Below are 57,234 nucleotides of genomic sequence, written 5' to 3'. Positions count from 1 at the left end.
AAGGTGTTGTCGGTCTCTTCCTTGCGACCCCAGTAGCCGATGCCCATGTTCTCGCCGTGCAGCCAGATCTCGCCGACCTGCTCGTCGGGCATCTCGGTGCCGGTCTCGGCGTCGACGATCGCGGCCCACTGGCTGCGTGCGACGTAACCGCAGGAGACCTGCGGGATGGCGTTCTCGGCATCGGGCTCGACGCGCATGACCCGGCCCGCGTTGAGTGCGGTGCGGTCGACGTAGATGACCTTCGCCTCGTCGCTGTGACGGGTGGAGGAGACGAACAGGGTGGCCTCGGCCATGCCGTAGGACGGCTTGATCGCCGTGCGGGGCAGACCGTAGGGCCCGAATGCCTCGTTGAACTTGCGCATCGACGACGTGGTGACCGGCTCGCTGCCGTTGATCAGGCCGATGACGTTGCTCAGGTCGAGTTCTTCGCCCGGCTTGGGGACCGCGCGTGCCGCAGCGTGCTCGAACGCGAAGTTCGGGGCGGCGGCGAAGGTGCCGGCACCGTCGGAGACGGCGGCGAGCTCGCGGATCCAGCGGCTCGGCCGGGCCACGAAGGCACGCGGGCTCATGATGGTGATGTACTTGCCGCCGACCGCGGGCAGGATCACCGTGAGCAGGCCCATGTCGTGGAACAGCGGCAGCCAGGTCACGCCGCGCGACGACTCGTCGAGCTCGATGGAGTCGGCCATCTGGATGACGTTGGTGAGCACCGAGCGGTGAGTGATCTCGACGCCGGCGGGAACGCGGGTCGAGCCGGAGGTGTACTGCAGGTACGCGATGTCGTCGGTGCCGATGGGCGGCCGGTTCCAGGACTCGGCGACCGAGTCGGGGATGGCGTCGACGGCGATCACGCGGGGACGCTGCGCAGCGGGGAGCGGGCGGAAGAACTGCCGCACGCCGGCCGCGGACGAGGTGGCGGTGAGGATCGCGCTGGGGGTGCAGTCGCCGAGAACGGCGTGCAGGCGATCGGTGTGGCCGGGCTCGTCGGGATCGAACAGCGGCACGGCGATGGTGCCGGCGTAGATCGCGGCGAAGAAGGACACGACGTAGTCGAGGCCCTGCGGAGCGAGGATCGCGACGCGGTCGCCGGGAGCGGTGACCTGTTGCAGGCGCGCGGCGATGGCCTTGATGCGCACGCCGAACTGATCCCAGGTCAGCTCGTGCACCTCGCCGTCGCGTTCCCGCGAGTAGTCGATGTACCGGTAGGCGAGGTCGTCACCGTTTGAAGCGAAGTTCCCCTCGAGGTGATCGAGCAGGGTCTGCCCTTCAGGCAGCCTGATCCGCCCGTTCTCATCGATGAACTCTTCGAACCCGACGCTCAATTCCTTCTCCCTGTCGAAGCGATCCCACAACCACTCGACATGGTTGCGCCACTAACTTTTCCTCCGCGCCGGCGGATCGTCGTACCGATACCGCCCCCCACGGCTTCCGGCGGTCCGTTCCTCGAACGTGTCCATCGACCCCAGATCACGAATATGTTACAGATCGGCATCACGCGCACCCACGCAAAGTGCGGTCGCCGGGAAGAACGCTTCCCCTCGCACACGGGAAACACAAAGATACGACATGGTCGTCTTCACACACACATTCCGCGCCCGTCGAACGAGACGAGCACACGATCCGATTGTGTGCGAGGGTTTTTCGACGCCGACACCGACCGACGGTGCAACCCGCCGCCCTCTGCTGCCCAGGATCGGCGCCCCGGTACGTACGCCCGACCGAGGCGAGAGCTCGTGACAAGGATCATTCCCGGTCGCGGGCCGTCGCTACGCCCCCGGAGGGGGCCGGCCGTTCGCCGTGCCGTCACTGGCACCATGAACCTCTTCTCCTGTGGCAGTCGTCGTGCGCCACGATCCCGGACGGCCGGGCCGCAGCCGAGGGATGAGTCTAAAGGCAGCCCGCCTTTCGAGTGTACCGGGTGGTGAGATCGGACACTACCGGCGAGTAATATGTGGGAGGGTTCACTCGGACCCGAACCTCCCCCGCGTGCAGCGACGGCCGCACCTCATTCTTCTGCGGGTTCCGGTGCGGCATCGATCTTCTCCGCCGCCCAGTTCGGGATCCACTGCGTCGCGGTCGTGCCGTTCTCGTCCACGACATAGGTGTTGTACATCGCGTGGATCGGGTTGTTGACGTACTCGAGCAGGCGCGGAGCGGCCGACATCCAGTTGGCGGGATTCAGCGCGTTCGGTGGTGCGTCACAGATACTGTCCGTGGGCGCGCAGATTTGGATCGTGCGGTCGTCGAGCTCCCCGAAGCCACCGGGACGCGCGCCGGTCATCGTGATCCCCGGCAGCCGCAGGCCGTCGAGCGACAGTTCGGCGCCCACTCCGGCGACGGGCGCACCGATGTCGGTGCCCGAGACCCCGTCGCGGCGACCGTCGGCAACGAGTGCGACACCGAGCACCCGGTCGGCGGGGACCGGGCCGTTGCCGGCACCGATCTGCGCGGCGACGTCGCCCACGATCACGGCGCCCTGCGAGAAACCGGTGAGCACGTAGGTGGTCAGCGGGCACTCGGCCGAGCGTCGCGCGAGGATGTCGGTGGTGGCCGCGAATCCCTCACTGCGGCTGTTGTTGTAGGACTGCTGGCCGTCCGGCGGGATCGCGATGGGGTTCGAGAACTGCGCGACGTACGGCACCGTGTAGACATCGGCGCGTTGGGCGTCGAAACGCTCCTGCAGCGGCCTCGTCACGTTGAGCATGAGCGAGTACGGGTTCGCGGCCGGAGCGTACGGATCGTCGCCCACCGCGGACTCCCAGGTGCCCGGCACCGCGACGACCTGCACGTCGGGGCACGAGGCCGGCTGCGACTGCGGCTCCTCCGGCCCGGGCGGGGTAGGAATCGGTGACGGGATGTCCAGCCGCCCCGCGAGCATGTACCAGAGCACCAGCACGATCGCCAGGACGAGCAGCGCCCCCACGACCACGATCCTGCGTCCGCGACGCTGCTTCGTCCTGACCATTCGTGCTGTCCCCGCGTTCCCTAGTTGCAGTACGTCTCGCCGGCGACGGCGATGTACGTGTCGGCTGTCGAGGAGGCCTGATCCTCCGACAACTCGACACCACCGGCTGCAGCATCACTACCCACGAGCGCGGTCACGAACACCTTGATCTCCTCCGGCGACCCGCCCTGCGCCTGGGCGCTGCAGATGTAGTCGGCGATGTTCACCGCGCCGGTCTCGTCGCTGGGCTCGACGCCCTCGGCGCGGAGACCGTCGAGGAAGGCCTGTGCGCCGGGCGTGGGAGCGGGTGCCGCGCCCGTGTCCTCTCCGGCATCGTCGTCTCCGGCAGCGGGCGAGGACGGAGCCGGGGACGCCTCGCTCGTCTCGGTCTCGCCCGTGGTCTCGGCCCCGGCCGCGCCGGGGGATGTCTCGGCCGCGGAGGTCGATGTCGACGCCGAGGTTTCCGTGGCGGCAGACGTCGTCGGCGTGTTCGTCGCGGTGGAGTCGTCGCTTCCGCACGCGGAGAGAACGGCCGTGGCGGTCAGTGCCGCAGCGAGGGCGCCGAGGACTCGGGTCGAGCGTGAGCGGGTCCGTGCAGGCATGTGGTGGGGTCCTCACATCCGGGATGTCGGTCGAACTTGGTCAGATGCGCCCCAGGCTACAGAGCGGCCCGTGCGGCCGGTAGGAGCGTCCCTCCTCCCCCGGTTACACGGGCCGACCCTGCTGTCGTTCGGTTACGGCTGCAGCTTGACTTCGTCGCCGTCGAGGGTGATGAAGCCGTTCTGAAAGTTCTGCTGGACACCCTTGCCGTCCACGGCCGGGAACTCGTCGCTGATCGGCAGGCCCAGACGTCCTTCGGCACCCTTCTCGGCGAGCCACGCCTCGAGGATCTTGCCGCGGACCGGCCAGGCACCGGTGAGCGGGCTCCAGTAGATGTTGCCGTGCTGGAACTCGTTGAAGCGACCGTCACGCCCTGCGGGCTGCTCGCTGGCCGTCGGGTAGCCCAGGACTCCCGTCTCGTAGCCGAGCTGGGAGTACTTGTCGAGGATCATGCCCTGCACGCCGTGGGCGCCGGTGTCCTCGCTCCAGTACATGGCGCCGATCTCGAAGCCCTGGACCGCGCCGCGGCCGTCGGGGGTCGCCGCCTCGTCGAGGATCGGGTAGCCGAGCGGTCCGCCCTCCCAGCCCTGGTTCTTCCATTCCTCGAAGATCTTTCCGCGGACCGCGTGGGCGCCGTGCTCGGGCGTCCAGTAGATCGCGCCGTTCCGGAAATGGTTGAACCGTCCGCGTCCGTCGGGTGCGACGCGTTCCTCGGTGGTCGGATAGCCGAGCTGCCCGGCCGGACCGCCGACACCCTGGTAGGCGCCGCCGATCGCACCCGCGACCGGCACCGTCGTGCCGTCGGACGAGAAGACGCGGCCGAAGCGGAAGTCCTGCACCTTGCCACCGGCGACGTCGTATTCACCGGTGAGGCAGTCGCCGAGCCAACCGTTCACGTTCGCCACATCGCCGAAGGCGCCGGTGGGGTTGCACTCGGGCTTGTCGACCTCGACCCCGAGGGTGTTGGCGAGCTGCGGCCACAGCTGGTGCAGTTCGAACTCCCAGTACTTCCACGTGTGGGTGCCCGACGGCCGGTACACGATCTGGGCGGGGATGCCCTGCTTCTCGAGCTTCGTCGCGAACGCCTGCGAGGTGAGGCGCGAGAGGATCTCGAGGCCCATGCCGGCGTAGTTGGTGCTGACCCCGGGGATGCCCGACGGATCGTCGTGGGGGCCGGTGGTGCCGCTGCCGCTCGAGACGTACAGGCTCACGCCCTCGAGCTTGTCGGCGAGCAGGTAGGGATCGTGCGACTCCCAGCCCTCGGAGCCGGGCGCACCCCACATCGCCTCGGAGTCGAAACCACCGGCGTCCTGCATCGCGTAGTGGATGGGCTCGGGCATGCCGAGGGGGGTCGTGGTGAGGATGCCGGACAACGACGCCGCGAACTGCGCGAAGCCCGGGTTGCGGGCGGGTAGGAACATCGCGGCGGTACCGCCCATCGACAGGCCGACGACGCCACGCTTGTCGGTGGTACGCCAGTCGCGTTCGAGCAGCGGAGGGAGCTCCTTCGTCAGGAAGGTCTCCCACTTGTAGTTCTGTCCGTTGTTCTGATCGATCCAGTCGGAGTAGAAGCTCGACTGGCCGCCCACCGGCAGCACGACGTTGACGTTCTTGTCGGCGAAGAATGCCTCCGCATCGGTCTCGAGCGTCCACCCGTTCTCGTCGTCGCGCGCGCGCATGCCGTCGAGCATGAACACCGACGGGAACTTCGCGTCGGGCTTGCTGTTCCAGTCGCGCGCGAGCAGCAGCTGCACCTGGATCGGCGTCCCCATCGACGGCGAGTCGATCCACAGGGCGACGCGGCGATCGGTGAGCCAGTCGACAGAGCGGACGGTCGCACCGGAAGTGCTCGTCGGGCCGGACTGGGCGATGAGCGGATCGGCGGTAGCCACCGAGACGGTGGTCAGACCTGCGGCGACGGGCGCGACGAGAGCTGCGGCGATCAGTGCGAGCGCACGGGATCTTCTGCGCCGCGCACCCGCGACGCGAGCCACTCTCCTGCTCGGCCCCGTCCGTCGCTCACCGTGCTCGAGCTCAGTTCGCATCTGCATCGCTCACTTTCTGCGTTGCCGGATTTCCTGCCGAAGTGCGGCTTCGGGTGGACCGCGACGGCGGCAGTGGCAGGGCGCCCGGCTGGGTATGCCGACTCGGGATACCGGAGTCCCGGATGTTGTTTCTACACCGGCGGCGCCCGGAATCGCGGGTGCCGCGCTGTGACAGGTGAGAAAATTGTTGCAGAAAGTTACGACGCCGCCCACTCACCGGATCGGTGAGCGGGCGGCGTCGTTGCTAGCAGTGCGTACCGGAGATCAGAACGCGTTCAGCGCCTCGAGGATCTGCGGGCGTGCCTTCCACAGCTGATCCTCCCAGTACTTCCATGCGTGCGTGCCGCGCGCCGGGAAGTCGAAGGTAGCCGGGATGCCGAGCGTCGCCAGCTTGAGCTGGAACGCGCGGGTCTGGGCGAGGGACAGCGCCTCGAGCGCCATGCCGTTGGCGGTGTTGTAGTAGCCGACGAAGCCCTGCGGGTTGTCGTGCTCACCGGGCAGACCGCTGGCGGCCGAGATGTACAGCGACAGACCCTCGAGCTTCGGAGCGAAGACGAACGGGTCGTTGCGCAGCCACGCCGGGCTCCACGGCGGGCCCCACATCGAGTCGACGTTGAAGCGGCCGGCGTCGAGCATCGCCACGCGGATGGCCTCACGCATGCCGGGAGCCGACAGGTTCAGGTAGCCGGACAACGACGACGCGAACTTGAACTGGTCGCGGTGGTAGGCGGCCAGGGTCAGGGCGGCGGAACCGCCCATCGACAGGCCGAGAATGCCGTTGTTGTTGCGCGACACGCCACGGGTGGCGAGATAGTCGGGCAGCTGCTCCGTCAGGAACGTCTCCCACTTGTAGGTGATGTCCTGGCCGTTCAGGTTGGACGGCGCGTACCAGTCGGTGTAGAAGCTCGACTGTCCGCCGACCGGCATGATCAGGCTGACGTTGTCGTTCGCGAACTGCTGCAGGGCGTTCGTCTCGAACGTCCAGGCGTTCGCGTCGTCCCGAGCGCGCAGGCCGTCGAGCATGTAGAGCGCCGCGTCGCCACCGCGCGCAGCCCACTGGATCTGAACCTTGATCGGGCCCATGTCGGACTCGACGAAGACCTCTTCGAAGCCCCCTGCAGGCGCGCGGTGCGAGACCGGCGCTCCCTGCGCCGGCGCGGCGACGGCGGCGGTGGTTCCGACGAGGCCGGCAGCCACGGGGAGGACCAGAGCTGCGGCGGCGGTGCCGAGCAGTCGCCGTCGAAGGCCCTGCCTCAACCTCGGGACAAAACGCATGAACAATGCTCTCTTTCTCGTCTGCGGCGTCCGCGTTCGCGTCCCCCGGATTCCGGCGATGACGACCGCGGAAGGCCGCCCCAAGTCACACTGCGGTCAAAACTGTAAAGGACCGCGTGATCTCTGACAAACCCTGGTTTCAACAGCTCTTGGGCACCTCTTGACCTATAGGTCAAGCACGCGCTGCCGGAATGTTACCTATCCGTGATGCGTCGTGATCCTATCGAGACAGTCGAAGGGGGCCAAGTTGATCTCGGTGTCCGGCCGTCACCCCCGCGGCGGTGGCATCGGCAGGTCACAGCGCTGGATCTCGTACTTCGGCACCCGTTCGATCCGGTACGAGGCGTAGTCGAACGCGTTGCGCAGGTTCCTCTTGAACAGTGCCCACGTGAGTTCGGCGCTCGAGGAATCGATCATCTCCCGGGTCTCGGGACAGGTCAGCGCGGTCTTCGCCATCGCGACCCAGTCCTCGTCGAGATAGCCCGGCATCCACGGATGGACGTCGACCATGCCCGAATCGGCGACCACCCAGTCGGGGAACAGGATCTTGTCATGGCCGATCCGGCCGTCCTCGAGACGCTCGGTGTGCGCAGCGAGCGGGTAGGCCAGGCCCATCTGGTCGACGACCCGCACGTCCAGACCGGTGTTCATGCTGGTCATGCCCAGGTTCAGGAAGAACACCGTGTGCCCGGCACCGCCCGGTGGGATGGGCTCGGGTGGCGGCACGACGTCCCACGCGTCGAAGGAGGGGGTCGGCAGCAACAGCCCGCCGTTCGGGGTGTTCGCGATGGCCTCGACCATGGCCCGCATACGTGGGTAGTCGAGATAGTCCTCGGCCAGGATGGGATGCAGATGCCCGGTGTTGAGGGCGTAGAAGGCGCGCTCGTCGACGATGCCGGATCGGCCCACCACGGCGCCCTCGGTCATGCCGGTCGTGTTGGCCGCGGCGGCCGTCCACACGACGGTGCCCAGCCACAGCACGGCCAACGCACCCGCGACCTGCGTCGGCCGGTTGTTGCCGAGCTCCGCCCGGTCCGGGATCCGCAGCGGGACGACGGCGACGGGCAGGAGCAGGCAGAACAGCGGCGGCAGGAGGACGCGGCCGTGCATGAAGTCGCCGCCCACACGCAGCGAGTACAGCGCGAGCAGCACACCGGAGCCGAGGAACAGCACGACGACGGCGGTCGGCGTGCGCAACAGCTTCTGCGCCCAGGTCAGCGTGGCCCGCACGTCGCGCGGATCGGGACGCGCCGCCGCTGCGGTGAGGCCCACCACCTCACGGCTGGCCGCGAGGACGAGCGCGGCGAGGACCGCGAGGACCAGCAGCGGCAGCCACAGCAGGTACGGCGAGACGAGGTTGCCGAGATATTCGAGGCCCTGCGACCACTTGGCACCACCGGCGTCCTTGGCGACCGCGGTGTTGGGATAGGGCAGTCCGTAATAGCCCATGCGCCAGATCTGGTAACCGATCGGGATCATCCCGGCGACCGCGACCATCGCGACCCGGATGCGCAGGTCGAGGCCGGGCGCGAGGAACAGCATCGCGAGTGCGAGCACCGCGACCAGCGCGAGTTCGGGTCGCACGAGCGGGCCGAGTCCGGCGACGAACGCCGTGGCGAGGATCTGCCCGGTACCCGGGAGCGATCCGTCCCCTCCCGGCGTGGGGGTCGCCCACCGGGCCATGAGCAGCCACAGCAGGCCGAGCCAGCAGATCACCAGGCAGGACTCGAGGCCCGAGGTGGCGAAGTCGCGGGCCGGGGGCACCGCGATGTAGACGAGGACACCGGCGGGCAGGAGCAGCACGGTGCCCGTGGTGGCGCGCAGTCGCCACCGGTACAGGCGTGCGGCGCCGAGCATGGCGAGGACGATCGCGCCCGTCGACAACACGAGCGCGATCGTGAGCACCACGTATTCGAGGCGGAGGCCGGTGAGCCATCCGCCCGCGTAGACGATGTACGTCCACGCGGTGGAGGTGTTGGCCTCCACGCGCTCCCCCGCGTTGAACACCGGCCCGTTGCCGGCGAGGAGGTTGCGCACGGTTCGCAGGACGATGAGACCGTCGTCGGCGATCCAGCGCCGCTCCCACGCTCCCCAGAACATCAGGAACGCGGAGACGACCACACCCGCGGCGAACACACCGCCGGTGAGGCGGTCACGCCGAACGGGCCCGACCGTACTGGACGGTCCGGCCTCGGTGTCGTGGACGCCGCGCACGACGTCAGAAGAGTTAGACAGCACCGCCGACCACCAGGATCCACACCACTGCGAGCAACTGCAGCACCCGGTCCTTCAGGGCGATCTCCTCGGGTTCGCCGGCTTCACCGCCGTCGACGTCGACCGCGTAGCGCAGGATGGCGACGACGAACGGGACCATCGAGATGGCGTACCAGTTGGAACCGGCCACGTTGTCCTGTTCGAACGCCCACAGGCCGTAGCAGAGCACGACCGCCGTCGCCGCGACGGTCCACACGAACCGCAGGTAGGTCTCGGTGTAGTACTCGAGCGACTTGCGGATCTTCGCGCCGGTGCGGGTCGCGAGGCGCAGCTCGGCGTACCGTTTGCCGGCCGCCATGAACAGCGACCCGAACGCCATGATCAGCAGGAACCACTGCGACAGCGGGATCTCGGCGGCCACGCCACCGGCGATGGCACGGATCAGGAAGCCCGACGAGACGATGCAGATGTCGAGCACGGCCTGGTGCTTGAGCCCGAAGCAGTACGCGAGCTGGATGCCGATGTACACCGCCATGACGACGGCGAGCTGCCAGTTCGCGATGAACGACAGCGCGATCGAGCCGACGAGCAGCACCGTCGCGAGGATGTACGCGAGTCGCACCGGGAGCACGCCGGCCGCGATGGGCCGGAACCGCTTGGTGGGGTGTGCACGGTCGGCTTCGACGTCCATCGCGTCGTTGACGAGGTAGATGCCCGAGGCGGCCATACAGAAGACGACGAAGGCGAGCGCGACGGGCAGCAGCACGTCGACCTGGGTGACCGAGCCGGCCGCCATCGGGGCCGCGAGCACCAGGACGTTCTTCACCCACTGTCGGGGACGGACCGCCTTGACGATCCCGGCGCCCAGGCTCTTGGGCGCCTCCTTGACGGGCGCCGGTTCCTCGCTCATCGATCTCCCCACTTCGTCTCTGCCCGCGCCACGACGGCCGCGGACGCCGCACCGAGTGCCGCCCCCGCCAGCACATCCGTCGGATAGTGCACGCCCAGCACCAGGCGGGACAGCATCATGGGCGGCACGAGCACCGCGGGAAAGGGTAGCCCGGTGGTGCGGGCGAGTAGCACGGCCGCCGCAGTCGTGGACGTCACATGCGACGACGGGAAGCTCAGCCGGCTCGGCGTGGACACGTTGACCTGCACCGTCGGGTCCACCGGCCGCGGACGGCGCACGACCCGCTTGATGACGACGGACGCCGCGTGGGCACCGAACGCGCCGACCGCCACGCTCGCCCACTTGCGGCGACGGGGACGGTCGACGAGGGCGCCGGCGGCGCCGATCGCGATCCAGCCGAGAGCGTGCTCACCGAAGTGCGACATGCCGCGGGCGATCGTCGTCGCTGCGGGTACGGCACCGGCGGTGGCCTGGACGGTCTGCAGCACCCGCACCTCGGTGCCGGTGCTCTTCCAGTGACGTGCAGCCGCAGTGCCGGGGTCAGTTGCCGATTCCGAAGACACGCTCCCACTCCTCCTTGCTGGTCAGGGCGGGAACCGCGTCCCGGTACCGCTTCTTCATCTCGGGGAACCGGCGCGCGAGTTCGCGTCGCAGCCTGAGCGCCTCGGTGAGCAGGGCCTGGGCCTGAGCACGGTCGCGCTTACGGTAGACGACACCCCGACCGTCCGCCGTGGTGACCGTCACGCCGTCGACCTGCGAGAGCAGGAACCACCGCGCGTCGATGGTGGGCACGTTCAGCTGCGGCCGCTCGTGGTGCTCGCGGTTCTCGGGGCGCACGTTGTGCAGCACACCCTTCGCGAGACGCCTGACCTTCGCGACCGCACCCTCGGGCAGTCCGACGGCCCCGACCTCGGCGCCGGATGCCATCGGCAGTTCGGTCGACGACGGCAGCACCACGGCGTCGGGGAAGTTCTTCCGGAGCGCGTGCACCTCGCCGAGGGCACGCGGCAGCAGCTCGAACAGGTTCTCCGGACCGGCGAGGAAGTCCTCGATGGCCTTGTTCTGGATCGCGACCGTCGAGTACTCGAGACACACGAGGTGCTTGATCGTGGCCTTGATCGTGTCGAGCACCATCGGCTTGGCGTCGCCGTGCTGGTGCAGCGCGGCCACGACGAGCCGGTTGCGCAGATGGAAGTACGCCTGCCAGTCGATGGCGTCGTCCTTGTCGCTCCACGCCATGTGCCAGATCGCGGCGCCGGGCATCGTCACCGTGGGGTAGCCGGCGTCCCGTGCCCGCAGGCCGTACTCGGCGTCGTCCCATTTGATGAACAGCGGCAGGGGCTGGCCGATCTCCTCCGCGACGACACGCGGGATCATGCACATCCACCAGCCGTTGAAGTCGACGTCGATGCGTCGGTGCAGGAGCTTCGAGTTCTCCCGGTCGCGCAGCGGCTTGGTGGAGAAGTCGTGGTCGTACTCGACGTTCGGCGCGGCACCCCACATGAAGTTCGAGCGGTGGATGACCTCGCCCATGGTGTGCAGGTGGCTGCGTTCCTGCAGGTTGAGCATCTGCCCGCCGACGAGCATGGGCTTCTTCGCGAATCGCGACAGGGCGAGCGCGCGCAGGATCGAGTCGGGTTCGATCTCGATGTCGTCGTCCATGAACAGGATGTACGGGCTGGAAGTGGTCTTCAGCGCCTCGTACATGATGCGGCTGTAGCCGCCGGAGCCACCGAGGTTGCCCTGGTCGTGGATGACGAGACGGTCGCCGAAGGGTTCGGCGGCCTCCGCGAAGTCGGCCTCGTCGCGAACCTTGCGGGTGCCCTGGTCGGGGATGATGACGGCGTCGACGACGTCCATCACCAGCGGGTCGGACGCGAGCGCACGCAGCGCCTTCACGCAGTCGGCAGGGCGGTTGAAGGTCGGGATGCCCACTGCGACCGAGGCGTGTCCGGGCGCCTCGACAGGTGCGTACCAGCCGGCGGCGTGCAGCGTGACCTCGCTGTCGGTGGTGACGTCGAACCACAGCCAGCCGCCGTCCTCGAACGGCCCCAGGTCGGCTTCGATCTCGACGACCGTGTCGGACCCGCGGAACTCGCGGCCGGTGACGTGGATGCGGCTCGAGTCGGCCTTGCTGCGGTACAGGTCGACGCGGCCGTGGCCGGTGAGTTCGAGTCGCAGCACCACCGAGCCGAGCGTGCTCCAGCGACGCCAGTAGCTCGCCGGGAAGGCGTTGAAGTAGGTGCACAGCGACACCTCGGACTCGGCGCCGATCGCCAGCGTCGTCCGGCTCGTCGCGTGGGCGCGACGCGCGTTGGTGGGCGACTCCTCGAGGTAGAGCGTGCGCACGTCGAGGGGCTCGCCCGGGCGCGGCAGGATGATGCGCTGCAGCAGCGACCGGCCGAGCAGTTCGTCCTCCGTGGCGGAGGTACTCGCCGCCTCGTGCTTCGCGACGGCCGCGTGCTTCGCGGCGCTCACGAGGCGTCCCCGGCGATGGGCGCTCCCGAGTCGAAATGCGGGGCGAGGACGTTGTCGAACATCGACAGCGCGCTCGCGATCGCCATGTGCATGTCGAGGTACTGGTAGGTGCCGAGCCGGCCACCGAAGAGCACCTTGTTGTCCGCGGCTTCCTTCTTCGCGAGGGAGCGATAGGCGTTGAGTTTCTCGCGATCCTCGGGGGTGTTGATCGGGTAGTACGGCTCCTCGTCGTTCTCGGCGAAACGCGAGTACTCACGCATGATGACCGTCTTGTCGGTCGGGTAGGTGTCGCGCTCGGGGTGGAAGTGCCGGAACTCGTGGATGCGGGTGTAGGGCACGTCGGCGTCGTTGTAGTTCATGACCGGGGTGCCCTGGAAGTCGCCGGTGGGCAGCACCTCGGTCTCGAAGTCGAGGGTGCGCCATCCGAGCCGGCCCTCGGAGTAGTCGAAGTAGCGGTCGAGCGGGCCGGTGTAGACGACGGGGGCTTCCGGGCTCGCGGCACGGACCTCATCGCGCACCTCGAACCAGTCGGTGTCGAGCCGGACCTCGATCCGCTCGTTCTCCGCCATGTTCTCCAGCCACGCCGTGTACCCGTCGACCGGCAGGCCCTCGTAGGTGTCGTTGAAGTAGCGGTTGTCGAAGGTGTAGCGGACGGGCAGCCGGGCGATGTTGCCGGCGGGCAGTTCCTTCGGGGCGGTCTGCCACTGCTTGGCCGTGTAGTCGCGGACGAACGCCTCGTACAGGGGGCGGCCGATCAGGGAGATCGCCTTCTCCTCGAGGTTCTTCGCCTCGGCGGTGTCGATCTCGGCGGCCTGCTCCTTGATGAGGGCGCGTGCCTCGTCGGGGCTGAAGTACCGGCCGAAGAACTGCGACACCAGTCCGAGACCCATCGGGAACTGGTAGGCCTGGCCCTTGTGCATCGCGAACACGCGATGCTGGTAGCCGGTGAAATCGGTGAACTGGTTCACGTAGTCCCACACCCTCTTGTTGGAGGTGTGGAACAGGTGGGCACCGTACTTGTGGATCTCGATTCCGGTTTCCGGTTCGGGCTCGGAGTATGCGTTGCCACCGAGGTGGTGGCGACGCTCGATCACGAGCACTCGCTTGCCGAGCTGCGTGGCCGCGCGCTCGGCGATCGTCAGTCCGAAGAATCCGGAGCCGACGACGATCAGGTCGTACTCACCGGTGGAGGGCTGGGGCGCTGATGCAGCAGTCACGGGAGACCAGGGTATGCGACTCCGTCGCGGAGGTGCCCTCTCGGTCCGGGCGGACCGAGAGGGCCGTCACACTCACACGTAGTAGGTGAGCGCGTCACGGACGAATTCGGCGCCCTCCCGTCCTCCGTAGTTCGCCGCGAAACGCTCGTCCTCGACGTACATGTCGGCGAGACCGAGCACGTACTCCCGCGGACTGCCCGCCGCAGTGCCGCCTCCCGGGGTGCCCGGAATCGACGACAGCCAGGCGACGTGCCGCCGCGCGAGGTCCTGCGCTTCGGGGCCCGCCGGGTCGAGACCGGCCCGGGCCGCCGCGATCCAGTCATGGTTCAGCTGCTCGACCTGCTTCATCCAGTCGTGCCTGGCGGCGTCGTCCATGCCCCGCCACCAACGATCGCCCGAGTCGTAGGCGTCCTTGCCCCACCGTTCGATGACCTCGTCCCGGTACTGCGTGTGGTCGAACCCGTCGAACACTTCGTCTGCCACGAGTTCCTCCCCTCTCTCCGTCTTCGCCAAGGTGGTGCGCACCGCCGCGATACGGCGGTCCAACTGCCGGCGCTCGTGTTCGAGCAGGTCGAGGTGGGTGCGCAGTGCGCTCGCGGTGTCGTCGTGACCGGCGAGCACGTCGCGGATGGCGGGCAGGGCCAGTCCCAGATCGCGGAGCAGCAGGATGCGCTGGAGACGCACGAGTGCGTCCTCGTCGTAGAACCGCATGCCGTTGCTGCCGGTGCGGCTCGGATGCAGCACCCCCACGTCGCCGTAGTGCCGCAGTGTGCGGCTGGTGACACCGGCGGCGCGTGCCAGTTGCTGGATCGACCATTCCCGCACGTGCCCACCTTCTTCTTTCCGGCTACGCCCAGCGTGCATCTTGACGTTGCGTCAATGTCAACCATCGTCGTCGCGGTGCCGGAACGCCACCGGCCGGCCGCCCTGTTCGGGGCGACCGGCCGGTCGAGATGTGCCGTCGGGTTACTCGGCGCTACCCGTGCTCGGGAACCAGTCCTTCAGGAAGCTCGCGTCGATGACCTGAGCACCGAGGTCCGGTGTCCACACGATCGCGCCGCCGGTGAAGATCCGGAACTTGCCGATCTCGTCGGGCAGCATCAGCTCGGGGCCGATGGGCGAGCCGAGCACGCTGTCGACGCCGCCGAGGTCCAGATAGGCCTGCTCGATGGGCGAGGTGCCGGTGCCGCTGCCGAAGGGATCGGTGCCGGTTTCGGGGCCGGGTTCGGGTGCCGGAGTGATCTCCGGGGCGTCCTCGTCGATGCCTTCCTTGACGGTGAACCAGTCGGAACGCAGTCCCAGCTTGGTCCGTGCCTCGGCGCCCGTCGTTTCGATGGTGCGGTCGGAGCCGACCACGCGGACCCGGGTCACGCGACCGCCTTCGGGTCCGAGATTGTTGCGGGAGAGCACCTCGAATGCCTGGAGGTCGCCGACGCCGAACTTGCTGCCGATCTCGGCCGCGGTGAAGGTCTTGGCCCATTCGCGGTTCGGGGCGACCTTGTCACCCTCGTCCTCGACGGGCGGGAAGGTGCCGCCGGCCGAGTAGCCGCCGGTGGAGGCGGAGAACTCGCTGCGCACGACCTCGCCGTCCTTCATCAGGACGGTTCCGCGGGTGGTGCGCACACCGTCGTCCGTGCGCGGATCCTCGACGCCCGCCCCGCCGTAGACCTGACAGTCCGTGGTGTCGCAGGTCTGCCACTTCTCGTGACGCTTCTCGGCGAGGGCGTAGGACCGCGCGGCGATGGCCTGCGCCCGCAGCGCCTCGGCACCACCGGTGTCGGCCCAGGCGGGCAGCGCCTCGGCGGGGACCACGCTGCGCAGGTAGTCCTCGACGTGGAGGCGGTTGACGGTGCGCGGGGCGGTGCCGTCGAGCACCACACCGAGGGCACCGCGGTAGGTCTTGTCGTCCGAGCACATCGTGAGGTGCTCGTTCGCGGGACGGTCCTCGGCGAGGTCGATCGGGTCCACCCACGGCAGGTCGGTGGCTGCCTGCCACAGCACGTCGCCGCTGCAGCCCTCGGTGACGACGACGTTCGCGCCGCCGTCCGGGGTGGGTGTCAGGTGCGCGGCCTCGCCGGGCGCGAGTTGCTTACCGGCGACGATCATGCCGGTGTCGGAGTAGACGTCGAGGGTGTGGTCGTCGCGCGCCATGAGACGGACCGCGATCATCGCGTCGTCGACCGTGCCGAGTTCGGTGCCGCCGTAGTAGTGGCCGATGATCCGCTCGGCGGTCCACCCGTCCTGGGCGTAGCCGTAGGCACCCCACTGCCCCATGCCACGACCGTGGCCGTGACCGAAGCCACTGAACGTGAAGGGCGTGTCGGCCGAAACCGCTTGCACGACACCTGGTGCCGCCTGGTTGCTCTGGACGAGCGCGCCCACGCCGGCTCCGACGAGCAGCGCGGGAGCGACCCCGATCGCGGCGGCACGGGCGACGGAGGGACGCCATCCGTTGCGCAGCGGCCTGCCGAGGATGATGCGCCGCCTCCGGATCTTGCCTCTGCGCCCGATGGACTGTCGTGACATGACGTTGCTCCCTCGTTGTCGCTGTAGGCGCGAACTCGTGATCCGCGATATCGGACAATTTCGACCGATCCTCAAGCTCAGGTTGAGGCTTAAGGTTTGCTGCGTCTAGTGTGACAAGAGTGACGGAGCTAGGCAACAAATGTCACAGAAGCAACACAAGAATCACGAGTTACAGAACTTTCGTGTCCGAACCGGGCCACGGAAGCGACACGTAAGGGACGATCCGAAGTCGGAACCGTCCGCTGGAGCACCAACGACAGGGAGTAGCAAACAGTGCCGCATCGCCGCCCCAAGCCGTCGATCGTCCTGGGTGCCGTCGCCGCCCTGGCCGTCGCGACGCCCTTCGCCGTCACCGGGCTGACCAGCACCGCTCCCGAGATCCGGAATGCCAACGACACCGTCGAGGCAGTGGCACCCGATATCGCGGAAGTCGTGCTCGCCTCGGTGCCCGACCTGATCATCCCGCTCGAGGAGCTCACCGGTCTCAACCTGCCGGACCTCAGTCTGAAGGAGATCGTCGACGGGCTCCCGCAGATCACGACTGCTCCCGACCCGAACGGCGGACTCGTCCAGCGCGTCGGTGCGACCGTCAAGGAACTCACCCGCGACACCCCGTTCAGCCTCGTCGCGCTCGCCGCCGAGGACGTCGCCGCCACCGACGCGCTCATCCGCGCGCAGCAGGACGACGGCAGCTGGGGTCCCTGGACCGCGACCGAGCCGATCGAGACGCGCGCCGACGACGCCACCAGCGAGGGACGCACGGGCACGGAGCCGATCTACGTCGGTGCCACCCGTGCGGTGCAGGTGCTGCTGACGCCGCGTCCCGGCCCCGAACCGAATCTCGCCGGCGCGGAGGCCCCGCCGGCACCCGAAGCCCCCGCTCCCACTCCCGAGGCACCCGCCCCGGAGGCACCGGCGCCCGAAGCTCCTGCTCCTGCAGCCCCGGCGGAGGCCCCGGTCCCCGCCGACGAGGCACCCGCGCCGATCGCTGCACCCGCAGCCGATGCACCCGACCTCGGATACGTGCCCGCGTCCTCGTCCAAGCCGCTGCGCGAGAACCCGCTGCAGGCGGCCGCCGAAGCGGTCAGTGCCGTGCTCATCTCGCCCGGCAGCAGCGAAGCGGACGCGCGACTCGAGGACATCGCGAGCCCGCTCGGTAACTCCGGCCTGAAGGTGATCACCCGCCAGCAGTGGGGCGCCGACGAGTCGATGCGCTGCCAGACCCCGACCTACGACGACTCCCTCGGTGGCGCGACCGTGCACCACACCGCGGGCAGCAACAACTACTCGAAGGCCGAATCGGCCGAGATCGTGCGCGCGATCTACGCGTACCACGCACGCACGCTCGGCTGGTGCGACATCGGATACAACACCCTCGTCGACAAGTACGGCCAGATCTTCGAGGGTCGCGCCGGTGGTCTCGACCGCAACGTCCAGGGCGCACACGCGGGTGGATTCAACGAGAACACCCACGGCATCGCGATGATGGGCGACTTCTCGACCCAGGCCCCGCCGCAGGCCGCGGTGGAGTCGGTCGGCAAGTTCCTCGGCTGGCGTCTGGCCCGCGCGGGACTGAACCCCAAGGGCCGCACCACGATGTACTCCGAGGGCACATCGTTCACCCCCTACCCGCAGGGTGCGGCGGTGGATCTGCCGATCATCTTCGCGCACCGCGACGTGGGCAACACCAGCTGCCCGGGTGATGCCGGCTACTCGCAGATGGGCAAGATCCGCGATATCGCCGTCGCTGCGGCAAAGGGCGGTGGCGGTGGCACTGCCCCGCAGCCCTCGAACCCGTCGCCGTCGAACCCGCAACCCTCGAACCCGCACCCCTCGAACCCGTCGCCGTCCAATCCGTCGCCGTCCAATCCGTCGCCGAACGTGCCGGACATCAACGTCGGAGCGCTCGCCTCGGGCTCGGCCGGCACCGCCGAAGGTGTCGTCGACGAGCTGATCCGCCTCAGCGGTCACCCGCTGGTCCAGAAGTGGCTCGCCGAGGGCGGCGAACTCGGACGGCTCGGACAGGCGGTGACCTCGATCCTTCCCGCGGTCAAGAGCGGTTTCGAACGAGTGAATTTCGTCAACGGGGCCATCTACACGTCACCGAACGGCGGCACGTGGACGGTACTCGGCGAGATCTACAAGGCGTGGGAGAAGAACGGACTCGACGCTGGTGAGCTGGGGTTGCCCACCAGCGACGAGTACCGGGTGCCGGACGGTTGGCGTTCGGACTTCGAGTTCGGCTCGCTGATCTTCAACGAGGTCACGGGTGTCGTCACCAAGGTGCTGCGCGCCTACGACGACGCCTACGACCAGGCGATGCAGGATCAGCCGGCCGACGTCGCAGGACCCGCACCCGAGGGTGCTCCTGCGCCCGGACCCGAACCGGCACCTGCGCCGGAACCGGCACCCGAACCGGCGCCCGCGGGCTGACCCGCAGCGCACCGGTAGGAACGAGTCACCGCCACCACCGTTCGAGAACGCGGGCCACCCCGTCCTCGACGTTGGTGGCGGTGACTTCGTCTGCGACCGACTTCGCGTCCGGATGCGCGTTCTCCATCGCCACACCGTGACGCGCTACCGACAGCATCGGAATGTCGTTGGGCATGTCGCCGAAGGCCACGAGATTCTCGTGGGAGACACCCAGTAGCCGGGCCATCTCCTGGAGACCGGAAGCCTTCGTGACCCCCCCCGCGGAGATCTCGATGAGCCCGTGGGTCGTCGAATAGGTCACGTCGACCAGCCCGTGCAGTTTCGGCACGAGAGCCTCCGCCATCTCCCGGCTGGTCGCGCCGGGGAGCCGGACGAGCAACTTGATGGCGGGCTCACTGATCACCTCGTGCTCGGCGAGTTCGGTGTTGTCCGGATTCAGCCAGGCATGTTCGTAACCGGGAGCGCTGACGAACTGCGGCGTCGCCGCGTCGTGGGCCCGATCCCCCACCCGCTCCGCGGCCAGACCGCAACCGGGAAGCACCGACGAGGCCACCTCGGCGAGCCACGCCAGTTCGTCGACCTCGAGCACCGCGGCGCTGAGCACACGGTCGGTGGAACTGTCGTAGAGCACGGCACCGTTCGCGCACACCGCCATGGGCGCGTAGCCCAGCTCTTCGACGACCGGCGCGATCCAGCGCGGCGGGCGGCCGGTGGCCAGGACGAACGGAACACCGGAGTCGACCACCGCATGTACCGCGGCGCGGGGCCGATCGGACACCTTCTCGGTGTCGTCGATCAGGGTGCCGTCCACGTCCGTAGCCACCAATCCGGGACGCACCGCGTCCGTGGAAGCAGGACGCACCGCGTCCGTGATGTGGTCCCGATACGGCTCTCGACTCGACTGTGCGTTCACTCCGTCATTGTGCCGAAGTACCGCGGTCGCCGCCTGCGTCATCGTTGCCGCTACCGGCAGCACCTTCACGGGCGGCACGTTCCCGGGCCTTCCGGGCGCGACGCTCGGCGGCCGCGGCCTCGTCCAGGGCGGTCGCCTCCTCGAGGGTCGGCGCGGATCCGCCCAGGCGGCGGGGCACCCAGTAGGCACCGTCCTCGTGGATGTAACCGTCCTGGACCCGGTGAAGCATCTTCTCCATGGTCGCGTGGAGCTGCGCGGTCATCTCCGCTGCCGGCTCGAACGGATGGATGGGGGCGCCCACCTCGATGGTGATCGGGGTGTTCGTACGTCCGAGCCGCTTCGGGTGGCCCTTCGTCCACACCCGCTGCGACCCCCAGATGACCATGGGGACCACCGGGACACCGGCTTCGTTCGCCATCCGTGCCGCGCCGGACCGGAACGCCTTGAGTTCGAAGCTGCGGCTGATCGTCTCCTCCGGGAAGACACCCACGAGCTGACCGGCACGCAGCGCCTCCACGGCGAGTCGGTAGGACTCGCCGGCGTCGCCGCGGTCGACGGGGATGTGCTTCATCGCGCGCATCATGGGGCCGGAGATCTTGTGGTCGAAGACTTCCTTCTTCGCCATGAAGCGGATGTACCGCTTGGTGACCCGGGCGGGGATCCCGGCGTAGGTGAAGTCCATGTAGCCGGTGTGGTTGATCGCGATGACCGCACCACCCGTCGCCGGGATGTTCTCCGCCCCGGTGATCGCGAACTTCAGCCCTTGCGCTGCGAAGAGCGTGCGGGCGACACCGATGATGGTCCGATAGAAGGGTTCCACGCCGGTCAGCCTAGCGGGGCCCGGTGGAGGAACGACCGTGATCATCGTCGAAAGGCCACTACTGTGCGCACCCTCGCCCGAAAGCCCGACGTACTCGCATTCGCCGCCCTCGCCGTCGCCGTGGTCCTCACCGTCGCCGGTTGCGAGGGCGACGGGCAGTCCGGCATCCCGACCGAGAGCCCGGAACCGACCGCGGCGGAAACCGTCGAGGAGACCACCCCCGCCGCGACGCTCGCGGTGGTCGTCGGGGACGTCCCCGGTAATCCCGCCGCCACCGCGGCGCTGCAGGCATGGACGAACGACCTCGTCGGCGGCATCGATGTGGTGGACAAGTGCTGGACGATCGCCCCGGAACGGGCCCGGCAGATGTACGCCGACGTCGACGCGATCACCGCCGCGGTGCAGCAGCCGGGCAGGGACGGCCAGTACGCGGTGACGTGGTCGGCCGGTGGCATCGACCTGTCCGTCCTGCGCAGCGAGATCGCGTCCGGCTACGCGTGCCCGTACGTGAACCCGACCGGCGCGCCGGGCTACACCGACGAGGACGCCCGCTATGCCGTCGAACGATTCCTCGGACGGGCGATCGGCGCGCCGGTGGATCCGGACGACACCGAGGAGCGGTACCCACTGGTGTGCGAGGCTCGGGGCACGTGGGATCCCTGGGGCACCGGGAACCCCGGAGTGCCGCCGCTGGCCACCGATCCCGACGTCGTCGGTGACCTCGAATCCTTCGAGGCCGCGGCCGCTTCCGTCACCCCGGTCTCGGAGGTGTACACGAATGTGACGATTCCGATCGTCGAGGCCGGTACACCCCGTGACCTGGTGGTCCTGCTCACCACGGGCAGCAACGGGTACTGCCTGGGCGCAGTGGACTGACGGGCGGCGCCTACTCTGGTAGGCGTCGGTCAGCACGTCAGGAGGGTACGAAGTGCAGATCACCAGCGTCGGACACGCCGGTTTCCACATCCAGACCGAAGCGGGGTCCATCCTGTGCGATCCGTGGGTCACGCCCGCGTACTTCGCCTCGTGGGTGCCCTTCCCGGACAACACCGGTCTCGACTGGGACGCTCTCGGCAACGTCGACTACCTGTACGTCTCGCATCTGCACAAGGATCACTTCGATCCCGACACGCTGAGCAAGCACGTCAACAAGGACGCGACCGTCCTGCTGCCCGACTATCCGGTACCGGACCTGCGTCGCGAGCTCGAGAAGCTCGGTTTCTCGAAATTCTTCGAGACCACCGACTCCGTCAAGCACCGGCTGCGGCACGGCACTATCGAGGTCGCTCCGCAGGCTCCGCTCTCGCCGGGCGATCTCGACATCATGATCATCGCGCTGCGTGCGCCGGCCGACGGACCGATCGGCGACTCGGGCCTGATCGTCTCCGACGGTGAGTCGACCGTGTTCAACATGAACGACGCGCGGCCGATCGACATGGACGTCATGCACGAGGCGTTCGGGAAGATCGACATCCACCTGCTGCAGTACTCGGGCGCCATCTGGTACCCGATGGTCTACGACATCCCGAAGAAGACCAAGGCCAACTTCGGCAGGCAGAAGCGCCAGCGCGGCATGGACCGTTGCCGCAGCTACATCGACCAGGTCGACGCGACGTGGATCGTGCCGTCGGCCGGTCCGCCGGTCTTCCTCGACGACGACCTGCGCGACCTCAACGACGACCACGGCGACGAGGGCAACATCTTCCCCGACCAGCAGGTCTTCCTCGAGCAACTGCGCATCCACGGCCGCGAGGGCGGTCTGCTCATGATCCCGGGTTCGGTGGTGGATCTGAAGGGCAGCGAGCACATGACGCTCACGCACCCGATCCCCGACGAGCAGGTCGAGGCGATCTTCACGAACAAGGCCGCCTACATCGAGGACATGGCGCAGCGCTTCGCTCCGGTGATCGCGGCGCAGAAGGCGGCCTGGGCTCCCGCCGAGGGCGAGCCGCTGCTGCCCGCACTCAAGGCGAAGTTCGAGCCGATCATGGCGCAGTCCGATCTCATCTGCGACGGCATCGGTTACCCGGTGGGTCTGGTGATGGGCGACGAGACCGTGGTGCTCGACTTCCCCAAGCGCGTCGTGCGCGAACCCATCGAGGGAGAAGGCAAGTACCGCTACGGCTTCCGTATCGCTCCCGAGCTCGTGCGCACGGTTCTGCGCGACGACGAGCCCGACTGGGTCAACACGATCTTCCTGTCCACCCGGTTCACGGCCTGGCGCATCGGCGGATACAACGAGTTCCTCTACACCTTCTTCAAGTGCCTGACCGACGAGCGCATCGCGTACGCCGACGGCTGGTTCGCCGAGGCGCACGACGACTCGGCGTCGATCGAGCTGGGCGGCTACGAGATCCAGCGTCGCTGCCCCCACCTGAAGGCCGACCTGTCGAAGTTCGGTGTCGTCGACGGCACCACGCTGACCTGCAACCTGCACGGCTGGCAGTGGGATCTCGAATCGGGCCGCTGCAAGACCTCGAAGGGTCACGAACTGCGCAGCACCAAGCTGTGATCCGCATCCGGTAGTCACCGCTCCCGTTCGGTCCCGGCGGGTCGCGCCGCGGGCAACAGCCTCGGCGCGACCACGCCCAACCCGACCAGCGGGAGCACCGTCACCGCGACCAGCGCCGCCATCGGCAACCACAGCGAGCCGATCGCGTAGGCGGCGAAGACCGCCACCGACAGCACCTCGCTCGTCAGGCCGACGACGGACGAGACGGTCGCGCGGGCACGACCGGACATCGTGTCCTGCAGGCGCGCCTCGGCGACGATCGCCGTGTTGTGCAGCGCGCCGTAGCCCACACCGATCGCCGTGAATCCGGCGATCCCCCCGGCGAGTGCACCACCGGCGATCAGTGCCGATCCGACGATCACGACGGCACCCATGGTGCGGCCGCTCATCGTCGCAGTCCGTCCGGCGGTCGCGGCACCGACCACCTGTCCGACGGCCGTCAGCGCTACCAGCACCGGCACGAATCCGGTCTCCGCTCCCGATTCGCGTGCGAGGAGAGCGAAGTACTCGTCGAAGGCGAGGCAGGCGAGCAGGGCGGCCGCGAGGACGACCGATCGTCGCACCACCCGGTCGGTGCGGATCTCGGACGTTCCCGCGCGCAGCGACGACATGTAGCGGACGAGGACGGTGTCGCCTCTGCCGGCGATCTCATCGGCCTCCTCCACCTTCGGTGCGGCGGGGAGCGTTCCCACGAGCGCGATGTCGACGACGGTGATCGCGACCGACACCCAGCCCACGAGCGCGTAGCCGCCGATTTCGAACAGCGGTGCCGCCGTGAGGATCGCGACGAAGACACACGTCATCTCACCCGCGTTGGCGTATCCCATGATCGCCGCGTACCGGTGTTCGCACCCGCGCGCGGCGAGTTCGTCGTACACGAGGGCCTCGAAGGTGCCGGATTTCATCGACTCGCTGATGCCCCATAGGACGAAACCGAGCGCGAACCCCCAGTACCCGGGCCACCCCAGCCACATCGTGAACGCTGCCGTGAGCAGGGCTCCGCTGCCGAACAGCAGACCGCGACGGGAGACGGTGTCGGCCCACGCACCCGACGGCACCTCGGAGACGAAGGCGACCACCGACCACAGGACGAACAGCGAGGAGATGGAACGGGTGTCGAGACCGTGATCCTCGAACAGCAACGCGTACAGGCCGTAGAGCGGCACGAACTCACGGACGGACGCGTACGCGACCACCCGCGCGGACAGCGAGGTCACCGGATCGGATCAACATCGACGGCGCATGCAACGAGAATGGCACGCCCGGCTCCACATGTCACCCCTCCAAAAGGTGGGATACGGTCGGTCATCGTGAGCACGGACGAGCAACAGCAGCGGCAGCGTACCTACACGTGGGAGGACCCGGCACCGACGTCGGCGGCCAACCGCGACATGCACGGACTCGACTTCCTGCGCGGGCTGATGGACGGGACGATCCCGCACCACCCCACCTCCCGCACGCTCGGCTTCACCGTCACCGATGCCGGCGAGGGCTTCGCCGAGGTCACCCTCGAGCCGCAGGAGTTCCACGCCAACGCGGTGGGCAGCATCCACGGCGGCGTGCTCGCTACCCTCTTCGACACCGCGATGGGCTTCTGCGTGTCGAGCACCCTCGAGGCCGGGGTCGGGTACACGACCCTCGACCTGCAGGTCCGCTACGTGCGTCCGGTGCAGACCGGCAAGGGCGTCATCCGTGTGCAGGGCTTCTGCGAGCACACCGGACGTCGCACGGCGACGGCGCGCGGCGAGGCCCGTGACTCCGAGGGCCGCCTGCTCGCGACGGGTTCGACCACCTGCCTGATCCTGCGCTGACAGTTCTCAGGCGCCGGGTTCGAGCACCTCACGTCCCACGAACGGGACGAGAGCCTCGGGCACCTTGACCGAACCGTCGGCCTGCTGGTGGTTCTCGAGCAGCGCGACGAGCCAGCGGGTGGTCGCGAGCGTGCCGTTGAGGGTCGCGGCGGTCTGCGGCTTGCCGTTCTCGTCGCGGTAGCGGATGTTGAGGCGACGCGCCTGGAAGGTCGTGCAGTTCGACGTCGACGTGAGCTCGCGGTAGCGCTCCTGCGTGGGCACCCAGGCCTCGCAGTCGAACTTGCGGGACGCCGACGACCCGAGATCGCCGGCGGCGACGTCGATGACGCGGTACGGCACGTCGATGGCGGCGAGCATGTCGCGCTCCCAGGCCAGCAGACGCTCGTGCTCCGCCGCGGCCTCCTCGGGGCGGCAGTAGACGAACATCTCGACCTTGTCGAACTGGTGCACGCGGATGATGCCGCGGGTGTCCTTGCCGTAGCTGCCCGCCTCGCGACGGAAGCACGACGACCAGCCCGCGTAGCGCTTCGGCCCCTTCGACAGGTCGAGGATCTCGCCCGAGTGGTAGCCCGCGAGCGGCACCTCGGAGGTGCCCACGAGGTAGAGGTCGTCCTCCTCGAGTCGGTACACCTCGTCGGCGTGCCGGCCGAGGAAGCCGGTGCCCTGCATCACCTCGGGGCGCACGAGCACGGGCGGAATCATCATGGTGAACCCGTTCGCGGTGGCCTTCTGGGCGGCCAGCTGCAGCAAACCCAGCTGGAGCAGCGCGCCGTAACCGGTGAGGAAGTAGAACCGGGCACCGGAGACCTTCGCGCCGCGCTCCATGTCGATGAGCCCGAGCGACTCGCCGAGCGCGAGGTGGTCCTTGGGTTCGAAGTCGAAGGTGGGCAGCTCGCCGACGGTCTCGAGCGTGACGAAGTCGTCCTCGCCGCCGGCGGGCACGCCGTCCTGCACGACGTTGGAGATCGCGAGGTGCGCGCGATCGAAGGCCTCCTGCGCGGCGTGCTGCTCGGCCTCGAGTTCCTTGACCTTCGCCGCCAGCTCCTTGGCGCCGTCGAGCAGCGCGGGGCGCTCCTCGGGAGACGCCTTGCCGACCTTCTTGCCCAGGGCCTTCTGCTCGGCGCGTGCGTTGTCGCCGGCGAGGACAGCGGCGCGACGGGAGGCGTCGGCCTCGAGCAGCACGTCGACGAGGCCCGGGTCCTCTCCCCGCAGGCGCTGCGACTCGCGGACGGCGTCGGGATTCTCGCGGAGGAACTTGAGGTCGATCACGGAATCGAAGCCTACCGCTGCCAGAGTTCCAGGTAGTCGTCGCGCCCGAACATCTTCGCTGTGTCCTCCGCGGTGGGGTGCCCGTGACGCGGGTCGGCACCGGCCTCGGCGAGCACCCGCACCACTGCCTCGACGCCCTTGAAGACCGCCCCCGAGAGAGGCGACTGGCCGCGGTCGTTGAGCCGGTTCACGTCGGCTCCCCGCTCGACCAAGACCTGTACGGCCTCGGCATGACCGTGGTAGGACGCCAGCATGAGCAGCGTGTCGCCGGTCTCGTTGGTGAGGTTCACCGGTACTCCGGCGTCGACGTACGCGGTGAGGGTCTCGACGTCTCCCTGGCGGGCGGCGTCGAAGGTCTGCTTGGCGATCTCGAGAATCTCGGGATCGATCGGGTCGTCGGCCATGAGCCGAAACTACCTGCGTCCACTCGAACAGGCATGATGGAAGTGATGGCCGAAGACAACAAGCCCAAGCCCGACCGGCGCCCGCCCTCGGCGCGGTTGACCCGACGCGCCCTCGTGCTCGTTGCGGCCGGTGCCGTCCTGGCGGCGATCGCGACGTTCGTCGTCGCGGGGTTCCAGGGCGCCGGCGGCGGGGACGACAGCGCCGGCGCCAACATCAGCACGACCGGCGCGGTCGCGGGGGAAGCGTTCGGTACCGCCACCACCGGCGATTGCCTGACCTGGAGTGCTCTCGACGCGAGCGACCTCGCGAAGGTCGACTGCGCCGAGACGCATCTGTTCGAGGTGGTCGCCGACATCGACCTGAGCCTGTATCCCGGCACCGAATGGGGACCGGGATCACGCTTCCCGTCGGTCACGCGCTTCACCGAGCTGCGCGACGAGCAGTGCGCCCCCGCCGCGATGGACTATCTCGACGGCCGGTTCGACCCGCACGGCAAGTTCAGCATCGGCCTCATCAACCCCGGCGAGGCGGGCTGGGCGGCCGGCGAACGCACGCTGCGGTGCGGTCTGCAGTTCTCGTCGACCACCGGCAACCTGCTCCCCATCAAGGGCCGGGTCGCCGATCAGGACCAGTCGCGGGCCTGGGACGTCGGCGTCTGCATCGGCATCAACAACGGTGTGCCTGCCGACCCGGTGGAGTGTTCCAAGCCGCACGCCTTCGAGGTCGTCGCGGTCGTCGACCTCGGTGGGCAGTTCCCGGGCGGTCTGCCGAGCATCGAGGACCAGGACGGCTATCTCGAGGAGACCTGCACGCGCCTGGTCAACGAGTACCTCGGCGAACCCGAGGCTCTGCGCAACAAGACCCTCACGTTGTTCTGGGACAACCTCGACTACGACAGCTGGCTCGCCGGCAGCCGCAAGGTGAACTGCTCGATCGGCAAGCAGGTCGAGGGGGGCGGATTCTCGTCGATCACCGGCAGCGCCAAGGGCGACATCCTCATCGACGGCCAGCCGCCCGTGCCGCCGCCGCCCGTGCCGGAAGGCCGGTCGCTGCCGACGCCGCTGCCGGGTGCCGTTCCCCTGCCGGGGTCGTGACGTGCCGGTGCACATGGAGGACGAGCACTTCGAGGAGCTCGTCTCGGAAGCGCTCGACGAGATTCCCCGCGAACTCGCGCGGGCGATCGACAACGTCGTGGTCCTCGTCGAGCCCCGCCACGAGGAAGAACCCGACCTGCTGGGTCTGTATCAGGGCGTCGCGCTGACCGAGCGCGACAGCCACTACGCGGGATCGCTACCGGACACGATCACGATCTACCGCGACGCGATCCTCGACATCTGCGAGAGCGACGACGACGTCGTGCACGAGGTACTGGTCACTGTCGTCCACGAGATCGCGCACTATTTCGGAATCGACGAAGAGCGCCTCCACCAGCTGGGCTGGGGCTGAGGCGCTCTTCGCGATCGGTACCGGGTGCTACTTGTTGCGGGCCGCGGTCGCCTTGTCGAGGCGGGGGCCCTTGGCCTTGCGCTGACCGAAGTGCGGGCTGAGCGTCGACACGACGAACATGATGACGGTTCCGACAGCGACGACGGCCACGGTGAGCCACACGACGATGACGCCGAAGAGTTCCAACATGCCCGGTTACCTCCACAGTCGATGTCACTTCGAGGCAAACGGCACACGTCCGCCCCGGGGGTCACCCTACCGTCCGCGTTCCGCCGGGTGACGACCGACTCCGCCCGCGCTCCGGTGGGGGACTCAGAGGGTGGTGAAGTGCTCGAGCTTCGGCGCTCCCGCCAGGAGGGGTCCGAGTTCGGTGATGGCACCCTCGCCGGCGCGGAACTTGCGGTAGGCGGCGTCGTGCTCGGCCGAGCGCCACTTCTCCACGACCACCCAACGGGCCTCGTTCTTCTGATCCACAAGGATCTCGATGCCGTCGCATCCGTCGAACTGTCGCGTCTCGTCGAGCACGCGGGTCATGATCTTCTTCGCGTCGTCGAGGGAGTCGGCCTTGAATTCGAGTTCGAGCAGAGCGGTGAGCGCCATGGGAGACCTTCCGTGATGTGCGAGGTGACTGCTCTCATCACATTTCCCCATGGATGAGAACTGCGCAATACCTCTGCGGAAACAGGATTATCGGGAGGCCGAGGCGAGAGCGGGAAGGACGTGGTGCTCGAGCAGCGGCGCGAGATCGTCGGGCAGCGGAAGGGCCGCCGGGTCGAGCCAGCGCGTCTCCGCGATCTCCGCGGCGGCGCCGGCGACCTCCACGAGCGGGTGTTCGTAGACGGTTCCTTCGAGCCGGTAACCGGGCTCGTTGGCGGCCTCGGCGTCGAAGACCCCGACGAGACGCAACGACGACAGATCCAGTTCGGCGCCCAGTTCCTCGGCGCACTCGCGCACGGCGGTCTCGGCGGGGGGCTCCCCCCGATCCGGCTTTCCTCCGGGCAGCATGAACCGCGACGTGTTCCGCTTCCGCACGGTGAGCACCTCACCGGCGGCGTTGCGGAGAACGACGGCGCTCACTCTGATCACACGGTCACGAATCGCGGGGTGCTGGTTCACCGGACCAGCTTAGGACCGGTCAGAACATGCTGTAGCCACCGTCGATGAGCGTCGTGCTGCCGGTCTGGAAGGACGACGCATCGCTCGCGAGATAGACGGCGATGCCTTCGAAATCCTCCGGGGTGCCCCACCGGCCGAGCGGCACACGGCCGATGACGTTCGAGTTGAAGACGTCGGACTCCTGCAGCGGACCGGTCATGTCGGTGGCGATCCGGCCCGGCAGCACGCTGTTGACCCGGATCCGGTGACGCGCGAACTCGACGGCACAGCCGTTCGCGAGCGCGAGCACCGCGGCCTTACTCGCCACGTACGGCCCACCGAAGTCGTCGACGAGCGCCGCGACACCGTCGGTCACGGCCTGCTCGTCGGAGACGTCGACCGTGCGGGTCGCCACACGGCCGGCGAACCTCCCGATGTCGGCCGCGGCCTTCGCGAGCTTGTCCTCGCTCCGGCCCCACAGGGTGACGTCGGCGCCGGCACGGGCGAGACCCCGGGCCATGCCGAGACCGATCCCCGCGGAAGCACCCGTGACGAGAGCGCGCTTGCCTGTGAGGTCGAAGATCGAATCCCTCTTCCCTGAAACGATTACGCGTACCCGGCAGCGATGTCGCGGCCGATGATCTCCTTCATGATCTCGGTGGTGCCACCGTAGATCGTCTGGATGCGTGCATCGACGTAGGCGCGCCCGATCGGGTACTCCATCAGATGCACGAAGCCGCGACCCTCGGTGCCGAGGAGGTTCCCGGCGGGGACGCGGGCGTCCTCGAAGACGAGCTCGGCGGTGTCCTGTGCGGCGAGACCGACCTTGTGGAGTTTGCGGCCCCTGCCGAAACCGGGGGTGTCGCGCTCGACGACGATGAGCGAGAAGCCCTTCGACCCCGCGTTCGGATCGGTGCGGCACACCACGATGACGAGATCGGAGTGGATTCCGTTGGTGATGAACGTCTTCTGTCCGTTGATCACCCACTCGTCACCCTCGCGTACGGCGGTGGTCTTCACGCCCTGCAGGTCGGATCCGGCGCCCGGTTCGGTCATGGCGATCGCGCCGATTCGTTCGCCGGTGGCGAGTGCCGGCAGCCAGCGCGCCTTCTGGTCCTCGGTGCCGAGGTGGAGGATGTACGGGATCGCGATGTCGTCCTGCAGTGCGAGTCCGGCGCCGAAGGAGGTCGTTCCGGTGCGCGCGATCTCCTCCTGCACGATGTGCCGGAAGCGGTAGTCGGTCACGCCCGAACCGCCGAACTCCTCGGGTACCCCGAGGCCGACGATGCCGGACTTGCCCGCGGCGATCCACGCCGACCGGTCGACGAGGCGCTCCTCCTCCCACCGCTCGTAGTTCGGTTCGATCTCGCGGGCGAGGAACTCGCGCACGGTCTCCCGGTACGCCTCGTGATCGTCGTCGAAATGGGTGCGTTTCATGGCTTCCTAGGCGTTCACGCGCGACATCATGCCGCTCAGACGCTCCGCGATGAGACTCTCGGCGTCGGCGACGATGCGCTCGACCAATCCCCCCGCGGTGGGGATGTCGTGGATGATTCCCTGGACGGTACCGACCGTCCAGATGCCGGCCTCGGGATCGCCGTTCTCGTAGACGAGGCGGCCGCGGGCACCGGCGACGAGTTCGCGCACGTCCTCGAACTGTCCTCCGCGGTCGAGGATCTCGACGACCTCGCGACTGACGGTGTTGCTCGCGACGCGGGCGGTGTTGCGCAGCGGACGGAAGATGAGCTCGGTGTCGGTCTCACTCGCCGCGACGATGGCTTCCTTGATGGTGCGGTGGATCGGCGATTCCTCGGTGCACATGAAGCGGGTGCCCATGTTGATGCCGTCGGCGCCGAGCGCGAGGGCCGCGACCAGACCACGACCGTCACCGAAGCCGCCGGAGGCGATCATCGGGATGGTGATCTTCTCGGCCGCGGCGGCGATGAGCACGAGGCCGGGGACGTCGTCTTCACCGGGGTGCCCGGCGCATTCGAAACCGTCGATGCTGATGCCGTCGACACCGATGTCCTGCGCCTTGACGGCGTGCCGGACGCTGGTGCACTTGTGCAGCACCTTGATTCCGGCAGCGTGGAAGTCGGGCAGGTGCGGCGCGGGATTCGATCCGGCCGTCTCGACGATCTTCACACCGGAGTCGATGATGACCTGGCGGTACTCCTCGTAGGGCGGCGGGGTGATCGCCGGCAGGATCGTGAGGTTGACGCCGAACGGCTGGTCGGTGAGCTCGCGGGTGCGTTCGATCTCCTTAGCGAGATCCTCGGGGGTCGGCTGCGTCAGAGCGGTGATCATGCCGAGCGCGCCGGCATTGGCGACCGCTGCGACGAGTTCGGCACGGCCGACCCACTGCATCCCTCCCTGCACGATGGGATGGCGGACGCCGAAGGTTTCGGTGAAGGCGGTGGTCAGCACGGCATGGACTCCTTGCGTGGAGGTGGTTGGAAAGACTCTCAGGCGGCCGGGTGGTGACCCACGACCCGCAGTGCGATCACGATGTACCGCTGGGCAATCCGAGCGGGAGTGAGGGGACCGCCGAGCTGGTACCAGCGGACGATGGACTGGAACATCCCGAGGAGGGCGCGCACGGCCTCCTCGACGTCGTCTACGTCGAACACCTGCTGTTCGACGCCCTCGCGCACCAGGTCGAGCATCATCAGCTCGAGACGCTTGCGGGTCGCGGCGTAGGTCCGGCGGTTCTCCGGGGAAATGTGGCGCACTTCGGAATCCAGGCCCGAACGCTGTGCACGGTGGGTCATGTTCAGCACGATCGCCTCGACGGCGTTGACGAAGCGGGCGACCGGGTCGTCGCCGCCGTCCGCGACCGCGGCCGACACACGGTCGATGAGGTCGAGGACGGCGGCGTCGAGCAGCGTGACGAGAACGGCTTCCTTGTTCTCGTAGTGGTAGTACAGCGCGGGCACCGTCACGCCGACCCGGCCGGCCAGGTCGCGGACGGTGGTGCCGTGGAAGCCGTTCTCGCTGAATGCTTCCAGGGCGTGTTCGAGGATGGGGTCGAGCCCCAGAGGCTGGAACTCACGCCAGTCCGCGCACGGCACGTCCGCGTGGGGCGTGTCGGATTCCTCGGCCTCGTATGCCGGGGTCATCGACCCCCTCCTCTCACAGTCGGTGCTCGGGTCAGCGCGGAGCCATGCGGATCGCGCCGTCGAGGCGGATGACCTCGCCGTTGAGCATCGGGTTCGAGACGATGTGCGCGGCGAGGGCACCGTACTCGGACGGATCGCCGAGGCGGGCCGGGTGCGGCACCTGTGCGCCGAGCGAGGCCTGGGCCTCCTCCGGCAGCGAGCCGAGCAGCGGGGTCTTGAACAGGCCCGGTGCGATGGTGACGACGCGGATGAGCAGCGACGCGAGGTCGCGGGCGATCGGCAGCGTCATGCCGACGACACCGCCCTTGGACGCCGAGTAGGCGGCCTGTCCGATCTGGCCGTCGAAAGCGGCGACGGAAGCGGTGTTGATGATGACGCCGCGCTCGCCGTCGATCGGCTCGGTCTTCGCGATGCGCTCGGCGGCGAGACGGATGACGTTGAACGTGCCGAAGAGGTTGACGTCGACGACCTTCTTGAACGCGTCGAGCGGGAAGGCACCCTTCTTGCTGACGGTCTTGATCGCGTTGCCGATGCCGGCGCAGTTCACCGCGACACGCACGGGTCCGAGCGACTCGGCGACGTCGAGGGCCTCGGTGACGGCGGCCTCGTCGGTGACGTCGGCGGCGACGAAGCGGACGCGGTCGCCGAGTTCCTTGGCGATGGTCTCACCGTTGGACGACGGCAGATCGATGATGACGACCTGGGCACCGTCGTTCAGCAGGGCCTTGACGGTGGCGAGACCGAGGCCGGAGGCACCACCGGTGACGACGGCGACGCTGTCGTTGACGATCATTGATTACCCTTTCGAGAGTGGTTGCGGTTCGGAGATCTTCGAGACTTCGAGAAGTCAGAGACGTTCGATGATGGTGGCGTTGGCCATGCCCGCGCCCTCGCACATCGTCTGCAGGCCGTAACGACCGCCGGTGGCCTCGAGGTGGTTGACGAGGGTCGACAACAGACGGGTGCCCGACGAGCCGAGTGCGTGGCCGAGCGCGATCGCGCCGCCCCACGGGTTGAGCTTGGCCGGATCGGCACCGAGTTCGTGCGCCCAGGCGAGCGGCACGGGCGCGAACGCCTCGTTGACCTCGTAGGCGTCGATGTCGTCGATGCCCAGACCCGCGCGGGCGAGCACCTTCTGCGTGGCCGGGATCGGGGCGGTGAGCATGAAGACCGGGTCGTCGCCGGCGACGGAGAACGAGTGGAAGCGGGCGCGCGGGGTCAGGCCCAGCTTGTTCGCCATCTCCTCGCTCATGATGAGCGCGGCCGACGCACCGTCGGTGAGCGGCGAGGAGTTGCCGGGGGTGATGACCCACTGCGCCTCGGGGAACCTGGCGGCGTACTCCTCGGTGTAGAAGGACGGCTTCAGGCCGGCGAGGCCCTCGGCGGTGGTGGAGGCGCGCAGCGTCTCGTCGACGGTGTGCTCGACCTGCTCACCGGCTGCGTTCTCCACGGTGATCGGGACGATCTCCTTGTCGAACCGGCCGGCCTCGTGGGCGGCGGCGGCGCGCTGGTGCGACTGCGCGGAGTAGGCGTCGAGCGCGTCGCGGTCGAACTTCCACTTCGCAGCGATGAGCTCGGCCGAGATGCCCTGGTTGACCAGGCCCTCGGGGTAGCGGGCACGGATGCTCGGGCCGTGGGTGTCCTTGCCGAGGGTGGCGGTGCCCATCGGGATGCGGCTCATCGACTCGACACCGCACGCGATGACCATGTCGTAGGCACCGGCGATGATGCCCTGCGCGGCGAAGTGCGCGGCCTGCTGGCTCGATCCGCACTGGCGGTCGATGGTGGTCGCGGGCACCGACTCGGGGAAACCGGCGGCGAGGAGCGCGGTGCGCGAGATGTTGAGGGACTGCTCGCCGACCTGGGCGACGCAGCCGCCGATCACGTCGTCGACCTGCGCGGGGTCGATGTCGTTACGCTCGACGAGCGAGCGCAGGACGTGGGCGAGGAGTTCGACGGGGTGGGTGCCGGACAGGGCACCACCCGGCTTGCCCTTACCGACAGCGGTACGGACGACGTCGACGATGACAGCGTTGGTCATGACGATCCTTTCGAAAGTGCAGCGTGCGGGCCGGAGACGTTCCCAGCGGCGTACTTATCGATCGCTAAAAGCTCTACCACGGACTTAGCGCTCGGTCAATGATCTCTGAGAGCTAGCGTACGCTAAGCCACTCTGATAGTGATGGATCACGACCCGAGTCGAGGAGACGCCCGTGCGCGCAGCGCAATTGACCGAACACACCGGCCCCGACGCCGTCCGCGTGACCGACATCCCCGAACCCGAGGCAGGCGATTCGCTCGTCCTCGTCGACCTACACGCCGCCGGCGTGTCCTTTCCCGATCTGTTGCAGACGACCGGCGGCTACCAGATGGTCCGGCCGCTGCCGTGCGTGCTCGGCGCCGAAGCAGCGGGCATCGTCCGCAGCGCACCCGAGGGCAGCGGCCTCACCGCCGGACAACGCGTCGCCGTGCTGTCCATCGACGGATCGTGGCAGCAGACCGTCGCACTGCCGCGCGAGCTGGTCTTCCCGCTGCCCGACAGCGTGTCGCTGACCGCGGGCGCCGGGATGCTCATGAACTACTTCACCGCGCACTTCGCGCTCGACGAGCGCGCCCGGTACCGGGCGGGTGAGATCGTCCTCGTCCACGGTGCACCGGGTGGACGGGCCGTCGTTCTCGGATTCACGGCGGCAGCATTCCCACCGTGAAGGTCAATCGCCTTCTACTGAAGAACATTTCGGTCGTCGGCGCGGGGTGGGGCGAGTACCTCCGCACCGACCCCGGCTACCCGGCGCGGCAGTGGGCCGCACTCGAACTGCTGCTGCGCGACGGGACGCTCGTCGTCCCCGAACCCACCCTCCATCCCCTCGACGAAGCTCCGGCAGCACTGCGTTCGCTCGAGAACCGTTCCGCGACCGGCAAGGTCGCGCTCGACCTGACGTCCCGACCCTAGGAGAACAGCCATGACCGACGACCTGCCCGGTGTCGACACGACCGTCGACGACGGCGTCCTGCGCGTCACCCTGAACCGTCCCTCGCGGATGAACGCCGTGAAGACCGAGACGCTCGAGGCGATCGCCGATGCGTTCGAGAAGTACGCCGACGATACCTCCGTCCGGGTCGCGGTGCTCACCGGCGTCGGTCGCGCGTTCTGTTCCGGCGCCGACCTTTCCGGTCGTGACCTGAGCGCGCCGCCCTCCGCCGACACGATCGACGCCGCCAACCGCGCGGTTGCCTCGATCCGGGTGTTCCCCCGGCCGGTCGTCGGAGCGATCAACGGCGCGGCCGCGGGTGTCGGCGTATCGCTCGCTCTGGCATGCGATCTCACCGTCGCAAAGGAGTCGGGATACTTCCTGCTGGCCTTCACCCGGGTCGGTCTGATGCCGGACGGGGGTGCGTCCGCGCTCGTCGCCGCGTCGATCGGTCGCGCGCGGGCGCTGAAGATGGCCCTGCTGGCCGAGCGACTTCCGGCCGGTGAAGCGCTGGCCTCCGGACTCATCTCGGACGTCTACGCGGACGACGAATTCGACAGTGCGGTCGAGACTCTCGTGCATCGGCTCGCCGACGGCCCGTCGACCGCCTTCGCTTCGACGAAGAATGCGATCAACGACGCGACGCTCACCGAACTCGACCACGCCTTCGCCCGCGAGCGCGAAGGGCAGCTCGTCCTGCTCGGCAGCGCCGACTTCACCGAGGGTGTGACGGCCTTCCAGGAGAAGCGCACCGCGAACTTCCGTCGTTGAACCGTCGACGATGTCGGTGGATCCGGCCTCGCTGAGCGGGGTCGGATCCACCGAAGTCGTTTCAGGCGTCGGGGATCACGCGTTCGACGGCCGCCCGCACCAGTTCGGCGACACGGTCCTCGTCGATGATCCCCGGGAGGGTGAGTCGGTCGAGCACGAGCCAGTTCAACGCGAGATAGAGCAGCACGACGGCGTTCTCACCGCCCGGCAGGCCGGAGTGCCGGTAGTTGGCGATGTTGAAATCCAGGTCGGCGCGCACCCGCTCGGTGAGCAGGGCCTGCAGTTCGGGCCGTCGGGTGGCTTCGAGGCGTAGTTCGAGGAGCGCGAGATAGCCGGCGCGGAACCGGATGAGCCGGTCGACCACCTCCGTCATCAGCTCGATCATGGATTCGCGGGTCTGCGGCGCCTGCGACTGTGCCATGACCTCGTCGGCGGGCAGGAGCCGCTCGTAGTAGCGGTGACCCACCTGGACGAGCAGGTCGTCGCGGTTGGCGAAGTAGTTCGACGCCGTCCCCGTCGGGACCCCTGCCTCCTTGTCCACCGCGCGGAAGGTCAGCCCGCGCGCACCGTCGCGCGCCAGCACTTCGATCGAGGCATCCAACAAGGCCTGTCGTCGTTCCGGATTCGTCCTGACCACTTGACACCACTCCATATGTAGTACTACCTTCAAACCACTTCACTCATAGTACTACGAATGGCGGTCCACCATGCGAAAGCTCGTCTACTACGTGGCAGTGACCCTCGACGGCTATATCGCCGGGCCGAACGGGGAGTACGACTTCTATCCGATCTGCGACGACATGGCAGCGGCGATGAGCGCGAGATATCCGGAAGCCGTCCCCACCGCGCTCCGCGAACAGGTCGGCATGCCGGTCGACACGCCGAACAAGGAATGGGACACGGTGATCATGGGGCGCGGTGCCTACGAACCCGGTCTCTCGCTGGGGCTCGCGAGTCCGTACAGCCACATGCAGCAGTACGTCGTGTCCCGCACTCTCGCGCCGGTCGACGATCCGCAGGTTCGGATCGTCGACACCGACCCGGTCGAGCTGGTCCGAAAGCTGAAGGCGGAAGAGGGGCTCGACATCTGGCTCTGCGGTGGCGGCAACATCGCGGGGCAACTGTTCGCCGAGATCGACCGGCTGATCTTCAAGAGCTATCCGGTGATCGCGGGCGACGGCATCCCGGCACTGTCGGGCAACTTCGTCCCCACGCGATTCGACGTCACCGCGCGCGAGGAGTTCAGCAACGGCACGCAGGTCACCTGGTTCGACCGACGCTGAACTTCGATCGCCGAAGTTCGATCGACACCGGATCCGGCCGTCAGACCCCGACGGTCTTGAGGGCGATACCGACGTACTTCTGCGCGACGGCCTCGGGGCTGAGCGTGCCCTCCGCGTGGTACCAGCGCGGGATCGACTGGCACATGCCGAGCAGGGCACGCGTGGTCTCGGCGGGGTCGTCCACGTCGAACACGCCCGCGGCGACGCCCTCCTCGACGATCTGGCGCACCAGCTGCTCGACGCCCTTGCGCACCGCACGGTAGCGCTGGCGGTTCTCGGGGCTCAGGTAGCGGGCCTCACCCTCGAGGGCGGCGAGGCGGGCCCGCAGGGTCATGCGCAGCACAATCGCCTCGATGACGTTGGACAGCCTGCGCACCGGGTCGCCGTCGGCGTCCTCGGCGGCGGCGTGGGCTCGGGAGAGCACGTCGCTGGTCGAGAGCTCGAGAAGGGCGATGAGCAGCCCTTCCTTGTTCTCGTGGTGGTAGTAGAGCGCCGGGACGGTGACGCCGACGCGGCGCGCGATCTCCCGCACCGAGGTGCCGTGGAAGCCGGTCTCGTAGAAGGCGTCGAGGGCAGCGGTGAGGATGGGACTGAGCTGCATCGGTTCGAGGATGCGCCAGTCCGGGATCGCCTCACCGTTGGTGAGGGTGTCGGCCCCGTCGCTCGAAGCACCCATGAAACCGCACCTACCTACCGATCGCTACTTCATACGGACGCCCCGAGGATACCCGTACGTTTTGCGCTCGAAGGATCGAAAGGTGGGCGGTGTCACCCCATCGGGTCGTCGGCACCACCGCGCGCGGTGTCGTGGAAGGGCGCGAAGAAGGTTCCCCAGCGCGCGCACTCCCAGCCACCGCCGGCCACCGGCACCAGCTCGACCGTCTCGGTGTTGGCCAGGTGGTTGGTGATGGCGAAGCCGGACGGCACCTTCCCCAGATAGGCGGCGACGAGCCGGATCGCGGCACCGTGACTGACGACCACGACGTCACCCGAACCGGCATCGAGATAGTCGCTGCGCAGCGACTCCAGGACGGGCAGGTACCGGTCGAGCACGTCGAGCGCCGACTCACCGCCCGGGACCCGCGCCCGCAGGTCGCCGTTGTGCCACTCCTCGTAGACCTTCATGAACAACTTGTGCGACTCCTCGTCGCTGCGGTCCTCGAGCTCGCCGACCTGCACCTCGTGCACGCCCTCGCGGACGACCGTCTCGAGCGACACCATCGGTGCCGCGTGCTCGGCCGTCTGCCGAGCGCGGAGCGCCTGCGACGCGACGAGCAGCGACGGCGTCTGCTCGACGAGGTTCTTCCCGAGCGTGCGGGCCTGTTCGACGCCGAGCTCGGTGAGCTCCGCGCCCGGGAGTTTCGTATCGAGCCTCCGGGCGACGTTCGCCACCGTCTGGCCGTGCCGGGCCAGGATCAATCTGCCGCTCACCGTCAGTCCTCTCCGCGCCGCAGTCGGTCGAGCCACCGCGCATCCTCGTCGTCCGACACGGGTGGGACACCGTGTTCGGACACAGCGGGCCACGATCCGAGGAACCGCACCTGCGCGAAGCGGTGCAATCCCTGCAGCGCCTCGGCGACCAGCGCGTCGTCGATGTGACCCACACAGTCCAAGTGGAAGAAGTAGGTGCCGTATTCCCTGCGGGTCGGCCGGGACTCGATACGCGACAGATCGATTCCGCGCGTGGAGAACTCGGTGATGGCGCGCACCAGCGAGCCGGGCTCGTTGGGGAGTTGCAGCACCACCGAGGTGCGGTCGACACCGGTGCGCTTCGGCACGGGCCGCGGCCGGGTGATGAGCACGAAGCGGGTGCGGGCGCCCTCGAAGTCGGCGACCTTGTCGGCGAGGACGGACAGGCCGAGCCGCTGTCCGGCGAGCGCCGTGGACACCGCCGCGTCGACCTTGCCGGACGCGACGTCCTCGGCGGCTCCCGCGTTGGAGGCCGCGGTCACGACCTCGGCGTCGGGCAGGTGGTCCTCGATCCAGCGACGCACCTGCGCTGCGGCCACCGGATAGGCACCGATAGTGCGGACCCGATCGCGGGTGATCCCTTCGCGGGTGACCACCGTGAACGCGATGTCGAGTTCGACCTCGGACACGATCTGCAGGCGCGGCCCGAGCGCGAGGGCGTCCATGGTGGGCGGCACCGAACCCTCGACGGAGCTCTCGATGGGGACGACGGCACCGTCGGCCTTCCCGTCGCGCAGGAGTTGCAGGGCAGCGGGCGGGCCGGCGGCCGAGACGCGCTCGACGTCGGCGGATCCGTCGCCGAGCACGTCGAGTGCACCGAGGCTCTCGAAGCGGTCGAGGGCCATCTCGGTGAACGTTCCCGAGGGTCCGAAATAGGCGATACGTGGCACGTGTACGAGGTTACGCATCGGTCGTGACGGGAAGGCGGACTCTGCGTGAACCGCACCCGAGCGGTGGCCCCGTGTCAGCCGGTGGTGAGGTCGAGCGCCTCGAGCTCCCGGACGACGGCGTCTGTGTCGTCGACCTCGACGACCAGCAGGATCTCCCGCACCGCCGCGGCGGCCTCCGGTACGAGTCGCCGGAGCCGGGCCACGTCGGGAGTCCCGAGGGCTTCGCGGACGTCGAAACCGCTCAGCGCCGCGACGGTGGCGGAGAGTAGGGCGACGACGTCGTCGGTGCCGGTCGCGCGGGCGGCGTAACCGGTGTCGGCGTGAGCGAGGACGGAGAGGAAGTCGGCGACGGCGTCGCCCCCGCGACCTGCGGTCAGGCCGGGGATGTGACCGGCCTCGGTGAGCGCGCGGGCGGTGTCGGCGAGCGCGGCGTCGGGCACGTGCGGGTAGACGACCAGCGGTGCCGGCGCGGTGATCGCGAGAACGTCCTCGAGGTCCTCGGCCGTGCAGTCGACCTGATACCGGACCGGACGCCACCCGGCGGGCGAGGGGAGTTCGGCCGAGGCGTCGAGCTCGACGACAAGTTCGAGGGTGGGTGATCCGGTGACGGCAGCGGCCGGGACGATCGGCGGGGCGAGCGTGCGGCCGGTCGCGGCGAGGGCGTCGGTGAGGCTGTCGTGCCGGTGTGTGAGCAGCGCGTCGAGCAGTCCGCGGGGCTCGTCGCGGGACGGCGGCATTCCGAGGGGAAGTGGGATCGGCACCGATCCAGGCTACCGACGGACCACTTGCGACCGCGATCACAATGACTTAGGTTTGCCTCACCTACATCGAGAAGGAGGGTTGGCATGCAGACCACCACATCCGTCATCCCCGCGCCGACCACGGCCGAACGCGTACGCACCGCCCTCATCCGCGCCGACACGACGCAGCTCGCGATCGACGGCTGCGATCCACTCCCCACCTCGGTTCATCATCTCCTCGACGACGGGCAGGTCGCGGTGGTCGTCGCCGAGGACAGCCTCCCCGTCGCACTCGCCTGGCAGTCCGGCAGCGCAGGCATCCCCGCCATGCTCGAGCTCACCGACCACTCCCCGATCGCCCTGCGCAATCCGGTCCGGTCGCTCATCTGGCTCAGCGGCGCCCTGCGTCCCGTGGAGCATCCGCGCCGCGTCGCCGCCGAGATCGCGGAGATCCTGCCGCATCCCGAACTCCTCGACGTCGGACACCGCTCCGAACTGCTGTGCCTGACGCTCGACTCCGTCGTCGCCGCCGACACCACCGGGGCCGAGGCCGTCGACGTCGCCGACGTCCTCGACGCCGCTCCCGACCCGTTCGCCGCACTCGAGACCGGGTGGCTCCAGCACCTCGAAGAGGACCACGCCGACATCGTGCGGCAGATCGCGCGACGCATCCCGCCCGCGCACCGCGGCGGACGAATCCGCCCCCTGGGCCTCGACCGCTACGGACTGCGGCTACGCGTCGAGTCCGAAGGCGACGACCACGACGTGCGGATCCCCTTCCACGAACCGGTCGACGATCCCGCCGCCCTGAGCCGCGCGCTGCGCCTGCTCGTCGGCTGCCCCTTCCGCAACGGACTGCCGCCGCGCACCTGAGCGGTACGCGGCGGCAGGGATCATCCGAACGATCAGACCTTCTGCAGGTCGATACCCTTCGTTTCCTTCATGATCAGCGCAGCGATGCCGGTCGCGACGCACAGCACCATGATGTAGACCCCGAAGACCCAGCCGATGTCCCAGCCGGTGAGCAGCTGATTCAGGTAGGGCGCGGTGCCACCGAAGACCGCCACCGAGAAGGAGTAGGCGAAGCCGATGGCCTGGGTACGCAGGCGGGTCGGGAAGCTCTCCGACAGGGTGCACGACAGGATCGCACCAGGGATCGACACGATGAGCAGGGCGAGAGTGGTCGACACGAGCAACGTCCACCCGGCCGACGTGATCATCGACGTCAGCGGGATCTGCAGCGCGAACATGAGGACCGCGAAGCCGCCGAGCATCGGGCGCCGGCCGATCCGGTCGGAGAGCAGACCCCAGAAGGGCAGCGAGACCAGCGCGATGACCTGGGCGATGACGAGCATCCAGTAGGCGGTGTCGGCGTCCATGCCCTTCTGCGTGATCGCGTACGTCGAGACGTACGAGGTCCACGTGTAGTGCGCCGCCGTGACACCCGAGGTCATGCCGATCATCAGCAGGATCGCACGCACGACCACCTTGCGAGGGATACGCGGTTCGTCGACCCGGGTCTCCTGCTGGTCGAAGACCTCGCTCTCCTCCATGCTGCGTCGCAGGTAGAGGGCGAACAGCGCCAGGAAGAAGCCGAGGAGGAACGGCACGCGCCATCCCCACTCGCCCACGGCGCTCTCGGAGAGCGTCGAGGTGACCGCTCCGCCGATCGTGTACGCGAGCACGGAACCGCCGAAGATCGCGACGAAGGCGACGCTGCCCCACATGCCGCGGCGATGCGGCGGCGCGATCTCGCTGACATACGAGTAGGCGGTCGCCGACTCGCCACCGTGCGCGAAGCCCTGCACCACGCGGGCGAGCAACAGGAGCACCGACGCCCACACGCCGATCGACGAGTAGGTGGGCATGAGCCCGATGACGAGGCTGCCACCAGCCATCATGAGCATGGTCGTGACGAGCACGAACTTGCGGCCGCGCTTGTCAGCGATGCGGCCGAACACGATGCCACCGAGCGGTCGCATCAGGAATCCGACGGCGAAGACCGCGAGTGTGGACAGCAATGCCGAGACCGGATTGTCGCTGTTGAACATCGCTGCGGCGATGAACGGAGCGAACACAGCGTAGGCGCTCCACTCGTACCACTCGAGGATGTTGCCCACGGAGCTGGCGAGAAGAGACTTCTTCTTCGATGCGAGAGTCACCGAAGTTGTTGCAACAGAATTCTTCTCAGGTGTTTCGATGTTCATGTCCCTACTTCCGGGTCGCAGATTCCCCTCGGCTCCCAAGGCCCCTATCCGCACCCGAGCGATCGATCGGTCGGGCGAAGTGAAGTGTGATGGGTCACATGGACCGCTGTCAAATTGGACACATCACCGCGAACCGGTGGGGTGCCTCTTCGCGGCGAGAGGACCGGCCACGCAGGGTCCGGCACAATCGCTCCGGTGACGACCCTTCGCGACTGGCTGCGGCCCGCATCCCGCAACCCCGAGCCGCCCCTCGACCCCACCGAGCGCCGCGCGCTGTGGATCGAGATCACCATCGTCCTGCTCGTCACCTTCGGCCTGAGCGGGATCTCGTCGATCCTGTCGCTGGCCGAGGCGGCGCTGGCACCAGAACCGCTGTCGGATCAGACCGTCGCCCTCAACACGCCACGCTCATCGCAGGGGTTCATCGATCTCGCCCGCCAACTCCTCGGCATCGTGCGCCTGCTCGCCTGGGGTGCCCTCGGCCTGTACCTGCTCTGGCGCAGCGGTGTCGGACCGCGACTCGCGGGCCTCGCCCGACCCGGTCTGCGCCGGGACCTGCTGCCCGGCCTGGGGCTGGCCGCCCTGATCGGACTCCCCGGACTGGTGCTGTACCTGGTGGCGCGGGCCGCCGGCCTGAACCTGACGGTCGCGCCGAGCCTGCTCGAGGACTACTGGTGGCGACTGCCCACCGAGGTGCTGTGGGCGATCGCCAACTCCGGGGCGGAGGAGATCCTGGTCGTCGCCTATCTCCTCACCCGCCTGCGGCAGCTCGGCTGGTCGGAGAATTCGTCGTTGCTCGCCTCCGCCCTGCTGCGCGGCAGCTACCACCTCTACCAGGGCGTCGGCGGCGGGTTCGGCAACGTCGTCATGGGCCTGGTCTTCGGGCGCTACTGGCAGCGCACCGGCCGGTTGTGGCCGCTCGTGATCGCCCACGCGCTCATCGACACCATCGCCTTCGTGGGCTACCAAGCACTGAGAGGCCACGTCTCCTGGCTGCCCTGAACGTAGAGTTGTCCGGGTGAACGGCGACCCTCGCGACCCTCGGAACCGGCCGCGGCCTCCGCAGGGACTTCCCCCGCAGGGCCCTCCTGCCCGGCGGGCAGTACCGCCGAACCCGCAGCGCGAGGTGCCACCGCAGCGACGGGGCGCTCCTCCGTCACAGCGTCGCGGCGGCCCCCCGCCGTCCCCCGAGGGCACCCAGGTGCTCCGGCGCGACGGACGACCGCAGTCACCGCAGGCGTGGTCGCAGGCACCCGCCCCGAACTACCGGCCCGCTCCGCGGCAGGACCCGCAGCAACCGCCCCCGCAGCAACGACGCGACTGGGCACCGACGCAGCGACCCGAACGGATCGCCGAACCCGCCCCGAACCGTCGCCCGCCGCGCGGGAACACACCACCGCCCGCACCCCCGCGACGCCCTGCGGCACCGCCTTCACGACCGGGCCCGCCCTCACGACCGGCACCACGCCGCCCGCTCGGTGCCCGGCGCATCCTGCGGCGACTCGCGATCGTCCTGGTGGTGCTCGTCGTCGCGATGGGCGCGAGCATGGTCTACCTCGACGGCACACTCGCGCGCGTCGATGCGCTCGCCGATTACGACGGCCGGGTCGGCGACACCCCCGGCACGAACTGGCTGCTCGTCGGCTCCGACAGCCGCGTGGGCCTCACCCCCGAGCAGGAACAGGAACTCGCGACCGGCGGGGAGGGCGGCGCCGACCGCACCGACACGGTGCTGCTCGTCCACATCCCGCCCGGTGGGGGCGCCACGACGATGATCTCGCTGCCCCGCGATTCCTACGTGAGCGTCCCGGGCTTCGGCCAGGACAAGCTCAACGCGTCGTTCGCGTTGGGCGGACCGCAACTGCTCGTGCAGACGGTCGAGGGCGCCACGGGCGTGCACATCGACCACTACGCCGAGATCGGCTTCGGCGGGGTCGCGTCGATCGTCGACGCGGTCGGCGGGGTCGACATCTGCGTGCCCTATCCGATCGACGACCCCCTCGCCGGACTCAGGCTCGAACCGGGATGCCAGGAGCTCAACGGAGCGCAGGCCCTGGGCTTCGTGCGCACCCGCGCCACCCCGCTCGCCGACCTGGACCGGATGAACAACCAGCGCCTGTTCCTGTCGGCGCTGCTGAGCAAGGCCACCAGTCCCGGCACCTTCCTGAACCCCTTCCGGGCATGGTCGCTGATGTCGGGTGCGGCCGGGTCGCTGCGGGTCGACGACGGCGACCACCTGTGGAACCTCGCACGACTCGCGTGGGCGATGCGCGGCGAGACGGTCACCACGACGGTTCCGGTGGGCGGATTCGACGACGTCTACGGCATCGGCAACGTCTTGCTGTGGGATCGTGAGCGCGCCGTGCCGTTCTTCGGAGCCATCTCGGAGGGCGACCCGATCCCGCCGGAACTGCTCGCTCCGGCCCCCTGACGGACGCCGCGAATCGTCGTCGATCTTGGGGAAGGCTGTCCGAATTTTCCGTAGGGTAGCCGATGCTGCGTTGCCCAAGGGTAGCCAAGGCTTGGATGAAAAGCGTGTTGACCTGCACTAACGTCGTGATCATGACGACGATGGGCGACATGACCAAGACCAAGTTCCACACGCTGCTGCACGACCAGATCCGCCACGAGTTCACGGCGTCGCATCAGTACATCGCCATCGCGGTCTTCTACGACAACACCGATCTCCCGCAGCTGGCGAAGCACTTCTACGCGCAGGCCGTCGAGGAGCGCAACCACGCCATGATGATCGTCCAGTACTTCCTGGACCGCGACATGGCCGTCGACCTCACCGGCGTCGACGCGGTGCAGTCGATGTTCGAGGATGCCCGCGAGCCGATCGCGCTGGCCCTCGCCCAGGAGAAGAAGGTCACCGACCAGATCGTCGAGCTCGCCCGCACCGCGCGCGACGAGGGCGACTACCTCGGCGAGCAGTTCATGCAGTGGTTCCTGCAGGAACAGGTCGAGGAGGTTGCGACGATGACGACCCTGTTGACCGTGGCCGACCGTGCCGGTTCCAACCTCTTCAACCTCGAGGACTTCGTGGCCCGCGAGCTCAACTCGAAGGTGCGCGAGCCGCGCGGCAATGCCCCGCTCGCCGCCGGCGGTGCCATCTGATCGTTCCTCCATCCGGGGACAGCCCACCCGGAACGACGAAGGCCACCTCCCGCAGGAGGTGGCCTTCGTGCTGTCGTGAGCGGGTCAGCGCAGGGTGACCTGGCGGCTGCGCAGGCCGTCGCGCGACCGGCGCTCGGCGGCGGTGAGCGGTTCGTCCACGGCGAGGGCCTCGTCGAGGCGCTGCCCGAACTCGATGGTCGGGGTGACCCATTCGTCGGGGTGCTTCTCGCGGTCGAGGTCGAAGACCGGCACCAGCAGACCGTGGGTGCGGAACGAACCAGCGAACCGCGATCCCTCACCGAGGTGCAGACCGCCCGCCGCGTGCACGCGCGACAGCGCCGCCATCAGCGCGTCCTCGTCCTCGGGGCGCACCCAGCGCAGGTGCGCCTTCTCGCCCGGATCGACCCACCACGCGCCGCGGAGACCGTCGCCTTCGAGACGCGCGGACGGCAGCACGGCTTCGTTCGCGTGCTTGACGGTGTGCGCGATCTCGGCGCTCGGTTCGACACCGGCCGGGATCCACCAGTCGAAGTCGTTGTGGACGGTGATCGCCGGCACGGCTGCCGGGTCGATCAGCTCGGCCAACGGCGGGGTGTCGTCGTCGACACTCGCGACCTGCAGCGACGAGCCCGGCTCGGCCGTGTGCGCCCAGTGCAGGGCCGCGGCCAGTTCCCCCGCCGGGTCCGGGCCGAAGCCGGTGGCGAGCTGCAGGCCGACGTACGCGACCGGCTCACCGTTCTCCTCGCGGACCAGGGCCGCTACCCCGCCGGGGAGGATGGTCGCACCCACGACGCGACGGCCGTCCTCGGCCGCGGGCAGCTCCGCGAGGGCCGACGGCACGAACTCGCGCAGTGCCACGAGATCGCATTCGAAGGCGAGTCCTTCGAAGGGCCGGGACGTCGCGGCGGCCGCTGTTTCCCGCTCGAGTCGGCGCTGCTCGAGCTTCGCGGCGCGGTTGCTGCCGGGCTTGGGTCCGCTGTTTCTCTTGCTCTTCTTGGCCACGGCGTCAAACTACACGGCGACCCGTGTCGCGATGTCGAGGTCGCGGGACCGGGTGGGGGTGCTCACCGATCGAAGGCGGCGTCGAGCTGCAGCTTGGTGCGCCCGGGATGGTTGGTGGCGACCCACTCGACGCCCAGCTCGCGGCACAGTTCGACGTCGGCGGGGTCGTCGACGGTCCAGCAGTAGGTGGCCCGGCCCGACAGCGCAGCCCGGTCGACGAGATCGCGGTGCTCGCGCAGCGTCGCGATCGAGGGACCGACAGCGGTCGCGCCGACGGTGGTCGCGGCACTGCCGCGCAGGTAGCGCGAGGTCTCCCCCAGCAACACGGTGGGCAGCAGCGGCGCGGCCCGGCGGATGCGCCAGACGCCCCCCGCCGCGAACGACATCACCACCACCCGGGAGAAATCGGCCGATGCCGGGGTCGCGAGACCGAAGCGGGCCAGTTCGGCGAGCAGTTTGCTCTCCACGAGACCGCCGTAGCGGACGGGATGCTTGGTCTCGACGAAGACCTTCACCGGGACACTCGTGAAGTCCATGACGAGTTCGAGCAGTTGCCGCAGCGTGAGCAGGTCGGCGGGCTCGCCGGGGCGTCCGTAGTCGTACTGCGCGAGCTCGTCGAGGGTCATCTCGCTGACGACACCGGTGCCGTTCGAGGTGCGGTCGATCGTGCGGTCGTGCACGCACACGAGGTGACCGTCGCGGGTGAGCCGCACGTCGCATTCGACGCCGTCGGCACCTTCCTTCAACGCGAGCTCGTAGGCGCCGATCGTGTGTTCCGGGAGGGCGGCGGACGCACCGCGATGCGCGACGACCCGGGGATGCGCGCTGCGGGTCACGGCGCCACCGCCTCAACGCGCTCCTCGTCGTCCGCTCGTTCTCCGGCCGATTCCGGAGCGTCGTCCTGTTCTTCGCGGGCCTGTTCCTGCTCGCGCACGGCGGCGGGGACGATGGGCGCGATCGGCGACGAGGCCGGACCTGCCGCGTGGGTGAAGCGGCGACGGCGCAGCGGCCGTCCCCACAGGTCGGCGTCGTCGAACAGGCGCAGGACGTGCAGGGTCGACAGCGCGACGACCGTCCCGAGCGCCGCGAGGACGGCGGTGAGCAGGACGCCGTCGGCGCGGGCCTGCAGGGTGTCGCGCTGACGCCACGCGAGCAGCGCCACCATGAGCACACCGTTGACCACCCACAGCACCCACCAGGTGCGGATCGCGCGGAGCAACCGCGGGTCGCGGTCGGCGATCTCGGTGAGGAAGACACCGGGCATCGCGAGGTTGAGGCCCGGAACGACCAGCCCCGCGAGGATGGACAGCGGCGACCGCGACTCGGCGAGACCACGCTCGGCGTAGATGCGCCGGCGCAGGTCGATCAACCGCAATCCGGATGCGACCGCCGCGGCCAGCGCCACGACCGGCCCGACCACCTGGGTCGCCCACACCGCGGCATCCGACAACGCGAGCACGAGCGGGTCGACGAGACGGGTGCGGTTGTACAGCAACACTCCGTACCGGACGGCCTCGGCGACCGCCGCGAGACCGAAGACGACGGCGGTTCCGACGAGCAGCGTCGGCGCGAGGTCGGCGGCGGTCTCGGCGCGATCGGGTTCGACGGCCTCGTCCGGGAGCGGATCGAGCAGTCCCCAGCGGGGCATCTCACGATAGGACGGGGTCTCGGGAGCCGGACACCCGTGCGCAGGCGACGTCGGTTCGGTCGTCGGAGCACCACCCGCGGGGCGCGCGACCCAGCGGAAGTTACGGCGCGACGGAGGAACCGTCCCGTCGGGGGCGACGGGTGAGAGCAGCACACCGCGGCAGGCCGGGCACCACTGCCGCGGCTGATATGTCACCGGCCAGCGATTCTCACAGCGCACACAGATCTGATAGGCCGACATCAATAGATCTTTGCCGGTTCGTCGCGCTCGGAGACGAGCGGGAGTCCGTGCTTCTGCCACGCCACCATGCCGCCCGCGACCTGGAAGGTCTCGTACCCGATGCGGGCCAGGTACTCGACCGCTCCGAGGGAGCGGCCGCCCTGCCTGCAGATCACGTAGATCTCGGCGTCGGGGTCGAGTTCCTCGATGTGGGCGGGCACGTCGGCGAGCGGAATGTGCAGCGCGCCGGGGGCGTGTCCGAGTTCCCATTCGTCGTCCTCGCGGACGTCGAGGAGGACGACCTCGTCGCCGAGTTCGGGTACCAGGTCGACCGACACGGTGGGCACGTCGGAAAAGCTCACGTCTCAATAGTGGCACGCGGCGTGAACGGATGTGGGTGTGGTCGTACCGATACTGTTCCGCAGGTGGGGCAGGTGGGTCTTCCACAACACTCCCCATCAACCCCATCCGCTGGAGTTATCCACAGTTTCCACAGGTTCATCAACAGGCCTATCCACGCATGGGGAATCACGCTCGAGACATCTCACAGTGGACAAGCACCCGCCGATGGCCCGCGCCGGTTCCGTCGCTGAAATGATCGGGTCATGGAATTACGCATCTTCACCGAACCCCAGCAGGGCGCCACCTACGACGACCTCCTCGCCGTCGCACAGACCGCGGAACGACTCGGCTACGGCGCGTTCTTCCGCTCCGACCACTACCTGGCCATGAACGCCGAGGGCCTGCCCGGACCGACGGACGCATGGATCACGCTGGCCGGTCTCGCCCGCGACACGTCGACGATCCGCCTCGGCACGCTCGTCACCTCGGCGACCTTCCGGTACCCCGGCCCGCTCGCGATCTCCGTCGCGCAGGTCGACGCCATGAGCGGCGGACGCGTCGACTTCGGATTCGGAGCCGGCTGGTTCGAGGAGGAGCACCTCGCCTACGGCATCCCCTTCCCCACGTTGAAGGAGCGGTTCGACCGCTTCGAGGAGTCCCTCGCGGTCATCACCGGCCTGTGGGACACCCCCGAGGGCGAGACGTTCTCGTACGAGGGCGAGCACGTGCGGATCGAGACCTCCCCGGCGCTGCCGAAGCCGTACCAGCGTCCCCACCCACCGATCGTCATGGGCGGCGCAGGCAAGAAGCGCACGCCGGCACTGGCGGCGCGCTACGCCGACGAGTTCAACGTGCCGTTCAAGTCGCTGGACGAGACGAAGGTCCTGTTCGAGCGGGTGCGCTCGGCCTGCCGGGATGCCGGACGCGACCCCGAGGAACTGACCTACTCGAACGCACTCGTGCTGTGCTGCGGCCGGGACGAGGACGAGATCGCGCGTCGCGCGGCACGGATCGGCCGTGAGGTCGACGAACTGCGGGAGAACGGACTCGCGGGCACGCCGCAGGAGTTGATCGAAAAGATCCGCACCTTCGCCGAGGCCGGGACGCAGCGCATCTACCTGCAGGTCCTCGATCTCGCCGATCTCGAGCACCTCGAACTGGTGGCGAACGAGGTCATGCCCGCCGTCGCGGATCTCTGACGCGCAGGCGGTGCCTGCAGTCCTAGCCGGGTCAGTGGCTGCTGGTGGAGCCGAGGAACGCTTCGATGTCCCGGCTCCACTCGCGGCTGCGCCGCACCTCGAGACGCCAGTGCGCGAGGGCGAACAGCCCGGCCGCGGCGGCGGCGGAGAACGTCCACAACCACACCCCGAACAGCACGGCGGTGAACTTCGCGGCGGAGGTGGTCAGCGGGGGCTGCGTGTATTCGCCGGTGCTCGCCTCGACCCAGACCTGCACCTCGCTGCCCGCGGTCGCGAGACTGTCCACCTGGACGAGCGCGTGACGCGTCTCGTCGCCCCAACCCCAGGTCGCGGGGGCCGAGGAGATCTTCACGGTCTCGCCCCATCCGGAGGAGTCGCTCAGGGCATCGGCGTCGAGGACGGCCGTGACGCTGACACGTTCGGCGTTCTGCTTCTCGGAGAGTTCGAGCTGGGAGCTCCACATGGTGGCGGACACCCACATCGCGACGGGGATCATGATCGCCATCACGGCGATCATGAGGGTGAAGCAGCGCGCCTCGAGCTTGTCGGTGCGACGCACGAGCGGATCCCGCCTGCGCAGACTTCGCCGTGTACGCCGCAGATACCCCGCTCTGGTCGTCATGTCGGCAAGCCGTCCCTTTCCCCCTCTGGAATGATCCCTTCTTCCAGAATGCGTCCGCCTTCGGGGAAGTTCAAGGAACGCCAACGCATCTCACACTCGCACTGCGAGCGGAGATGTGGTGCGCGACACCGTCGAACCCTGAGGCCCGACGCTCTCTCAGGCGCCGAGGCCCACCGGGCAACTCACGCCGGTGGCGTGGACGGGGCAGTAGCCGTTGGGATTCTTCGCGAGGTACTGCTGGTGGTAGTCCTCCGCGTAGTAGAACTGCGTGAGCGGGGCGATCTCCGTGGTGATCTGCCCGTATCCGGCGTCGGCCAGTCGCTTGCCGAACGCTTCGGCCGTGGCCTCGGCGACCTCGATCTGCGTCTCGTCGTGGGTGTAGATCGCCGAGCGGTACTGGGTGCCGTGGTCGTTGCCCTGCCGCATGCCCTGGGTGGGGTCGTGGTTCTCCCAGAACTGCTGCAGGATGTGCTCGTAGCCGATCACCTTCGGGTCGAAGACGACGAGCACCACCTCGGTGTGCCCGGTCCGGCCGGAACACACCTCCTCGTAGGTGGGGTTGGGGGTGTAGCCGCCGGAATAGCCGACCGCGGTCGAGTAGACGCCGTCGAGCTGCCAGAACTCCTTCTCGGCGCCCCAGAAGCAACCCATGCCGACGACTGCGGCCTGCAGGCCCTCGGGGAAGGGGGGAACGATGCGGTTGCCGTTGACGTAGTGGGTCTCGGGGACGGGCAGCGGTTCGGCGCGACCGGGGAGCGCGTCCTCGCGCGTCACCATCTGCGACTTCGAACCTGCACGGGCGAGGATCTCGTCGAACCAGGACATGACCCGATGCTACGCGCGGGTCGGAGCGACAGTCCGTTCGTCGGAAGCGACCTGCTTCGGCGCGAGCCAGCGGCTCTTGATCCAGTGCGCAGCCGGAACCTCGACGCTGCGGTACAGCACCTCGGCGACGAGACCGCAGCCGATCAGCAGCAGCACGATCGCCGCGGTCGTGCCGACGATGCCCACGGTGTTCTCGTAGATCCGGTACATCACGAGGGTGTGGGTCAGGTAGATGCAGTAGCTGCGGGTCGCGACCCAGGAGACGACGGTCGAGCGCGCGAGGCGCCCGTCGTACCGCGCGACCAGCACGATCGCCGCGAAGACCACCGTCACCGTCCACAGATAGCGGCTGCCCGACCAGTAGACGTTGATGTCCGTGGCCATCACGATCACCGCGATCTGCGCGAACATCGCCGCCAGCAGGGCGCGCAGCGAAATCAGGCCGGCCCAGCCGAAGTACACGATCTGCCCCAGGAACAAGGTCGGCAGCGTCGACGCGATCTTCGACAGGAACGGCACCGTGTACGGCTCGGGCACGTACAGGTTGTAGAGGAGCACCAGCATGCACAGCACGGCGCCGAGCATCGGCACCGCCACCGGCGCCGTCCGCAGCAGCGACCGTCCCGCCACGCACCACAGGTAGAACGAGATCTGTGCGGCGAGCGTCCACACCACGCCGAGCACGATCACCTGTGGTTTCAGGAAGAACGCAGCCAGGAAGAAGGACAGGAACGCCTCGGAGACCGACACCGTGGTGTGGCCGCTGAAGGTGCCGTTGATGCCGAGCCACACGAGCACGACCGCGGCGAGGATCGCCACCCAGAAGGCCGGCAGGAGCCGCGCGGCCCGGGCGATGAGGAACTTCCGGCGGTCCTGCCGGATCGCGGACCGGGTGACGAGCATGCCCGTGAGCATCATGAACGCCGTCACCCCGACGGACGACAGGTGCTGGTTGAGGCCGGCGCCCTTGACGAGTACCTCGTAGGTGAGGTCGATGCCCCACCAGCCCGTCCCGAGGTCGTCGATCAGGTAGAAGGCGATGTGGGAGTAGAGCACGGCCGCGACCGCGACGAACCGGACGACATCGACGCCCGGCAGATCCACACGCGGTGCATCGGCCCCGCGTGTCGGTTCGTTCAGGAAGGGCCGAAACACGCGCCAATGTTAAGGTCCCGTTCACGCAGCCGTTGCCGATGGTCCCGATATCCGACTGTTTGCGCTGGTGAGAGCTATTTTCCGGACGCGTGGGCCGTTCCGGGTGCTCTCCGACACAGTCGCGGTCCGATCGTGTCCGCATTACGGGGAATGTTGCGGACGGTGTAGTTATGGACTTGGGTGGAAACCCGAGAAGGTACGGAATAACTGCACGGGCCGGACGGCCCGGTGAAGAAGGGACCCTTCGTGGCTGAATACACACTTCCGGACTTGCCCTACGACTACGCAGCGCTCGAGCCGCACATCTCGGCGAAGATCATGGAGCTGCACCATTCGAAGCACCACGCCACCTACGTCGCCGGTGCGAACACCGCTCTCGAGAAGCTGGCCGAGGCCCGCGAGAACGGCACCATGGCGGCCCAGGCGACCAAGCTCGAGAAGGACCTCGCCTTCCACCTGGGTGGTCACACCAACCACTCCGTCTTCTGGAACAACCTCTCCCCCGAGGGTGGCGACAAGCCCGAGGGTGAGCTCGCTGCTGCGATCGACGATGCCTTCGGTTCGTTCGACAAGTTCCGCGATCACTTCTCCGCGAACGCGAACTCCATCCAGGGCTCCGGCTGGTCGATCCTCGCGTGGGATTCGATCGGACAGCGTCTGATCATCGTCCAGCTGTACGACCAGCAGGGCAACATCCCGATCGGCCTGACCCCGCTGCTCATGCTCGACATGTGGGAGCACGCCTTCTACCTGCAGTACCAGAACGTCAAGGCCGACTACGTCAAGGCCTTCTGGAACATCGTCAACTGGGCGGACGTGCAGGCTCGCTTCGAGCGCGCTCGCACCGCCACCTCGGGCCTGATCGTCTAGTACGGATCGGTCATACAGGTCGCGAGACCGACAGCGAGGGCGCCGGGACACCGGCGCCCTTCGTCGTCTCCGGGCCTGGTCTTTCCTATCCGCTACAGGAATCGCTATCCGCCGCAGCAATTGCCGAGGCGGATAGCAAGAGGTGTAGCGGCAGTGCTGGCACTCGACACCTCTTGTGTGCCAACGAAGAAAACGGGCATTCTCCCCTTACCGACCGAGAGGGAGGAGTGGGATGAACGCCGAGGAACACAGCCGCATCGAGCTGTCCGCATTCCAGTCCGCCGGGTCGCTTCGAGGTTTCGTCGTCTCGGGCAGATGGCCCGCGACCACCCGCGAATGGGCCCAGGTGCTGGCGATGACGGTGCGGATCGCGTCGCTGCCGGGACTGCTGCCCACCTCGACGGTCTTCGGGGTCAAAGAAGAACTGCCCGACGACCCCGAGCCCGGAACCGTGGGCCTCGTGGTCGCCGAAGGTCCGGTGCTCGGCGAGCGTGCCGTGCAGCCCGGACGGTTCGCCGAGCATCAGCCGCCGGCACTGATCATGCTGCATCCGCCGTCGGAGACGACGCCGTCACTGCCGGAGAACGCCGGCGCCGCCTCGGGCTGCGTGCTGCTCCCCGGGATCCCACATCTCGGGCTCGAGCATCGCGCCGCGTGGGTCGAGGCCGAACCGGACGGCACGGTGACGGCACTGGTCAGCAAGGTGGGAGTGGATCCGGGCAACGACCCCGACACCGCGATTCTGGCCATGCTGCTCGCTTCGTGAGGGCGCCCTGAAAACGAGAGTTTGGTTCTCCTAAAGTTAGCATTGCCTTTACAGAATTCGGTTCGCCGGGCTAACGTTGTCGTCGGCGAAGGGGAGTAGCCCCCAATCGCAGGGTCGACATACTGGCGGCGCCCGACAACGGCACTGCCCGGCCCCGCGGACCGGATCATCCTCCGGTGGGCGAGACCTTCGGCCGCTGGTCGCACCGTGCGTCCGGCGTCCGGAGGAAGCCCCGTTTCCTCCACACGAAAGGAGGAAACGCATATGTGGTCCGCGCTCGTCCTGTCCTTCGCAGTCGTCTTCGTCGCCGAACTCGGCGACAAATCCCAGCTCATGGCGATGACCTTCGCCCTGCGGTATCGCTGGTGGGTCGTCCTGTCGGGGATCCTGTTCGCGACCACCGCGGTGCACCTCGTGTCAGTGGCTGTCGGGCACTATCTGGGTGTCGCGATCCCCGCGACCGCCATCTCCATCGTCGGCGGCATCGCCTTCCTGATCTTCGGCGCGTGGACGCTGCGCGGCGACTCCCTCGACGACGACGAGCAGTCCAAGGCCGGACGCGTCGCGCGCTCCGCCTTCCTCGCCGTGACCTCGGCGTTCTTCCTCGCCGAACTCGGCGACAAGACGATGCTCGCGACCATCACGCTCGCGACCGACAACAACTGGGCCGGGGTGTGGATCGGGTCCACCGTCGGCATGGTCGCCGCCGACGCGCTGGCCATCGTCATCGGTGCCGTGTTCGGCCGGCATCTTCCCGACAACGCCATTCGCTACGGTGCTTCCGCCCTGTTCTTCGGCTTCGGCGCGTGGATGCTCGGCGACGGCCTGTTCCCGGCGACCGGCGTCGTCGGACCGATCGCCGGCGCGGTGGCCCTGCTGCTGTCCGTCGCCGCGATGGTGGTCGTCCGCCGGCGCGCCCGCCGTGTCACGGAGGACGAGGCCCCGGCGCTCATGCGTCCCTGATCACCGTTCCGAACAGTGTCTTTCCACTCTGCACAGGAGTATGCTTGCCGATAGGCAAATAAATTCGGAGGTGGTTCCATGTCTGAACTCACGGACAGCACCCCTCGATCCGAAACTCCTCCGTTCGACGCGGAAGACGTCCATCGTCTGCGTATCGCGATCGGACGGATCTCCCGCCGCATGGGCATGTTCGCCTCGGAGGAAGGGCTGACGCGTTCGCAGTCGCCCCTCCTCACGCCCGTCGCCCGCCACGAGACGATCGGAGTCCGCGACCTCGCGGAGATCGAAGGGCTCAACCCCACCATGTGTTCGCGCATGGTGGGCAAACTCGAAGACGCCGGGTTGCTCACCCGGTCCCCCGACACCGACGACAAGCGTGTCGTCCGCGTCCACATCACTCCCGCCGGTGCCGCACTCTCGGCGGAACTGCGCGACCGCCGCACCGCCCTGTTCGCCCGTCACCTCACCGAACTGAGCGACCGGCACCTCGAAGCTCTGCACGACGCACTGCCCGCCCTCGAGGCACTCTCGCAGCGCGTCGCCGATTCACCGCGCCCCTCCGCCGGGAGGGGTCGCCCGTGACAATGCTCGCCGACATCAGAGGACAGACCTTCGCCGCCCTGCGCGGCCCCAACTTCCGCCTCTACATCAACGGCCAGGCCGTCTCGCTCATCGGCACGTGGATGCAGACGGTCGCGCAGTCGTGGCTCGTCCTGCAGCTCACCGGCTCCGCGACCGCCATCGGCATCGTGCTCGCACTGCAGACTGTGCCGATGCTGCTGCTCGGCCCCTACGGCGGCGTGGTCGCCGACCGCTCCGACAAACGCCGGCTCATGATCGGGTTGCAGACCCTCATGGGTGTGCAGGCCCTGATCCTGGGGCTGCTCGTCGTCACCGACACGATCGCCCTGTGGCACGTCTACGTCCTGGCGGTCGCGCTCGGCCTCAACCAGTGCTTCGAGAACCCCGCCCGACAGTCGTTCATGCTCGAACTGGTCGGTCCGGAGGATCTGCGGAACGCCGTGAGCCTGCAGTCGGTCCTCGCCTCGTGCTCCCGCATGATCGGCCCGGCCGTCGCCGGCCTGGTCATCGCCGCGGGCGGACTCGGCGTGTGCTTCCTGCTCAACGCCGCGAGCTTCGTTGCCGTCGTCACCTCCTTGCTGCGACTCGACGTCTCCCGGCTCCAGCGCTCCCCCGCCGCCGCCCTCGCGAAGGGACAGCTGCGTGAGGGTTTCGCCTACGTCCGCAGCACGCCCGACCTGGCCGTCCCGCTGTCGATGATGGCGCTCGTCGGATGTCTGGCCTTCGAGTTCCAGGTGGTTCTGCCGGTCTTGGCCGACCACACCTTCGCTGCCGGTGCCGGGGCCTACGGCTTCCTCACCGCCGCGATGGGCGCCGGATCGGTGGTGGGGGGCCTCGCCGTCGCCACCTGGGGTCGCACCGGAACCCGGCCGCTGATCCTCACCTCCCTCGCGTTCGGCATCGCCATGGCGGTCGCCGCCGCGGCCCCGAACCTGACCACGCTCATCGTGCTCATGGTGATCGTGGGCGCACTGAGCGTGACGTTCACGTCCACCACCAACAGTTCGCTGCAACTCGCCTCCGCGCCGACGATGCGCGGACGGGTGATGGCCCTGTGGTCGGTCGCCTTCCTCGGCTCCACGGCCATCGGCGGTCCCATCGCCGGATGGGTCTGCGAGCAGTGGGGTGGCCGGGCCGGATTGCTGCTCGGTGCCATCGCGTGTCTCGTCGCCGCGGCGATGGGAGTCGTCGCACTGCGCCGCCGGACCGCGACCCCCGCGGAACCCGCGGCCGTGACCGGTTAGGGTTCGTGACGAACGACACTCACACGCCGTAGGGCTCTGTGAGAGAACCCGACGGAGTCGGACTCGGTGCCAACGAGCCCGAACCCGTCGGGTTCACGCAGCCCTCGGCTCGGGACAGGAGATACGAACAGTGGAGATTCAGGGATCCGCCGCACTGGTGACCGGCGCCGCATCCGGTCTCGGCGCCGCAACCGCACGCCGTCTCGCCGACGCCGGAGCCACCGTCTTCGGCCTCGACCTGCAGCAGTCCATCGACCGCGTCGGCGATGCCGCACCCGCGGGTGTCACGCTCCTCGCCACCGACGTGACCAGCGG

Annotated in this window: 57 protein-coding genes and 2 pseudogenes (2 of these 59 only partly in view); 20 read left to right on the top strand and 39 right to left on the bottom strand. The window is 68.5% G+C overall.

Features of this window, described 5'->3' with window-relative positions:
* From fadD32 to IM25_RS07345, 12 genes are all read right to left on the bottom strand, one after another.
* Positions 1 to 1,322, bottom strand: the 5' portion of a protein-coding gene (fadD32, locus tag IM25_RS07400; protein WP_006553446.1) for a long-chain-fatty-acid--AMP ligase FadD32. 568 nt of this gene lie to the left of the window's left edge; only the first 1,322 of its 1,890 coding nucleotides appear in the window; it begins with the start codon at positions 1,320 to 1,322; its stop codon lies off the left edge, out of view.
* 683 nt (positions 1,323 to 2,005) lie between these two features.
* Positions 2,006 to 2,965, bottom strand: a complete 960-nt coding sequence (locus tag IM25_RS07395) for a cutinase family protein (protein WP_065995916.1) — start codon at positions 2,963 to 2,965, stop codon at positions 2,006 to 2,008.
* A 20-nt stretch (positions 2,966 to 2,985) separates the two neighbouring features.
* A complete protein-coding gene (locus IM25_RS07390; protein WP_033097843.1) occupies positions 2,986 to 3,546 on the bottom strand; it encodes a DUF732 domain-containing protein in 561 nt (186 codons plus the stop codon).
* Positions 3,547 to 3,678: 132 nt separating this feature from the next.
* Positions 3,679 to 5,595 carry an alpha/beta hydrolase-fold protein gene (locus IM25_RS07385; RefSeq protein WP_065995915.1) on the bottom strand — a complete coding sequence of 639 codons (1,917 nt, stop codon included), beginning with the start codon at positions 5,593 to 5,595 and terminating at the stop codon, positions 3,679 to 3,681.
* 258 nt (positions 5,596 to 5,853) lie between these two features.
* Entirely contained in the window at positions 5,854 to 6,864 is a 1,011-nt protein-coding gene (locus IM25_RS07380) for an alpha/beta hydrolase (RefSeq protein WP_006553442.1), read from the bottom strand.
* 267 nt (positions 6,865 to 7,131) lie between these two features.
* A complete protein-coding gene (gene zomB / locus IM25_RS07375; protein ID WP_033097845.1) occupies positions 7,132 to 9,078 on the bottom strand; it encodes a flagellar motor control protein ZomB in 1,947 nt (648 codons plus the stop codon).
* Positions 9,079 to 9,091: 13 nt separating this feature from the next.
* Positions 9,092 to 9,988 (bottom strand): decaprenyl-phosphate phosphoribosyltransferase, encoded by an 897-nt coding sequence (locus tag IM25_RS07370; RefSeq protein WP_065995913.1) that lies wholly within the window; start codon positions 9,986 to 9,988, stop codon positions 9,092 to 9,094.
* Positions 9,985 to 10,482 carry a phosphatase PAP2 family protein gene (locus IM25_RS07365; RefSeq protein WP_024102673.1) on the bottom strand — a complete coding sequence of 166 codons (498 nt, stop codon included), beginning with the start codon at positions 10,480 to 10,482 and terminating at the stop codon, positions 9,985 to 9,987. Before IM25_RS07365 ends, IM25_RS07370 begins: the two co-directional genes overlap by 4 nt.
* Before the next feature lie 46 nt (positions 10,483 to 10,528).
* Entirely contained in the window at positions 10,529 to 12,466 is a 1,938-nt protein-coding gene (locus IM25_RS07360) for a glycosyltransferase (protein WP_019290356.1), read from the bottom strand.
* A complete protein-coding gene (glf, locus tag IM25_RS07355) occupies positions 12,463 to 13,683 on the bottom strand; it encodes a UDP-galactopyranose mutase (RefSeq protein WP_065995912.1) in 1,221 nt (406 codons plus the stop codon). The genes IM25_RS07360 and glf overlap by 4 nt, the downstream gene beginning before the upstream one ends.
* A 72-nt stretch (positions 13,684 to 13,755) precedes the next feature.
* Entirely contained in the window at positions 13,756 to 14,508 is a 753-nt protein-coding gene (locus IM25_RS07350; protein WP_006553436.1) for a MerR family transcriptional regulator, read from the bottom strand.
* A gap of 141 nt (positions 14,509 to 14,649) precedes the next feature.
* On the bottom strand, positions 14,650 to 16,209 hold the full coding sequence (locus IM25_RS07345; protein ID WP_065995911.1) for a SpoIID/LytB domain-containing protein: 1,560 nt from the start codon (positions 16,207 to 16,209) through the stop codon (positions 14,650 to 14,652).
* 273 nt (positions 16,210 to 16,482) lie between these two features.
* Here IM25_RS07345 and IM25_RS07340 point away from each other — a divergent pair, with 273 nt between their 5' ends.
* Entirely contained in the window at positions 16,483 to 18,642 is a 2,160-nt protein-coding gene (locus tag IM25_RS07340; protein WP_065995910.1) for an N-acetylmuramoyl-L-alanine amidase, read from the top strand.
* Positions 18,643 to 18,667: 25 nt separating this feature from the next.
* Here IM25_RS07340 and IM25_RS07335 read toward each other — a convergent pair whose 3' ends face one another.
* Together IM25_RS07335 and IM25_RS07330 are read right to left on the bottom strand one after the other, a co-directional pair.
* The gene (locus tag IM25_RS07335; RefSeq protein ID WP_232333454.1) at positions 18,668 to 19,597 is read right to left on the bottom strand and encodes an HAD family hydrolase; all 930 of its coding nucleotides are present in this window, start codon (positions 19,595 to 19,597) and stop codon (positions 18,668 to 18,670) included.
* Positions 19,560 to 20,375, bottom strand: a complete 816-nt coding sequence (locus IM25_RS07330; RefSeq protein WP_006553432.1) for a lysophospholipid acyltransferase family protein — start codon at positions 20,373 to 20,375, stop codon at positions 19,560 to 19,562. Before IM25_RS07330 ends, IM25_RS07335 begins: the two co-directional genes overlap by 38 nt.
* 63 nt (positions 20,376 to 20,438) lie before the next feature.
* Between IM25_RS07330 and IM25_RS07325 the strand changes: the two genes are divergently transcribed.
* Entirely contained in the window at positions 20,439 to 21,251 is an 813-nt protein-coding gene (locus tag IM25_RS07325; RefSeq protein WP_033097848.1) for a hypothetical protein, read from the top strand.
* Between the two features lie 52 nt (positions 21,252 to 21,303).
* Positions 21,304 to 22,887, top strand: a complete 1,584-nt coding sequence (locus IM25_RS07320) for a Rieske 2Fe-2S domain-containing protein (RefSeq protein WP_033097849.1) — start codon at positions 21,304 to 21,306, stop codon at positions 22,885 to 22,887.
* A 14-nt stretch (positions 22,888 to 22,901) separates the two neighbouring features.
* Here IM25_RS07320 and IM25_RS07315 read toward each other — a convergent pair whose 3' ends face one another.
* The gene (locus IM25_RS07315; protein ID WP_065995909.1) at positions 22,902 to 24,104 is read right to left on the bottom strand and encodes an MFS transporter; all 1,203 of its coding nucleotides are present in this window, start codon (positions 24,102 to 24,104) and stop codon (positions 22,902 to 22,904) included.
* 93 nt (positions 24,105 to 24,197) lie between these two features.
* Between IM25_RS07315 and IM25_RS07310 the strand changes: the two genes are divergently transcribed.
* Positions 24,198 to 24,698 (top strand): PaaI family thioesterase, encoded by a 501-nt coding sequence (locus IM25_RS07310; protein ID WP_006553428.1) that lies wholly within the window; start codon positions 24,198 to 24,200, stop codon positions 24,696 to 24,698.
* A 6-nt stretch (positions 24,699 to 24,704) separates the two neighbouring features.
* Here IM25_RS07310 and serS read toward each other — a convergent pair whose 3' ends face one another.
* Both serS and IM25_RS07300 read right to left on the bottom strand, forming a co-directional pair.
* Complete coding sequence (serS, locus tag IM25_RS07305; protein ID WP_033097851.1) at positions 24,705 to 25,967, bottom strand: serine--tRNA ligase; 1,263 nt, start codon at positions 25,965 to 25,967, stop codon at positions 24,705 to 24,707.
* 11 nt (positions 25,968 to 25,978) lie between these two features.
* On the bottom strand, positions 25,979 to 26,371 hold the full coding sequence (locus IM25_RS07300; RefSeq protein ID WP_006553426.1) for an ankyrin repeat domain-containing protein: 393 nt from the start codon (positions 26,369 to 26,371) through the stop codon (positions 25,979 to 25,981).
* Between the two features lie 36 nt (positions 26,372 to 26,407).
* Between IM25_RS07300 and IM25_RS07295 the strand changes: the two genes are divergently transcribed.
* Positions 26,408 to 27,466, top strand: a complete 1,059-nt coding sequence (locus IM25_RS07295) for a septum formation family protein (protein WP_033097889.1) — start codon at positions 26,408 to 26,410, stop codon at positions 27,464 to 27,466.
* 13 nt (positions 27,467 to 27,479) lie between these two features.
* Positions 27,480 to 27,818 (top strand): metallopeptidase family protein, encoded by a 339-nt coding sequence (locus tag IM25_RS07290; RefSeq protein ID WP_033097890.1) that lies wholly within the window; start codon positions 27,480 to 27,482, stop codon positions 27,816 to 27,818.
* Between the two features lie 27 nt (positions 27,819 to 27,845).
* On the opposite strand, the gene IM25_RS26390 is transcribed toward IM25_RS07290, so the two are convergent.
* From IM25_RS26390 to IM25_RS07250, 9 genes are all read right to left on the bottom strand, one after another.
* Complete coding sequence (locus tag IM25_RS26390; protein WP_016933301.1) at positions 27,846 to 28,007, bottom strand: hypothetical protein; 162 nt, start codon at positions 28,005 to 28,007, stop codon at positions 27,846 to 27,848.
* A 123-nt stretch (positions 28,008 to 28,130) separates the two neighbouring features.
* Positions 28,131 to 28,418: a putative quinol monooxygenase gene (locus tag IM25_RS07285; RefSeq protein WP_033097852.1), complete on the bottom strand. Its 288-nt coding sequence runs from the start codon at positions 28,416 to 28,418 to the stop codon at positions 28,131 to 28,133.
* Between the two features lie 87 nt (positions 28,419 to 28,505).
* Positions 28,506 to 28,904, bottom strand: a complete 399-nt coding sequence (locus IM25_RS07280) for an NUDIX hydrolase (protein WP_198162570.1) — start codon at positions 28,902 to 28,904, stop codon at positions 28,506 to 28,508.
* Positions 28,905 to 28,953: 49 nt separating this feature from the next.
* On the bottom strand, positions 28,954 to 29,496 hold the full coding sequence (locus tag IM25_RS27425) for an SDR family NAD(P)-dependent oxidoreductase (RefSeq protein ID WP_033097891.1): 543 nt from the start codon (positions 29,494 to 29,496) through the stop codon (positions 28,954 to 28,956).
* A 23-nt stretch (positions 29,497 to 29,519) separates the two neighbouring features.
* Complete coding sequence (locus IM25_RS07270) at positions 29,520 to 30,350, bottom strand: acyl-CoA dehydrogenase family protein (protein ID WP_019290365.1); 831 nt, start codon at positions 30,348 to 30,350, stop codon at positions 29,520 to 29,522.
* Between the two features lie 6 nt (positions 30,351 to 30,356).
* Positions 30,357 to 31,340 carry an NAD(P)H-dependent flavin oxidoreductase gene (locus IM25_RS07265; protein ID WP_065995908.1) on the bottom strand — a complete coding sequence of 328 codons (984 nt, stop codon included), beginning with the start codon at positions 31,338 to 31,340 and terminating at the stop codon, positions 30,357 to 30,359.
* Positions 31,341 to 31,378: 38 nt separating this feature from the next.
* On the bottom strand, positions 31,379 to 32,032 hold the full coding sequence (locus IM25_RS07260) for a TetR/AcrR family transcriptional regulator (protein WP_006553419.1): 654 nt from the start codon (positions 32,030 to 32,032) through the stop codon (positions 31,379 to 31,381).
* A gap of 31 nt (positions 32,033 to 32,063) precedes the next feature.
* Complete coding sequence (locus IM25_RS07255) at positions 32,064 to 32,825, bottom strand: 3-hydroxyacyl-CoA dehydrogenase (RefSeq protein ID WP_019290368.1); 762 nt, start codon at positions 32,823 to 32,825, stop codon at positions 32,064 to 32,066.
* Between the two features lie 54 nt (positions 32,826 to 32,879).
* Complete coding sequence (locus IM25_RS07250; RefSeq protein ID WP_033097853.1) at positions 32,880 to 34,073, bottom strand: thiolase family protein; 1,194 nt, start codon at positions 34,071 to 34,073, stop codon at positions 32,880 to 32,882.
* A gap of 172 nt (positions 34,074 to 34,245) precedes the next feature.
* Between IM25_RS07250 and IM25_RS07245 the strand changes: the two are divergent.
* Positions 34,246 to 34,985 (top strand): annotated as a pseudogene (locus tag IM25_RS07245) (alcohol dehydrogenase catalytic domain-containing protein).
* Positions 34,986 to 34,995: 10 nt separating this feature from the next.
* Complete coding sequence (locus tag IM25_RS07240; protein ID WP_033097854.1) at positions 34,996 to 35,775, top strand: enoyl-CoA hydratase; 780 nt, start codon at positions 34,996 to 34,998, stop codon at positions 35,773 to 35,775.
* 61 nt (positions 35,776 to 35,836) lie between these two features.
* Here the strand turns inward: IM25_RS07240 and IM25_RS07235 are convergent, their stop codons facing one another.
* Positions 35,837 to 36,412 carry a TetR/AcrR family transcriptional regulator gene (locus tag IM25_RS07235; RefSeq protein ID WP_033097855.1) on the bottom strand — a complete coding sequence of 192 codons (576 nt, stop codon included), beginning with the start codon at positions 36,410 to 36,412 and terminating at the stop codon, positions 35,837 to 35,839.
* Between the two features lie 70 nt (positions 36,413 to 36,482).
* On the opposite strand from IM25_RS07235, the gene IM25_RS07230 reads away from it, so the two are divergent.
* Entirely contained in the window at positions 36,483 to 37,058 is a 576-nt protein-coding gene (locus IM25_RS07230; protein WP_024102657.1) for a dihydrofolate reductase family protein, read from the top strand.
* A 40-nt stretch (positions 37,059 to 37,098) separates the two neighbouring features.
* Here IM25_RS07230 and IM25_RS07225 read toward each other — a convergent pair whose 3' ends face one another.
* The 4 genes from IM25_RS07225 to IM25_RS07210 form a co-directional block, all read right to left on the bottom strand.
* Entirely contained in the window at positions 37,099 to 37,734 is a 636-nt protein-coding gene (locus IM25_RS07225; RefSeq protein ID WP_006553412.1) for a TetR/AcrR family transcriptional regulator, read from the bottom strand.
* A gap of 92 nt (positions 37,735 to 37,826) precedes the next feature.
* Positions 37,827 to 38,489, bottom strand: coding sequence for a histidine phosphatase family protein (locus IM25_RS07220; RefSeq protein ID WP_033097856.1), 663 nt, complete (start codon positions 38,487 to 38,489; stop codon positions 37,827 to 37,829).
* Between the two features lie 2 nt (positions 38,490 to 38,491).
* Positions 38,492 to 39,418 (bottom strand): prephenate dehydratase, encoded by a 927-nt coding sequence (gene pheA, locus IM25_RS07215; RefSeq protein WP_006553410.1) that lies wholly within the window; start codon positions 39,416 to 39,418, stop codon positions 38,492 to 38,494.
* A 74-nt stretch (positions 39,419 to 39,492) separates the two neighbouring features.
* Positions 39,493 to 40,155, bottom strand: coding sequence for a hypothetical protein (locus tag IM25_RS07210; RefSeq protein WP_033097857.1), 663 nt, complete (start codon positions 40,153 to 40,155; stop codon positions 39,493 to 39,495).
* Between the two features lie 108 nt (positions 40,156 to 40,263).
* Here IM25_RS07210 and IM25_RS07205 point away from each other — a divergent pair, with 108 nt between their 5' ends.
* Entirely contained in the window at positions 40,264 to 41,031 is a 768-nt protein-coding gene (locus IM25_RS07205) for a DUF2470 domain-containing protein (RefSeq protein WP_033097858.1), read from the top strand.
* Positions 41,032 to 41,063: 32 nt separating this feature from the next.
* Here the strand turns inward: IM25_RS07205 and IM25_RS07200 are convergent, their stop codons facing one another.
* A complete protein-coding gene (locus IM25_RS07200; protein ID WP_033097859.1) occupies positions 41,064 to 42,365 on the bottom strand; it encodes an MFS transporter in 1,302 nt (433 codons plus the stop codon).
* Between the two features lie 195 nt (positions 42,366 to 42,560).
* On the opposite strand from IM25_RS07200, the gene IM25_RS07195 reads away from it, so the two are divergent.
* The 3 genes from IM25_RS07195 (at position 42,561) to IM25_RS07185 (ending at position 45,482) form a co-directional block, all read left to right on the top strand.
* Positions 42,561 to 43,367 carry a CPBP family intramembrane glutamic endopeptidase gene (locus IM25_RS07195; protein ID WP_006553406.1) on the top strand — a complete coding sequence of 269 codons (807 nt, stop codon included), beginning with the start codon at positions 42,561 to 42,563 and terminating at the stop codon, positions 43,365 to 43,367.
* A gap of 199 nt (positions 43,368 to 43,566) precedes the next feature.
* Positions 43,567 to 44,796, top strand: a complete 1,230-nt coding sequence (locus IM25_RS07190; RefSeq protein WP_232333452.1) for an LCP family protein — start codon at positions 43,567 to 43,569, stop codon at positions 44,794 to 44,796.
* 140 nt (positions 44,797 to 44,936) lie between these two features.
* The gene (locus tag IM25_RS07185; RefSeq protein ID WP_229568520.1) at positions 44,937 to 45,482 is read left to right on the top strand and encodes a ferritin; all 546 of its coding nucleotides are present in this window, start codon (positions 44,937 to 44,939) and stop codon (positions 45,480 to 45,482) included.
* Between the two features lie 84 nt (positions 45,483 to 45,566).
* Here the strand turns inward: IM25_RS07185 and IM25_RS07180 are convergent, their stop codons facing one another.
* From IM25_RS07180 to IM25_RS07165, 4 genes are all read right to left on the bottom strand, one after another.
* A complete protein-coding gene (locus tag IM25_RS07180) occupies positions 45,567 to 46,484 on the bottom strand; it encodes a DUF5926 family protein (protein WP_033097860.1) in 918 nt (305 codons plus the stop codon).
* 62 nt (positions 46,485 to 46,546) lie between these two features.
* Entirely contained in the window at positions 46,547 to 47,320 is a 774-nt protein-coding gene (locus tag IM25_RS07175) for a glycerophosphodiester phosphodiesterase (protein WP_065995907.1), read from the bottom strand.
* Complete coding sequence (locus tag IM25_RS07170; RefSeq protein WP_006553401.1) at positions 47,317 to 48,372, bottom strand: DUF4328 domain-containing protein; 1,056 nt, start codon at positions 48,370 to 48,372, stop codon at positions 47,317 to 47,319. The genes IM25_RS07175 and IM25_RS07170 overlap by 4 nt, the downstream gene beginning before the upstream one ends.
* Positions 48,372 to 48,698 (bottom strand): rhodanese-like domain-containing protein, encoded by a 327-nt coding sequence (locus IM25_RS07165; RefSeq protein ID WP_006553400.1) that lies wholly within the window; start codon positions 48,696 to 48,698, stop codon positions 48,372 to 48,374. The genes IM25_RS07170 and IM25_RS07165 overlap by 1 nt, the downstream gene beginning before the upstream one ends.
* A 258-nt stretch (positions 48,699 to 48,956) precedes the next feature.
* Between IM25_RS07165 and IM25_RS07160 the strand changes: the two genes are divergently transcribed.
* Positions 48,957 to 49,892: an LLM class F420-dependent oxidoreductase gene (locus IM25_RS07160; protein WP_065995906.1), complete on the top strand. Its 936-nt coding sequence runs from the start codon at positions 48,957 to 48,959 to the stop codon at positions 49,890 to 49,892.
* A 31-nt stretch (positions 49,893 to 49,923) separates the two neighbouring features.
* Here the strand turns inward: IM25_RS07160 and IM25_RS07155 are convergent, their stop codons facing one another.
* From IM25_RS07155 to IM25_RS07145, 3 genes are all read right to left on the bottom strand, one after another.
* Complete coding sequence (locus tag IM25_RS07155) at positions 49,924 to 50,514, bottom strand: Rv1733c family protein (protein WP_428692120.1); 591 nt, start codon at positions 50,512 to 50,514, stop codon at positions 49,924 to 49,926.
* Positions 50,515 to 50,670: 156 nt separating this feature from the next.
* A complete protein-coding gene (gene msrA / locus IM25_RS07150) occupies positions 50,671 to 51,339 on the bottom strand; it encodes a peptide-methionine (S)-S-oxide reductase MsrA (RefSeq protein WP_006553397.1) in 669 nt (222 codons plus the stop codon).
* A 9-nt stretch (positions 51,340 to 51,348) separates the two neighbouring features.
* A complete protein-coding gene (locus tag IM25_RS07145; RefSeq protein WP_033097862.1) occupies positions 51,349 to 52,443 on the bottom strand; it encodes an acyltransferase family protein in 1,095 nt (364 codons plus the stop codon).
* 297 nt (positions 52,444 to 52,740) lie between these two features.
* On the opposite strand from IM25_RS07145, the gene IM25_RS07140 reads away from it, so the two are divergent.
* The 6 genes and pseudogenes from IM25_RS07140 to IM25_RS07115 form a co-directional block, all read left to right on the top strand.
* Positions 52,741 to 53,364 carry a superoxide dismutase gene (locus tag IM25_RS07140; RefSeq protein WP_006553395.1) on the top strand — a complete coding sequence of 208 codons (624 nt, stop codon included), beginning with the start codon at positions 52,741 to 52,743 and terminating at the stop codon, positions 53,362 to 53,364.
* Positions 53,365 to 53,596: 232 nt separating this feature from the next.
* Complete coding sequence (locus tag IM25_RS07135) at positions 53,597 to 54,130, top strand: hypothetical protein (protein WP_024102643.1); 534 nt, start codon at positions 53,597 to 53,599, stop codon at positions 54,128 to 54,130.
* A 264-nt stretch (positions 54,131 to 54,394) separates the two neighbouring features.
* On the top strand, positions 54,395 to 55,093 hold the full coding sequence (locus IM25_RS07130; RefSeq protein ID WP_006553393.1) for a TMEM165/GDT1 family protein: 699 nt from the start codon (positions 54,395 to 54,397) through the stop codon (positions 55,091 to 55,093).
* 78 nt (positions 55,094 to 55,171) lie between these two features.
* Positions 55,172 to 55,675: a MarR family winged helix-turn-helix transcriptional regulator gene (locus IM25_RS07125; RefSeq protein WP_198162544.1), complete on the top strand. Its 504-nt coding sequence runs from the start codon at positions 55,172 to 55,174 to the stop codon at positions 55,673 to 55,675.
* Positions 55,672 to 56,919 (top strand): MFS transporter, encoded by a 1,248-nt coding sequence (locus IM25_RS07120; protein WP_198162543.1) that lies wholly within the window; start codon positions 55,672 to 55,674, stop codon positions 56,917 to 56,919. Before IM25_RS07125 ends, IM25_RS07120 begins: the two co-directional genes overlap by 4 nt.
* Before the next feature lie 130 nt (positions 56,920 to 57,049).
* Positions 57,050 to 57,234: pseudogene (locus IM25_RS07115) on the top strand (SDR family NAD(P)-dependent oxidoreductase) (its annotated part continues 580 nt past the right edge of the window); the annotation flags it as partial.

The sequence above is a fragment of the Rhodococcus sp. p52 genome (assembly GCF_000763325.2).
In the GTDB taxonomy this organism is placed as follows: domain Bacteria; phylum Actinomycetota; class Actinomycetes; order Mycobacteriales; family Mycobacteriaceae; genus Rhodococcus; species Rhodococcus pyridinivorans.
Note: the sequence above shows the minus strand (reverse complement) of the source record. Positions and strands in the feature narration are given on the sequence as shown.

Coding starts and splice junctions, on each gene's coding strand:
- IM25_RS07395 (WP_065995916.1), bottom strand. CDS start 2,965: ATGGTCAGGACGAAGCAGCGTCGCGGACGCAGGATCGTGGTCGTGGGG.
- IM25_RS07390 (WP_033097843.1), bottom strand. CDS start 3,546: ATGCCTGCACGGACCCGCTCACGCTCGACCCGAGTCCTCGGCGCCCTC.
- IM25_RS07385 (WP_065995915.1), bottom strand. CDS start 5,595: ATGCAGATGCGAACTGAGCTCGAGCACGGTGAGCGACGGACGGGGCCG.
- IM25_RS07380 (WP_006553442.1), bottom strand. CDS start 6,864: ATGCGTTTTGTCCCGAGGTTGAGGCAGGGCCTTCGACGGCGACTGCTC.
- IM25_RS07370 (WP_065995913.1), bottom strand. CDS start 9,988: ATGAGCGAGGAACCGGCGCCCGTCAAGGAGGCGCCCAAGAGCCTGGGC.
- IM25_RS07345 (WP_065995911.1), bottom strand. CDS start 16,209: ATGTCACGACAGTCCATCGGGCGCAGAGGCAAGATCCGGAGGCGGCGC.
- IM25_RS07335 (WP_232333454.1), bottom strand. CDS start 19,597: ATGACGCAGGCGGCGACCGCGGTACTTCGGCACAATGACGGAGTGAAC.
- IM25_RS07300 (WP_006553426.1), bottom strand. CDS start 26,371: ATGGCCGACGACCCGATCGATCCCGAGATTCTCGAGATCGCCAAGCAG.
- IM25_RS07295 (WP_033097889.1), top strand. CDS start 26,408: ATGGAAGTGATGGCCGAAGACAACAAGCCCAAGCCCGACCGGCGCCCG.
- IM25_RS07290 (WP_033097890.1), top strand. CDS start 27,480: ATGGAGGACGAGCACTTCGAGGAGCTCGTCTCGGAAGCGCTCGACGAG.
- IM25_RS26390 (WP_016933301.1), bottom strand. CDS start 28,007: ATGTTGGAACTCTTCGGCGTCATCGTCGTGTGGCTCACCGTGGCCGTC.
- IM25_RS07285 (WP_033097852.1), bottom strand. CDS start 28,418: ATGGCGCTCACCGCTCTGCTCGAACTCGAATTCAAGGCCGACTCCCTC.
- IM25_RS07270 (WP_019290365.1), bottom strand. CDS start 30,350: ATGAAACGCACCCATTTCGACGACGATCACGAGGCGTACCGGGAGACC.
- IM25_RS07260 (WP_006553419.1), bottom strand. CDS start 32,032: ATGACCCCGGCATACGAGGCCGAGGAATCCGACACGCCCCACGCGGAC.
- IM25_RS07255 (WP_019290368.1), bottom strand. CDS start 32,825: ATGATCGTCAACGACAGCGTCGCCGTCGTCACCGGTGGTGCCTCCGGC.
- IM25_RS07250 (WP_033097853.1), bottom strand. CDS start 34,073: ATGACCAACGCTGTCATCGTCGACGTCGTCCGTACCGCTGTCGGTAAG.
- IM25_RS07240 (WP_033097854.1), top strand. CDS start 34,996: ATGACCGACGACCTGCCCGGTGTCGACACGACCGTCGACGACGGCGTC.
- IM25_RS07230 (WP_024102657.1), top strand. CDS start 36,483: ATGCGAAAGCTCGTCTACTACGTGGCAGTGACCCTCGACGGCTATATC.
- IM25_RS07225 (WP_006553412.1), bottom strand. CDS start 37,734: ATGGGTGCTTCGAGCGACGGGGCCGACACCCTCACCAACGGTGAGGCG.
- IM25_RS07210 (WP_033097857.1), bottom strand. CDS start 40,155: ATGCCGCCGTCCCGCGACGAGCCCCGCGGACTGCTCGACGCGCTGCTC.
- IM25_RS07205 (WP_033097858.1), top strand. CDS start 40,264: ATGCAGACCACCACATCCGTCATCCCCGCGCCGACCACGGCCGAACGC.
- IM25_RS07200 (WP_033097859.1), bottom strand. CDS start 42,365: ATGAACATCGAAACACCTGAGAAGAATTCTGTTGCAACAACTTCGGTG.
- IM25_RS07185 (WP_229568520.1), top strand. CDS start 44,937: ATGGGCGACATGACCAAGACCAAGTTCCACACGCTGCTGCACGACCAG.
- IM25_RS07170 (WP_006553401.1), bottom strand. CDS start 48,372: ATGTCGGCCTATCAGATCTGTGTGCGCTGTGAGAATCGCTGGCCGGTG.
- IM25_RS07160 (WP_065995906.1), top strand. CDS start 48,957: ATGGAATTACGCATCTTCACCGAACCCCAGCAGGGCGCCACCTACGAC.
- IM25_RS07155 (WP_428692120.1), bottom strand. CDS start 50,514: ATGACGACCAGAGCGGGGTATCTGCGGCGTACACGGCGAAGTCTGCGC.
- msrA (WP_006553397.1), bottom strand. CDS start 51,339: ATGTCCTGGTTCGACGAGATCCTCGCCCGTGCAGGTTCGAAGTCGCAG.
- IM25_RS07135 (WP_024102643.1), top strand. CDS start 53,597: ATGAACGCCGAGGAACACAGCCGCATCGAGCTGTCCGCATTCCAGTCC.
- IM25_RS07130 (WP_006553393.1), top strand. CDS start 54,395: ATGTGGTCCGCGCTCGTCCTGTCCTTCGCAGTCGTCTTCGTCGCCGAA.
- IM25_RS07125 (WP_198162544.1), top strand. CDS start 55,172: ATGTCTGAACTCACGGACAGCACCCCTCGATCCGAAACTCCTCCGTTC.